Genomic DNA, 57,671 nt, shown 5'->3' with positions numbered 1-57,671 from the left:
TTTGGAATTTATTTTAAATTTCTTGTAACCTCAATTCAAAACATGTCGTCATATGGGGTATCAATCAATTATAAAAACATAAAAAATTATGGGAGCACAAATTTTAGTACCAATCAGTCTTTTCTTAATGATCTTCGGAATCGTCTATCTTATTTATTCAACAAGAAACAGAGAACGTTTAGCGCTTATAGAAAAAGGAGTCGATGCAAGTATCTTTTTAAAAGGAAGAACGAATGGAGTTCCGGCCTGGAAAATCCTTATTTTAAATACAGCTTTTCTTTTAATAGGTATTGGACTTGGATTTTTTATTGCTTTATTTCTTTCAACTTACACACAAATGAATTCAGATGTAGTGTATCCGGCAACAATCATCACGATGTCAGGAGTAGGTTTGCTGGTAGGATTTCACAGAGCTAAAGACTTAGATAAAGAATAAAAAAGTTGTAATAAAAAGAAGAACGCGCCAGAAGAAATGTTTCTGACGCGTTTTTTTATGATTTAGAACCAATGGTTTCGTAATAAGCATCTACCGAAAGGTTTTTTTGCATCGATGCCATTACGGCCAATTCGTCGCAGCGTTCGTTTTGTGGGTGATTGTTATGGCCTTTGATCCATTTAAAATCGACCTGATGTTTGCGGTAAATGATTAAAAAACGTTTCCATAAATCAGGGTTTTTTTTGCCGGTATAGTTTTTTTTCTCCCAGCCAAAAACCCATTTTTTTACAACAGAATCAATCACGTATTTAGAATCTGAAACTACCAAAACCTTCATATTAGGGTTTTTTAGTTTTTCCAGCCCTACAATTACCGCCAAAAGTTCCATTCGGTTATTAGTTGTCAAACGGAAACCTTCGTAGAATTCTTTTTTATATGGCGTTCCCACCAGTTCCATCACTACGCCATATCCTCCGTTTCCGGGATTTCCTTTCGCAGCGCCATCAGTATATATATGCACTTCGTGATTCATTGTTATTTTTTTTTCACCATATAAGTTATATAAGTTCATTTAAATAATGCAGCTTATATTTCTTTGTCAAGTATTAAAAGAGTTAATTAGAGTCCAATTTATATCTTCTTATATGACTTATATGTTTTGATTTTTTTTTGAAAGTTTAATCCTCTAATAGTCTCGAAATAATTTCCGGGAAATACTTTTGTTCCAATTTGTGAATCTTTTCGGCCACAGTTTCAGGGGTATCTTCTTCTGTTAGTGCTACATTTTTCTGGAAAATGATACCACCTTCGTCATAATGTTCGTTTACATAATGAATCGAAATTCCGGTTTCTTTTTCCTTATTATTTACTATAGCTCTGTGTATATGCATGCCGTACATTCCTTTACCTCCATAATTAGGTAAAAGCGCCGGATGTATGTTGATTATTTTATTAGGATATTTCTCGATTATATGATCTGGGAATTTCAATAAAAAACCTGCCAGAACTATCATATCCGGGTCGATTTCTTGTATTTTTTGTAAGATTTTACTTTCTAATAATTCACTTTTTGAGAAAATTTCGGTCGGAATTTGATGATTTTTTGCTCTTTCGATGACTTTTGCCGCAGCATTATTCGTAAAAACCGAAACGACTTTCGCAATTTTGGTTTTTGCAAAATATTTTATGATGTTTTCAGCATTAGTTCCTGATCCTGAGGCAAAAACAATAATTTTTTTCATAATCGAATGTAATTTTAGAATGCAAAAAACGGAATAAAAATCGAAAATAAATAGTATTAAAAGGGCTTTCTTGAAATTAATTTTATAAATTAGTGTTACATTTATAAACTAAATCGTGGTTTTAAAATAAAGTTTTTTATTTTTGCCAACAAATTAAATTCTAAAATTAAAGATTATGTCAGACATTGCATCAAGAGTAAAAGCGATTATCGTAGACAAATTAGGTGTTGACGAAAACGAAGTTGTAACAGAAGCAAGCTTCACTAATGATTTGGGAGCTGACTCATTAGACACTGTTGAGCTTATTATGGAATTCGAAAAAGAATTTGATATTCAAATTCCAGACGATCAAGCAGAAAACATTGCTACTGTTGGTCAAGCTATTTCTTATATCGAAGAAGCTAAAAAATAATAATACTGCACCCGAATTTTTTTAAAATTCCAAATTTGAATACCCAGATTCCAAAATTGGGATTTGTTTTTTAAAAAATTGGAATTTTAAGAAAATCGGGTGTTATTATTTTTTTAAAATTTAAATTTCGATTGGTTTTCAATCAAAAAGATATATTTATATTGTAATGCCCATGGCTCTTAAGTAAACAATACAGTTAAGAAAGCGTGGGTTTTATTTGTTTAAAGTACAAAATACATATTTATGACGTTAAAGCGAGTTGTTGTAACAGGATTAGGTGCTCTTACTCCGATCGGGAATAATATTCAGGATTATTGGGAGGCACTTGTGAATGGAGTTAGCGGAGCCGCTCCTATCACGTATTATGATACAGAGAAGCATAAAACGAAATTTGCCTGTGAAGTAAAAAACTTCAATATTGAAGATTACATGGATCGCAAGGAATCTCGAAGATTAGATAAATTCGCTCAATATGCTGTTGCTGCAAGTGATGAAGCTATTAAAGATGCCGGACTTACTAATGATAATATCGACAAAACAAGAGTGGGTGTTATTTGGGGAGCTGGAATTGGTGGTTTAGAGACTTTTCAGGATGAAGTTATTTATTATGCAAAAGGAGACGGAACACCAAAATTCAATCCGTTTTTTATTCCTAAAATGATTGCCGATATTGCTCCAGCACACATTTCGATGCGTAATGGCTATATGGGACCAAATTATACTACTGTTTCTGCATGTGCATCTTCTGCAAATGCATTAATCGATGCTTTCAACTACATTCGTTTAGGAATGTGTGATGTAATTGTATCAGGTGGTTCAGAAGCTGCCATTACTATTGCAGGTATGGGAGGTTTTAACTCTATGCACGCTTTGTCTACTAGAAACGAAAGTCCGGAAACGGCTTCAAGACCTTTTGATGCGACCAGAGATGGTTTTGTTTTAGGAGAAGGAGCAGGAGCTTTGGTTCTTGAAGAATACGAGCATGCTAAAGCCAGAGGTGCAAAAATTTATTGCGAAATTGGCGGAGGCGGAATGTCATCAGATGCTTACCACTTAACTGCACCACATCCGGAAGGAATTGGAGTTATTGCAGTAATGAAAAATACATTAAGAGATGCTGGAATGAACCCTGAAGATGTTGATCATATCAACACTCACGGAACTTCTACTCCATTAGGAGATGTTGCCGAATTGAAAGCGATCAGCGCTGTTTTTGGCGATCATGCAAAAAACATCAACATCAACTCTACCAAATCTATGACAGGACACCTATTGGGTGCTGCAGGAGCTATTGAAGCTATTGCATCTATCCTGGCTATGAAATATGGTATTGTGCCTCCAACTATCAATCATACGGTAGTAGATGAAAATATTGATCCGTCATTGAATCTTACCTTGAACAAACCTCAAAAAAGAGAAGTAAATGTTGCTATGAGTAACACTTTTGGTTTTGGTGGACACAATGCTTGCGTATTGTTTAAAAAATTAGTTGACTAATTTCTGTATATGAATTTTATCAAAAAAATATTTTCTAAATCCCGTTCTCTAGAAGACGGGATTTTTTTTGACACTATTCAGAAAATACTTGGTTTTGAGCCTGCTACAATCGATTTTTATAAGAAAGCTTTCACACACAGGTCTTCGAATAAACTAGACGAATCAGGACATCCAATAAATTATGAGCGATTAGAGTTTTTAGGAGATGCTATGTTAAGTGCTGTAATTGCAGCACATTTATTTAATAAAGCACCAAATGGCGACGAAGGTTATCTGACTAAAATGCGATCAAAGATTGTGAGTCGTGAGCATTTGAATGAGCTTGGTAAAGATTTAAATTTAGTTCGTTTTGTAGAAAGCAAAGTGCCCATTCAGCATTTTGGAGAAAATATTCATGGTAATATTTTCGAATCACTTGTAGGTGCCATTTATCTGGATAAAGGATATTCGTTTTGCGAAAAATTTATTCAAAAACGAGTTGTTGCTCCGTACGTTGATATTGCACGACTTGAAGGCAAAGTAATTAGTTATAAAAGTTTGGTTATCGAATGGTGTCAGAAAGAAAAGAGAGTCTTTCATTACGACATTTTTGAGGATAACGGTATTGACGGTCAGCGCTTATTTGGCGTTAAATTAAGTATAGACGATAAAGTAATCGCACGAGCGCGGGCAACTTCAAAAAAGAAAGCAGAAGAGAAAGCATCACAAAGAGCTTATTTTGCATTTCAGGAAAAAATAGACAAGAAATAGCTACAATTTTAGTGTAACTATCTTAAAGCTATAACGTTTTCGTTTATAAATTAATAAAAACAAGCACATCTTAACTATTTAAGCTCCGCTAGAAATAGTATATTTACACCTTGATTTTTCATGACATGGCTATTCATAGATTGGATTTAGACGAATTTGACGAAATTGATTATTATTTAATGGCAATTCATACTTCATTAGAAGATTATAGATTGGCCTATTTTATCAATAAAAACCTTCCGATAAACTTAAGTAAGAGCAAAAACGAGATCCATGCTCAGACTAAAGAAGGCGAGGCGAATTTTTCGAGATTCTATTATTATGATGCTGAGAAAACAGTTTCATGGAATTTAATTCAGAATAAAAATGAAATCATTTCAACGAGTAGAAATGATTCCCAGGATTTGTTTTCCAATGAAACAAGTGAGGTTTCAACAACAATTCATTTACTTCCTGAATTCAAAAAAGTAGATTTTTTCCTGAAAATAGAGAATAGCGAAGAGGCTCTCGATTTTTCAGAAATTCAACAACAATTAAATACCATCGAGAGTATTGCAGCTATTTATGCTGTAGATACTGATAAAATAAAATCAAAAAACAATCTAATTTTTTAAAAAAAATGTTAACAAACAAAAAAACCAAAATTGTCGCTACACTTGGTCCTGCATGTGGTACGAGAGAGATCATCAAAGATATGATCGATGCAGGGGTTAATGTGTTTAGAGTTAATTTTTCGCATGCTGATTACGAAGGTGTAAAAGAGAAAATTGATATTATTAGAGGTCTAAACGAAGAGTTTGGTTATACAACTGCGATCCTTGGAGATTTGCAGGGACCAAAACTGAGAGTTGGGGTAATGGAGGAAGGAACTGTTGTTCACGATGGTGATTTAATCACTTTTACAACAGCAGAAGATATTTTAGGAACAGCTTCAAAAGTGTTCATGAAATACCAAAATTTTCCAAATGATGTGAATCCGGGAGAGCGTATTTTGCTTGATGACGGTAAATTGATTTTCGAAATTATTTCTACTGATAAAAAGACAGAAGTCGTTGCTAAAGTAATTCAGGGTGGAGAATTAAAATCTAAAAAAGGAGTTAATCTTCCAAACACTAAAATTTCTTTACCGGCTTTAACTGAAAAAGATATTGCTGATGCTATTTTTGCTATCGAGCAAAAAGTAGACTGGATCGCACTTTCGTTTGTAAAAACACCTCGCGATTTACAAGACTTACAAGAATTGATCGCGAAACATTCAGAATATAAAATTCCGATTGTAGCTAAAATTGAAATGCCGGAGGCTCTTGAGAACATGGATAAAATTGTAGCATATTGCGACGCTTTAATGGTGGCTCGTGGAGATTTAGGAGTTGAACTTCCTGCACACGAAGTACCATTGGTTCAAAAAGATTTGATCCGCAGAGCAAAAATTGCTAGAATTCCCGTTATCGTTGCTACACAAATGATGGAGACAATGATTACAAGTCTTACACCAACAAGAGCAGAAGTAAACGACGTTGCAAACTCTGTAATGGATGGAGCTGATGCTGTAATGTTGTCTGGAGAAACTGCTACAGGAAATTATCCAGTACAAGTTATTCAAAGAATGACACAAATTTGTGAAGCTGTAGAGGATTCTCCGCTAATTCAGGTTCCACAAAATACCCCACAAATTAAAACAAAACGTTTTGTTACTAAAACAGTTTGTCATCAGGCAGCTTTATTGGCTAACGAAATCAAAGCAAAAGCAATTTGTACATTAACAAATAGCGGATATACTGCTTTCCAAGTTTCGGCTTGGAGACCATCTGCACACATTTTGGTATTTACTTCAAACAGAAGAATCTTAACTCAATTGAATTTATTATGGGGAGTAAAATCATACTTCTATGATAAAGACGTAAGTACAGATGATACTGTAACTGATGTAAATAAAATTGCTGTTGAAAAAGGATACGCTACAAAAGGTGATTATTTAATTAATCTTGCCGCTATGCCAATTAAAGATAAAGGAATGGTGAATACCATGAGAGTTTCTGAAATAGAGTAATCTTTATTTTATAATATTAAAAAGCCATTCGATCGAATGGCTTTTTTTTGCTTTAAACTTTTTTGTTTTTTTAGCTCTACAAAGACTTGTGATAAAATTCAAGAGTCTTTTTTTATATGTATTTAGGTTCTAATAAAATTTTTTTGAAGGACTAATGCTAAAAATAAAATTCCAATTTTTTTTTTGAGCTGCTTTACCATTCAATAATTAAGATAAAAGAATAAAATTTCGTCTTGAAATTATTATTCTCCAAGGTTGAAAATTTACAACCATTCAAAATTTGATATCCTTCTTTTAAGTTTTGAAAAAATATATTCAAATAAAAAGTGTTGTTCTAGCGCTTTTTGTTTACCCCCATAAAATCTCAAAAACATAATTTACTAATTAAACGATTTTAGATAGTAAATTTTATAAAATGAAACAATGTCAGGCCGTATAAATGCAATTTCTATCTTTTTTATTGGTTAATTTTGAGATCCTGATATTACACGAGCGATGGGAATGTACACCGGAGCTGGGTTGCGGGAGCATTTCGCGCAGGAAGTTTCATAAAATTAAAAATATGTATCGTGTGGCAGCGGGTTACGGTGATGAAAACATCTCTTTTATGAAAATTTACCCAGCGGAAAAGATAAAGAAGTAGACCTTAATTTTAAATCGTTTGTTTTTTATTCCCGCGTTATGAAGCAGTTTCGAAATGGAAAAGAGATTGCTGACCCGCAATATTTTTTGCTGGATTCTAAAATTAATTTTCCAGATTTAAATAATCTTCCGGCATTTGCTAATTTAAAAGATGTCAACAGTATCGTAAGTCAGTTAGGGGCCGCGCTTCAGTTTGACGGACGAGATAATATTTTTACTCCCGATAAAGGAATAGGGCTGCAGTCCGACTTTTTTTGGTCGGATAAAGCAATAGGCAGTGATTACCAGGCCTGGCGAATAAATTTATCTGCAATAGTTTATTATCCTCTAGCTAAAAAATTAATTGGAGGACTCAGGATCGAAGGAGAACAGGTATTGGGAAGTCCGACTTTTTATCTTCGTCCGGGAATTAACCTAAGAGGAATTCCTGCCGCCCGATATCAGGGTAAAGCCAGTATTGTTACCGAAGGGAATTGAGATGGGATTTGTACAGAAGATGGAGTCTTATGGGATATGGAGGAGTTGCAAGTGCTTTTAACGATTGGGATAAAGCTTTTGCCAAACAGATAGTTTACAGTTAAGGAACAGGTTTTAGATATTTACTGGCCCGAAAATTCAAACTTCGAATGGGAGTTGATGTTGCAAAAGGTAATGAGGAGTGGGCTTATTATGTCGTCTTTGGTAGCAATTGGTTATGATAATTAGAATTTCAATTAGTTAGTTTATATAGCCAAAGTCTCAATAGGTATTAACTGTTGAGACTTTTTGTTTGTATCAGGTTCATACAATAAAAGCTTTATGATTTAGGTTTTAAATAAATTATATCCTTAACTAAAAAAATAGAGTTACCTTTTAACTACAATAATCTAGAGAGCATAGATATGAAAGATATAGCAAAACGTTTTAAAGAAAATCCTTTATTATCGCCATCTGATATACCGGCAAGTCGAGAAGGATTAGAAATTACCTGCCTCCTAAATCCCGGAGTATTTCAGTTTGACAATAAAACCTGGCTGGTCGTAAGAGTTGCCGAAAGACCGCAGCAAAAAGAAAATATGATTTCTTTCCCGATATTAACAGAAAAAGGCGCTATTAAAATCATTGAAATAGCAAAAGATGATCCCGATTTAATAGCCACTGATGCCAGAGTGATCAATTACAAAGGAGTGGATTATTTGACCACATTGTCGCATTTGAGATTATTAAGCAGCGAAGACGGGCTTCATTTTTACGAACCTGAAAATTATCCCCATCTCGTTGGCGAAGGAGTTCTTGAAATTTTTGGGATAGAAGATTGTCGCGTTGCTTTGATCGAAGGAACCTACTATTTAACCTTTACGGCTGTATCAGACAACGGTGTTGGAGTTGGTTTAAGAACCACAACCGACTGGAAAATTTTTAAAAAACACGGTATGATATTGCCGGCACACAATAAAGATTGTGCCATTTTCGAGGAAAAAATAAACGGTTTGTTTTATGCCCTACACCGCCCGAGCAGCGTAGATATTGGCGGTAACTATATATGGTTAGCAACATCTCCGGATGGAACTCATTGGGGAAATCATAAGTGCATTATTAAAACAAGAAAAGGATTCTGGGATAGCAAAAGGGTTGGGGCAGGAGCTGCTCCTATAAAAACAGACAAAGGCTGGCTAGAGATTTATCATGGCGCCAATGAAAATCATCAATACTGTTTAGGAGCTTTTTTAATGGATCCCGAAGATCCTTCAAAAATAATTGCCAGAACCCACGAACCCATTATGGTACCGACTACAGATTATGAATTAAGCGGTTTTTTTGGAAATGTAGTATTTACAAATGGTTATATCATTGAACCTGATGGCGATACCATAACGATTTATTACGGGGCTTCTGATGAATTTGTTTGTGGTGCACAATTTTCAATAAAAGATATTTTTTTACTGCTGAAAATCTAATGCTTTATAAAAAGGGCGAAGTAAATCTCCCGATTGGTTCATTTATTTCTTCCAATACGGTTTAATGATTTTGTTTTCCTTGCGGCTCAAAATTAATAATATTAGGGTTCCTAAAGCACAAAAAGCAATTGCCTGTATCGATCCTTCGGGACCAAATGCTCCACCGGTAATAAATTCCGGACCTTGTATTTTGGCTTCTAACAAACTCTTTGTTTTTTCGTTTCCGGAAGTGATCGCGCCAAAAATCCCTGATTGGGTAAAATTCCACGCAAAATGTAAAGCAATTGGCATCCATAAACTACGGCTGTAAATAAAAGCAGCACCCATCAAAAAACCTGCGGTAGTAATGCATATTCCCGAAATTAAACTACTGTGAGGATTTGCCAGATGCAAAGCACCAAATAGTAGTGACGAAATGGTCAAAGCAATATAGCTCCCCAGTTTTTCTTCCATAATTCTAAATATAATGCCTCGTATCAATATTTCTTCAATAATGGCCACGGTAAACATAAGGGCAAACGGAATCAGGATAAACGAAACGGGGTTGATGTTGATAACGCTGTAACTTCCGTTAAGGTAAATTACTAAAATAGTAAGCGATTGCAGCATAAAACCAATTGAAGTACCAATGATTAGATTTTTTGCAAGACCTTTTGAAGCAAACTCGGTTACGGTTCTTTTGTCATATTTTTTAAAGAAAAGGATATAATTAAAAACGCACGATGCCGAAACAAAAAGACCTTTGAGAAGATTTCGGTAGTCTTTATCGAGAGAAGTTAAACCAAGTAATTTTACCGCAATTTGCTGACCAATAATAACAACCGCCATAAAAGTAAGTAAGGCAAGGATAATTTTGGTTATAGGAGAATTAAAAGTTCTTTGTTTTAAAGTAAGCGTTTCCATTTGATTGTGTTTTTATGATTTATGATGAAGCAAATGTAAATCGCGCCAAAACCAAAAAATAGAATGAAATTTGCCTCCCTTATAATTTTTGAAATTGTTTGGGTAAAAATCCCGTTTGATTTTTGAAGGTTCTTATAAAATGACTTTGATCTGCAAATCCGCATTGAAAACTAATTTCGGTCAAATTAGTTTGGTTAGATTCTATTAGCGAAAGCGAACGGTCTATTTTTATGCGGCGCATATATTCACCTAAAGTACAGCCAAAATATTTAGGGAAATGCTTGGATATCGTGATAGGATTTAAGTTTAAAACCTGAGCCAGATCCTGCAAGTTTGGATTTTCGTTCCAGCAATCATTCAGTAATTCGTTTAAACTCTTTACCCAAAACGGACTTTTTTCGTATTTTTCCATATGTGTGTTAGCATTCGATAATTGTGCAAATAACATGTTGATCGTATCGCCGGAAAAAGGATCAGCCACCATCGATTCTTTAAAAATCTTCAGAATCAAAAATTTGGTAAGCGCAGTATTCCGGATCGATTTTTCGATAATGGCTTCAGAGATTTGAAGTTCTTTCAGCAGGTTTTCTTCTATTTCGATATTGATGTTTTTAGAAGGGAAAAGAGTATCCTGATTAAGATGTAATTCGTCGCTGTGGTAAAATAATAACGAACCCGGACCCACAACCTTAGTGGAGTTTTTTCGTTTTTCGGCCGTTCCGCCTTTCAGGAATAGCGTAATGTGTGCATTATTATGCGAATGCCATCCTTCGTAAACCTTTTGCTGATACTCCGTTTCGACAACCGCAATGCCTTGCTTGTTGTTGAAGCTATTTTTGGTATTACCCAAATATTTTTCTTTTTCGAGTTCGAACATTTTTCAGGATTGTGAGTGGCATTTACACCAGCCAAATTACTACATATTTGTTAAAAGTAAAAATCATTTGTTTTTGATTCTGTTTGAGTTACGGTTTTGCATATTTTGTAAGAGATTATAGCTTAATAAAAATATTTTGTAAATATTAACGGTTAAACCTTAGCTTTTTTGTATAAAATTTAATTGTTTTGTAACAAAAAATAAATTACCACAACTAATTTATTAAATCATTAAATAAATATTATGAATACATTTTCATTCAAATCAGTACTTGCTGCTTCGGTTTTTTTTGTTGGAGCAACCGGCTGTTTTGCACAAGACATTTTAGTGAATTCACTAAAACTGAATGCAAGCGAAAAAAGTAAAGAAAACTTTAAATTCACTGACGTAATCAATTTAGGAACTACTTCTGTAAAACTTCAGGGTTCTTCAGGAACATGTTGGAGTTATTCTACCAACTCTTTCTTAGAGTCAGAAATGATTCGTTTAGGAAAACAACCGGTAGAATTATCTCAGATTTACTCTGCAAGAAACGTTTATGTAGAAAAAGGGGTTAATTATGTACGTATGCACGGAGCTGTTACTTTAGGCGACGGTGGAGCATTACACGATGTGATTAATATGTATAAAAAATACGGAACTGTACCAAGAGAAGTTTACACAGGATTAAACTACGGAACAGATAAAAATAAATTTGGCGAAATGGCAGCGCTTATCGAAGGTGTTTTGACTGCTGTAGTTAAAAACCCTAACGGAGAATTAACGCCAAACTGGAAAAAAGCCTACACTGCAGTTATCGATTCTTATTTAGGAACTGTACCAGAAAACTTTGCCTACAAAGGAAAAAACTACACGCCACAAACTTTTGCTAAAGAAGTAGTGGGAATTAATCCTGATGAGTATGTAGAGATTTCATCGTTTACAACGTCTCCGTATTACCAAAAAACAACTATGATGGTACCAGACAACTGGTCATTTGATCAGGTCTACAACGTAAAAGTAAACGACATGACCGATGTTATCGACAATGCTTTGAAAAAAGGATACACGGTAGCCTGGGCAACTGATGTAAGCGAGAAAAGCTTTAGCTGGAAAAACGGTGTAGCTTATGTGTCAACAAAGAAATTTGATGATATGACTGCCGAAGAAAAAGCAGACATGTTCAACGGACCAAAAGCTGAACCGGAAATTACTCCAGAAATGCGTCAGGCTGCGTTTGATAACTACACTACAACAGACGATCACGGAATGCACATTATAGGTATTGCAAAAGACCAGACCGGAAAAGAATATTACATCGTAAAAAATTCATGGGGAGCAACAAACGACTACAAAGGATACTTGTTTGTGACTAAAAACTTTGTGAAATATAAAACAACCGCTTTGTTACTAAACAAAGGCGGAATTCCAACTGAAATTGCTAAGAAGTTAGGGGTTTAAGTTTATTCCAGATTTTATAATATTAAAAAAGCGCTACAATTAGATTGTGGCGCTTTTTTTGTTGAAATATTGGAAACTAAACTTATATATTACGTTTAAACGTTTTTTTATGGGATTTTATAGGTTTTATAATATAACGAAATAAAATATTAACTATCTTTATATCAGTTATTTATATTGAATGAATAATCTCAAACCATCATGAAAACTTATGGAATACTTTTTATGGTAATTGTGTTTAATTTTTCTTTTAGCTGTTTCGGGCAAAGCAAAGATAATGCTGCCGCCATTACAGCAATTGAGAATGCAACCGTGCGTTCTGATAATTCCTCTAAAGAAAATTTGGTAATTGTAGGCTATTATGTAGAGGAGACCATTAATATGACTTTTGGGAAAAGAATTACCAAATATGAAGTTTCAAAATTAGGCATGGTCAATACTTATGACCTCGGGCCCAATAATACCAGAGTGGTCACTCCAATATATAGAAAATCCAAAGTAAAAAAAGTTGATGTAGCCTTACAGTCGAAAACCTTTATTGATAGCAGCGCTACAGATATCCCGCCAATCAAAGTCGAAGTAATCGCTCCAACCGAAGATCCAAAATATGTAACGATTGATGTAGTCGACACCTATGCGAAAGTTTTAGGCAAAGGCTACAAATCCATAGAGATGCTGACAAAAGTGGCAGACAGGGCTTATTTTGATGGTGATTTGGCTACAGCAGCCAAATACTACGAAGAACTGTTTATTATGAAAACAGATTTAGATGCCATGTATTATTATCGTTACGCAGAATCTCTAAAAGGTATCAATCAAATGGGCAAAGCAAATGAAGCGATGCTATTGTTTGAAAGTAAAAATACTAGCAACAATGTAGTAAAACATAATAAATTGGTGAGGAACTAGAGGTTAATTCTTGAAAAGAATTATGATCATAGGTGTTTGAGCATAGCTCACGGTTTCAATCGTTGGAACGCAATACATCTCTTGATACAATCTTACTGTTGAAACTAAGGGTGTAATTGAAATGTGGTAAAATTTGGATTCAATACAAACATTATAAAACAAAAAAAAGACTATTGTATGATAGTCTTTTTTTTTAAGCTCCCCCTCTTGTCCCGATAGCTATCGGGAGAACCAACCCCGATAGCTATCGGGGTTCTGATTAACAGTTTTGGTTGTATATGTCTTTAAGTTTTAAAATGATATCCGGGTACTTAATAAGATTTTCGATATAGGTTTTGCTTTTTATTTTTTTAATATGGCTTTCAATTTTTAATGCTTGTGGTTTGCTAATATTTATGCGTAATTTTTACTGCTCCTCAGGTTTACGTATTGATCGCGTATTGATTGCGTATTGATCGTCCCTTATACCATAGTTTACTTAACTTTAATACAAAAAAAATACCACTTACATTTCGTAAGTGGTATTTAATAGCTCCCCCTCTTGGGCTCGAACCAAGGACCCTCTGATTAACAGTCAGATGCTCTAACCAACTGAGCTAAGGAGGAATCACCTTAAAGGTAAATATGTTTGCTAAAAAAAGTTGCTCCCCCTCTTGGGCTCGAACCAAGGACCCTCTGATTAACAGTCAGATGCTCTAACCAACTGAGCTAAGGAGGAAGTTGTTGCTCTTTTTAGCGAGTGCAAATATAGATCATTTTTTAGATTCTCAAAAACATTTTTGCACTTTTTATATATTTTTTTTTCTACTTGACAATCGCCTTATAAATATCGTTTCCGTTAGCGAACAAAAGTAGTGTTATAAGTAGAACGAAACCAACGATTTGGGCATTTTCAAGGAATTTATCGCTCGGTTTTCGGCCACTAATTATTTCGTATAATAAAAACATAACATGACCACCATCAAGAGCCGGAATTGGCAATAAATTCATAACTCCAAGCATAATCGACAATAAAGCGGTGATCGACCAGAAAGTTTCCCAGCTCCAAGTGCTAGGGAAAATGTTAAAAATTGCCGCAAAACCACCTACTTGTTTGTATGCTTTTGTTTCAGGATTAAAAATCATTTTAAGCTGTTTTCCGTAACTTACTAATTGATCTTTCCCTTTTGTTAACCCAACCGGAATTGATTCAAAGAAACTATAGTTTTTAGTGCTTACTTTATAGTAGCCTAATTTTTCTAAAGATTCGATATTTAATCCGCCAACACCAACACCTAATTTTCCCTCTTTAGAAACTTTAACCGTAACGGGTACTTGTTTCAAGTCACGTAAAACAACGGCAGGAATTGTTTTTCCTTTATTGCTCTCTAAAATCGTTTTAACCTGATCGTAATATCTTGCATCCTGACCATTTAGAGTCACAATTAAATCTTTTGGCTGTAAGGATGTATTTCCTGATTCCGGAGTAACGCTTGCTATTGCAAAAGGAATTCTCATTCCAACAAGCAATCCTTTTTCATGTTTTGATAATTGATCGGCAAAATCATTCGGAATATTGATCGTTTCTTGCTTTCCGGCTCTTTCGATCAAAACTTGCTTCGCCAGGATAATATTCATGTTTAACTCTTTGTCAAAATTTTCGACTTTTTTGCCGTCAATCGAAATGATTTTGTCTCCGGTTCTAAAACCAGCTTTAATCATCGCTGGATTTTCGATCAAAACACCATCTTTTAAATCAGCATTTGCAACATACATATCGCCATAAGCAAACGCCATACCTATATATATAATAAATGCCAGAATAAAGTTTACTGTAACTCCTCCCAACATAATAATCAAACGTTGCCATGCCGGTTTAGAACGAAATTCCCAAGGTTGAGGTGGCAAAGCCATTTGGTCTTTGTCCATACTTTCGTCGATCATTCCGGAGATTTTTACATAACCTCCAAGTGGTAACCAACCAATTCCGTATTCGGTTTCGCCAATTTTCTTTTTTAATAGAGAATATTTAACATCAAAAAATAAGTAAAATTTTTCGACTCTTGTTTTAAATAATTTTGCAGGGATAAAATGCCCTAATTCGTGAAGAATAATAAGTAAAGATAAACTCAATAGAAATTGAGAGAGTTTGATAACTATATCCATTTTGTATTTTTAGTTCGTAATTTAACGCACAAAAGTAACGTTTTCTGATTTAATTTAGACCGCAAGATAACACTTAAGGTTTTAAATTCTTGTTAATAATTGTTGCATACTTTATAAATTAAGAAATGCTCATTTTGTTTTTCTTTATTAGTAACTCATTTTTAATTAATGTTACAATTGTCTTAATATGAAATATTAAAATTATTATATTGCGTATTATTTTTCTTTCAATAAAAATTTCTGGTTAAAATAATGCCGGAGCTCATTTCTACTAATCTACTAATAAATAATTAAATATGAAAAAATACATTTTTGAAGGCACACAGGAAAACAGAATGTCGATGGTAATTTATTTAATAATAATTTATGTTTTTTCTTTATATTTCCTAGGAAAGATCGTGGGTAAAGCACTTTTTTATTTTAGCCATTACTAGAAAATTATGCAAACTAAAAACAACTACTATATAATTATTAGTGCGGCAATTTTAATGTTTTTTACTATTTATACATTTTAAAAAGGAATTCTTTTGGGGAAGGCTTTGGTGCATTAGAAGGTCCTAAAATTAAATACTAAACTAAAATTAAACTGCTCTTTATATTTAAAGTAAGTTGCTAAAACTTACTTTGAGTAAATATTTGCTTTAAATGTTTGTTAATTAATAAACATTTAGATTTCTCTTTTTACCAAGATGCCGTAACTTTACTTTTTAAACTTTATCATACTCAATTGATATTGTAAAACCATTAAAAGTTACAACATGGCTTCATTATTATTTTCTCCACTTACTATAAAAAAAATCACTTTAAAAAATAGAATCGTTATTTCGCCAATGTGTCAATATTCAGCAATTGACGGATTTGCAAAAGATTGGCATTTAGTTCACTTAGGTAGTCGTGCCAGTGGCGGAGTAGGACTGATTATTCAGGAAGCAACAGCAGTTTCTCCCGAAGCCAGAATTTCTCCATCTGACTTAGGAATTTGGAAAGACGAACATATCGAGAAACTAAAAACAATCAACGCATTTATAGTTTCTCAAAATTCGATTCCCGGAATTCAATTGGCACATGCTGGACGAAAAGCAAGTGTTTCGGCTCCTTGGGAAGGCAATAAAAAATTAGATTTCGATCAGGGCGGATGGCAAACAGTTTCTGCGAGCGCGATTCCGTATCATGATGGAGAACCATTTCTTCCTGAAGCTTTAGACCAAAACGGAATCCAGAAAGTAATTTCAGATTTTAAAGCTGCGACAAAAAGAGCGGTTCAGGCTGGTTATCAGGTAATGGAAGTTCACGGAGCGCACGGTTATTTATTGCACCAGTTTTTATCCCCTTTAACGAATGTGAGAACTGATCAATATGGAGGAAGTTTCGAAAACAGAATCCGTTTTACCTTAGAGATTGTAGCAGCTGTACAATCAGAATGGCCATCAGATTTGCCTTTATTCGTTAGAATTTCAGCGACAGACTGGGCAGAAGGAGGATGGAATCCCGAAGAATCAGTAAAACTTTCTAAAATCTTAAAAGAAAAAGGAGTAGATTTAATTGATGTTTCATCAGGCGGATTGGTATCACACCAAAAAATTGAATTAAAACAGGGTTATCAGGTTCAGTTTGCAGAAAAAGTAAAGAAAGAAGCAGCTGTTTTAACTGGAGCCGTAGGTTTAATTACCGAAGCACATCAAGCCGAAGCAATTCTGGAAAGCAATCAGGCCGATGTAGTTTTATTCGCCAGAGAATCCCTTAGAAATTCTAACTTACCTTTAGATTTCGCCAGAGAATTAAACGACGATATTCAATGGCCAAAACAATACGAACGCGCTAAGATTAAATAAAATTTATTGCCACAGATTGCACAGATTAGATTGATTTTAAAAAGAATGTTGCCACAAATTGCACTAATTCCCACTAATTTATTAAGTTTTTAAACGCAAGGATTTGTGAAAATTAGTGCAATTCGTGGCAAAAAAAATAATTTTAATCAAATTAATCTGTGGTAGAAAAAAACTAAATACCATACAAAATGCAAAAAATAAAAACAGCACTATTATCATACGGAATGTCAGGAAAAGTCTTTCATGCTCCGTTTTTAAATATTCACCCCGGATTTGAACTTTTAGGATCTTGGGAAAGAAGCAAAAAACTCATTCAGGAAGATTATCCAACAGTAAAAAGCTATCCTTCGATAGACGATTTATTAGCAGACGATGTCGATTTGGTAATTGTAAATACACCGGTTGGAACCCATTTCGAATATGCTAAAAAAGTTTTATTGGCAGGAAAACACGCTGTTGTCGAAAAAGCATTTACAACAACAGTTGCCGAAGCCGAAGAATTGGCTGCAATCGCCAAAGAAAAGGGACTGAAATTGGCCGTTTTCCAAAACAGAAGATGGGATAGTGATTTTAAAACCGTTCAAAAAGTAATCAAAGAAGGAGTTTTGGGAGATTTGGTCGAAGCCGAATTTCATTTTGACAGATACAATCCTTTGCTAAGTGCCAAAGCACATAAAGAAACCGTAAACGATGGAGCAGGAATCCTGAAAGATTTAGGCCCACATTTAATCGATCAGGCCGTTTGTTTATTTGGTTCACCAAAATCGGTTTTTGGAGATATTCGCTATACCAGAGAAAATTCGTTGGTCGATGACTGGATCGATTTATTATTGATTTATGAAGATTTCAGAGTACGACTAAAAGCAAGTTTCTTTGTTAGAGAAGCCAATCCTGCGTATACCATTCACGGTAAAGAAGGATCTTTTCTTAAACCAAGAGGAGATGTTCAGGAAGATGAATTAAAATTGGGTAAAAAACCAAACTTAGAATCCTGGGGAGTAGAATCTGAAACACTACAAGGATTATTGCATAATGAAGTTGACGGAAAAGAAATACGTGAAAAGATCCCAACACTTCAGGGGAATTATTTCTCCTTTTTTGATGGTGTTTATGAATCAATTGCAAATAACAAAACAGAACCCGTTACAGCACAAGATGGTGTAAAAGTGATGCAAATTATAGAAGCAGCAATCGCAAGTCATGCACAGCAAAAGGTAATTAATTTGTAGATAAAGTTAGCCCACAGGTTTTACGTATTTTACGGATTGACGCAGATTTTTTATTAATCCTTTTAATCTGTGAAATCTGTGGCAAAAAAATAAAATGACCTTGTTGTTTGAAACTTAAGACACACTGCATTGCACCACTACAGAAAACCTAAAAAAAATCTGTGAAAACCCATGTGATCTTTAAAATCCGTGGGCAAAAATCCGGACTACTCTACGTCCCTATAAAAAACCTTTGTCCCTTTGCACCTATGCCCCTTTATAAAAATTTATAAACATACAACGTTATAAATTCACGAACTAGTAAGGTTTTATAGTCTATAAAGTAGCTTTTTAGTACTTTTATGCTAGAATCCAAAAATATATCACTTTGATCAGTTTCAATCCATTATCATTATTCCAAACCAAAGGAAAAATCAAGAAAGTTTACAGAGAAGCAAAAGCCTCTTATTTAAACCGCATTCGTTTTGCTGTGGGAATGTTTTATTTTGGGATGGGATTAAGTTTTGCAACCTGGGCAAGTAGAATTCCTGACATAAAAACCGCTTTACATTTAACCGAAGGTGATTTGGGTTCGATTCTTTTTGCTCTGCCAATGGGTCAGTTGGTCATCATGCCTTTTTCGGGAAAAATGGTGACTAAGTTTGGTAGTCATCGAATATTGGTTTTCTCATTAATAATGTATGTTTTGTGCCTGGCTAATTTAGGTTTGGCAACATCAGCATTGCAATTATCATTAGGATTATTTCTATTTGGAATTTTTGGAAATTTAGCCAACATAGCCGTTAATACACAAGGCGTGTATACCGAAGTGCTTTTCAAAAAAACAATCATGTCCTCTTTTCATGGTATGTGGAGTTTTGCCGGATTCACCGGAGCTTTGGTAGGTTTAGGAATGTTGACTTTAAAACTCACACCATTTCATCATTTTTTGGTTGTGGGCGCAATTGTACTTTTAATGGTAGCCTTCAATTTTAAATTTTTGGTCAGAGCCAAAGAAAAAATAAAAAATAAAACAGCCGAAAAGAAAAAGCTATTTGTAAAACCCGACAGCTCTTTACTTTGGCTCGGCGTAATTGGCTTTTGCAGTATGGCGAGCGAAGGTGTAATGTTCGACTGGAGCGGAGTTTACTTTAAAGATATTGTACAAGCTCCGGGACCTTTGGTGATTTTAGGATATACTTCCTTCATGATCATGATGGCTAGCGGACGATTTTTAGGTGATGGTCTCATCAATAAGTTTGGACGTGAACGCGTGATGCAAATTAGCGGCGTCATGATTTCTGTTGGGCTTTTTACCGCAGTTTTTCTTCCTTATATTATTCCTTGTACCATTGCTTTTATGCTTGTAGGATTAGGAGTTGCTACCATTGTGCCTACCGTTTATAGTATGGCAGGAAAAAATCCAACCGTTCCTCCCGGAGAGGCCTTAACGATTGTTTCGAGTGTAAGTTTCTTAGGTTTTTTGATGGGACCTCCCGTAATTGGACATATCGCTCAGAATTTCGGACTTCAGTTTTCCTTTGCCTTTATCGGAATCTTTGGTGTTCTGATCGCCTTTATGGTTTCTAAAATTAGAACTACTGAAGCATAATTTTTTCAGGAGCTAATCCCGCACCCGAGCCTGAAAGTGCGAACTGGCGAAGGAATCTGTTAGAATCTTTGTGGCTCCCGATAGATATGGGGACCGCCACAAAAGGATTTCCACTTCTATCGGGCTAGGACAATCATTTTCATAACAATATTTGCGTTTAATTTGGCATACAGAAATGACATACAATAAGCAAAAATCATTTTAATCTGTATAATCTGTGGCTCAAATAAAATATCGAAATTTCATGCGACTTTACAGAGATTAATTAATGAGTAAAAAGCAGTTATTTATAAGAAAATTACTTTGTTATTGTTTTTTATTTATATTTGAAGTTCGAAATTAAGTTTCGTATTTATCGAAAGTCTTTTCCAAAGACCAATTTTATCTTTTGATGTAAGGATTGAAAGTTTTGAAAATCAAAACGACTCAATCTGAAAACTATTTATCAAAGTAAATTGGGTTTTTCATGGGAAAGAAATACATGGTGCTTTTTATTTTATTGTCTTTTAGTTTTGCATTTGCACAGCAAGAAACTACTTTCTCGGGAATAGTAATCGATGCAAAAACACAAAGCCCTCTTGAAAATGTTGAGGTAAGCATCCCGAATTCTTCGATCACACAACTTACCAATACAAACGGAAAATTCGAATTGCATTCTGCTATAAAAGGAGAACAATTATTAATACTGCGTAGTCAGAGATATAAAGATTTACTTTTAAAGATAAATTCAAATCGGGAGCAAACCGTCAATCTTGGAATACTACAATTAGAAGATAATTTTTCAGATGATGTTCCTGCAACGTTAATCACATTATTAGACAGCGATTTATCAGATGATAATAGCTCGTCAGAAATGACTTCAGGACTTTTACAATCTTCAAAAGATGTTTTTATGCAGACTTCAGCCTTCAATTGGGGTCAGGCCCGATTTAGGGTTCGGGGTCTGGACAGCGAAAACGGAACAATGATGCTCAATGGAATGGTCTTAAAGTCGACTCACTCTTAAATGCTTTAGAGGTGTATATCTCAACTAATTTTGACGGATCAAATGTCACAAAGGCAAAATGGACAAAATTAGAAGCAAATTTACCTTCATTGTCAACGTCAACAAGGCAATTTATAAGCTCCGGCGGAATAGATTTATCTGCATATTCAGGAAATATTCATATTGCATTCAAATACATAGGTTCAGGGAAGGATAAAACGTTGAATGAAGCTTTTATGGTTGATGATGTTAAAATTTTTGGAGAAAAGTAAGGTGTTCAATTTTAAAAATAAAATTAAAGTCCTGATTTTTAAGCGATAATTTAATTGTGTGTTGTTTTTAAGTTTTAAACTGTTAAAATTTAATTGAATTTTGTATTTTGGCCATTCCAAATCAATACAAATACCACATGAAAACCTACTTTATCGCCATCATGATGATGGTTTTTCCATGCTTGTTGCACAGTCAGGATCAAAATGCTCCTGTTAGATTAAAGCAAATTAACATTGTAAAAACAAATTACCAAAACTCGAAGGATGGTGAAATTGTAAACAAAACAGTTGTTTTTAAAGACGGTAAAATACAAACCATCACCACATCAGATGTTGTTCAGCATTTTTTTTATAACACTAAAGGATTGTTGGATAAAACTGTAAAAGACAAAGTGGGAAGCGAATGGAAAGAAGTCGTGAATTACTCTTATGATGCAGATAATAACATTACAAAATTCGTTAAAAAATATCAGGAAGGTAATGACTATATTACCAAAACAGTAACTTTTGGCTACGAGGGAGCAAGAGTAAAAGTAATTACCAAAAAAAGTACGAATCACCAAAATATTGTTGATGATGTAGAATATATTGTAGAGAACGGTATAATTGTAAGACGTACTACGAGAGACAGAAACAAAGCAATAATTGGTAAAATTGAATATGTTTATATTAATGATAATGTTGCTAAACATAAAGGTCTCGTAGGGGATAAAATATCTAAAACGTATACTTTTGATGATAAAAAATCAGTAGATCAATTAATTGTTCAGAGCTTGTTTGGTGATAATTATAAAGTAATTGTACCCATGATTTCGTATCACGAAGAAGAGTTTAGTTTTGAAGCAATATCCTATAACAACGAAATGAATTTTAGTCCATCTTCAACAGTTTTAGTTGGTGTGAGCAGAAAATTCAAATACAATAAATTAAACTATCCAATCTCCTGTTCTCAGATTGAAGAAAACGGAATTGTAAAAACAGAAAAAACTTTTATTTACGAATAAATATAAACTTTTCAATTTAGTTAAAACCATCTGGAAATTAAGTCTGTTCTTAATTTTTAGATGGTTTGCCTTTTTATAGAAACACTAATTTCCCAAATAGAACTTAAAAACGGAATTCTATAAGCATTAGTACCTTACAAATCATTAAATTTGCACCTTATTCAAAGCTATGTTAGAAAAAGAAATTATAAATTTTGAGAAAACGGCCATTGTTGGTATTGTGACTCAAAATCAAAGTGAAGAAAAACTTAACGAATATCTTGATGAATTAGAGTTTTTGACATTTACCGCAGGAGGTGAAGTTATTAAACGCTTTTCTCAAAAAATGGAACGCCCAAATCCTAAGACTTTTGTTGGAACAGGGAAAATTGAAGAAATCAATCTTTTTGTAAAAGAAAACGACATATCGACTTTAATCTTTGATGATGAATTATCACCATCGCAACAAAAGAATATCTCTAAAATTATAGATTGTAAAATCTTAGACAGAACACACCTTATTCTGGATATTTTTGCGCAAAGAGCCGAAACATCGTATGCAAGAACGCAGGTAGAGCTGGCGCAATGTCAGTATTTATTGCCTAGACTTTCTGGTATGTGGACTCACCTTGAGCGTCAAAAAGGAGGAATTGGAATGCGTGGACCCGGAGAAACCGAGATTGAAACAGACAGACGTATTGTTCGTGATCGTATTTCGCTCTTAAAAGAAAAAATAAAAACAATTGACAAACAAATGGGCGTGCAGCGCAGTAATCGTGGTGCAATGGTTCGTGTGGCTCTTGTGGGGTATACCAATGTTGGGAAATCGACATTGATGAATGCGGTAGGTAAAAGTGATGTTTTTGTTGAGAATAAATTATTCGCAACCCTGGATACCACAGTTAGAAAAGTAGTGATTAAAAACTTACCTTTCTTATTGTCGGATACTGTAGGTTTTATTAGAAAATTACCAACTCAATTGGTAGATTCTTTTAAAAGTACCTTAGATGAGGTTCGCGAGGCCGATTTACTTTTGCATGTTGTAGATATTTCGCATCCTGATTTTGAGGATCATATCGAATCTGTAAATCAAACGTTGTTAGAAATCAAGAGTAATGATAAACCAACGATTATGGTTTTTAATAAAATTGATGCTTACAAGCATTTGACAATTGATGAAGATGATTTGATTACTGAAAAAACAAGAAGACATTACACACTTGAGGAATGGAAACAAACCTGGATGAGTAATGTTGGTCAGAATAAAGCATTGTTTATTTCGGCTACACAAAAAGAAAATTTTGAAGAATTTAGAGAAATAGTTTACGAAGCAGTTCGTCAAATACATATCACGAGATTTCCTTATAATAAATTTTTGTATCCGGATTATAAAGATGCAATTGAAAAAGAAGAAGATTCCGAAGATCAGGAATAAATTATTTTACCGCAAAGAGCGCAAGATTTTATAGTAAATACCTAAGGAAAACACAAAGTTCGCAAAGCTAAATCTATATAGCTTTGCGAACTTTTTTTTTTAGTTTTATGTTCTTAAGGATTAATTTAGCTAAGATACAGAAGTCCATAATATAAACTTTGTGTCCTTGCGGCTTTGCGAGATTATTTCAGCCCGGTAAAAAAATCCTTGCGTTCTTTGCGGTAAAATATGTTTTAAATTAGAATCCGAAATTAATCCCTAAACCAAATACTTCTCTGGTTTGAAAACCTTTAAAAGCATTATCATCATAAATAGCCTGGAACGATAAATTGGCAGATAAAAACTTGTTCACTTTCATGATAATATTCAAAGAGTAATTGATATCTACGTTTTGTGGATCTTCTAAGTAATTAGAATATAAATTCAAAGTATTTTCAGCAGTTACATTGGTCATGATCGCCAATTTGTAATAAACAGATGCATAGAAACCTAATTCGTAACGCATCGTTTTGTTAGCATCGACACCAAAATAAGAACCATCAACATAAGGTAATCCGGTAGACTGATCAATTTCTGATGTGTAAGCCCCATCTACAAAGGTAAATTTAGAGGTTAAAGGCGCAAAGTTGATTTTTAGATTATCATCTTTTGTCCAATAAATACCAGGACCAGTAGTAAGATAACCCGGAGACATAAATTTGGTGTTTTCAGTTCTAATTTCCTTTCCGTTTTCATCCTTGCCATACAAGTAACCGGTTGAAAATTGAGTTCTGAAATTTAAGAAATAAGAATAATACCATTCGCCAAAAGCTCTCTTTCCCAGGATTGAATTGAATTCAAGACGGTCATCAGTCTTTTTTTCGTAGTCGGCATTTTTAGTTTGTAAAAGTCCGTAAGAAGCCAAAACTTTATTATCCCAGGTAAGATCGTCTTTCTTATAGTTGAAATCGTAGTTGATTCCTAAAGTTCCCGAAAAGCTATCTTCACCTCCTGCAATCCAGTTATTAAAGCTTGATTGATTTAGTAAAAGAGAAACTGTTCCTTTGGCTTTCCAGCCTTCTCCCTCGATAGTATCATTTATTTTCTTTACTGCTTTTTCAGTGTTTTGGATCAATTCTTTTTCAGAATTTTGGGCTTGAACAAAAGTTAAGTTCGCTAAAATAAAAAGTAATAACGTTAGCTTTCTCATGGTATATAGTTTAAATGTGTAAGAACAAATATACTAAAAAACCGTTAAAAGGTAGGGTATTGTTGATTGTAAAAGAAAGTTATTTCTTAGAATCTTTGTATAAAGGTACTGCTGAGCAAGCTTCGCCGTACATAATACTTCTTGCAAAAGGTTGTAGATAAGTTGCGGCTAAAATATAAGCACGCGTTGGTACGGGCTTTTTCGAACATCCCTTTACAATAACAGGTTTGTTTTTGTATTCAGAATAATCAAGTTTACTTAGAATCTCTTCATACAAACTTGCGTCTAAATCTTCAATAGTTCCGTTGACTACTTTTTTGGCATAAGGTGCCAATTGAATCGCTACCAAAATAGACGACCAGGCAGGAACAATAGCATCTGTACTACAGTTTATAGCCACATATTGATCTTGATATTGCGACCAATCGTGATTTTTTAGGTGCTCTCTAAAGTCTTTTTCTTTTAATAAAAAACCTTCTAAAAGCCATTGTGAAATGTCAATTTGCATACGCGCTCCTTTTGGATAATAATCCTCAAGATCAAAAACTTCTAAGGCACTATTGGCAACTTTATTGATGATTTCTTCCATTTTCTCTAGTTTGCAGTTTACAGTCTCAGTCACAGTTAAATACTGAAAACTGAGACTAAGAACTGTACTTTTTTTAAAGCATTCCTAATTCTAATTTTGCTTCTTCGCTCATTAAATCCTTGCTCCATGGCGGATCGAAAGTAATTTCAACATCAACATCTTTTATGTTTTCGATGGTTTTTACTTTTTCTTCTACTTCTCTTGGTAAACTTTCCGCAACCGGACAGTTAGGAGATGTTAATGTCATCAGGATTTTTACTTCGTAATCTGTATTTACCATTACATCATAAATCAATCCTAATTCGTAAATATCTACAGGAATCTCCGGATCGTAAATGCTTTTTAAAACTTTTACAATTGATTCTCCTAATTCGTTTGTGTCTATTTCTTGTTCCATTTTTTTGTTTTGTTTTTTTTCACCATATAAGTGATGTAAGTTCATTTAAACAGCAAGTGTTTTTTTTCTTACCATTAAGATATTAAGAAAATTAAGTTCTATTTCTTATGAAACTTAATATCTTAATGGTTCAAATTAAAAACATTATGTTTGAAAATTTTAATTTCTGTTTTTAGCATCAAAAGCCAAAGCGTACATTTTGATGTTTTTAATCATCGAAACCAATCCGTTGGCGCGGGTGGCAGACAGATGTTCTTTTAAACCAATTTCATCAATAAATTCAGTATCAGCTTTTATAATGTCTTCTGCTTTTTGATTAGAGAATGCACGAATTAAAATAGCGATAATTCCTTTGGTCAAAATAGCATCACTATCAGCGGTAAAGACAATTTTATCGTCTTTTTGTTCGCCTTGTAACCAAACTTTCGATTGGCAGCCTTTGATTAAATTCTCTTCTGTTTTGTATTCTTCTTTGATCAACGGAAGACTTTTTCCTAATTCGATGATGTACTCATAACGTTGCATCCAATCGTCGAACATCGAAAATTCGTCTATTATTTCGTTTTGTATTTCTTTTATTGTCATAATTATTCTTTCGTGAAATCTACCAGCAAATTTACCAATTTTTCTATTTCCTTTGGAGGGTAACCATTGTCGAAACCTGCAGTTTCGTAGATTTTCTGATTCTGAACTATCTTTAAATTTCCAATTGCAGCACCATCGTAAAAACGTTTTTCAGTAGGTCCTTTTAATGTTGGAATACTTTCTAAATTAATTTTCGAAAACTCTGCTACAATCTCTTTCCATTTAGCATCGCTTATTTTAGTTTCTACAGGTTGCGTGTTTTTACCATTGGTAACTGTAACCGTTTTATTTTGAACTACTATCAATTTGTAAAGGCCTCTTGAAACAGCAGAATATTCGATTTGTGTTGATGTCATATCGCTGGTTTTTTGGCTTGAGCAACTTGTTCCAATGAAAATCGTTAAGAGCAATAAAGATAGTATTCGCATAATTTTTTTAGCTTAACATGGTTTTTGCTTTCTTCACCGCTTCAACCATTACATCAATTTCTTCTATTGTATTGTAAAAAGAAAATGAAGCACGGATCGTTCCGGGAATGCAGAAAAAGTTCATGATGGGTTGTGCACAATGATGTCCGGTTCTAACGGCAATTCCTAATTTATCGATAATAGAACCAATATCGTAAGGATGAATTCCATTTATATTAAACGAAACTACAGAAGCTTTATTTTTTCCGGTTCCGTAAATTTTCAAACCTTCAATTTCTAAAAGACGCTTTGTAGCATGCTCCAGTAATTTTTCTTCTTGTTTTTGAATGTTGTGAAAACCAATATGATTTAAATAATCAACAGCAGTTCCTAAAACAATTCCGCCGGCAATGTTTGGAGTTCCGGCTTCAAATTTATGAGGAAGATCAGCATAAGTTGTTTTTTCGAAAGTAACTTCCTTGATCATTTCGCCACCACCCTGATAAGGAGGTAATTTGTTTAACCATTCTTCTTTTCCGTATAAAATCCCGGTTCCGGTTGGACCGCACATTTTATGGCCGGAAAAAGCATAAAAATCACAATCTAAATCCTGAACATCCGGTTTTAAATGCGGAACAGCTTGTGCGCCATCGATCAAAACTGCAGCGCCAACAGCGTGTGCTTTTTCGATCATGTATTTGATAGGATTGATGATTCCTAATGCATTCGAAATATGATTGACCGTAACCACTTTAGTTTTTTCTGAAAGTAAAGCGTCAAAAGCCTCCATAATCAGTTCACCGTCTTCGTTCATTGGGATCACTCTAAGAGTTGCTCCGGTTTTCTCGCATAACATTTGCCAAGGTACAATATTACTATGATGTTCTAAAGAGGAAACTACTACTTCGTCACCAGGTTGTAATATAGAAGCAAAACCGTTGGTTACTAAATTGATTCCGTGCGTTGTTCCGGAAGTAAAAAGTACTTCGTGCGAAAACTTAGCATTGATATGATGTTGGATTTTTACTCTTGAAATTTCGTAAGCATCAGTTGCCAATTGACTTAGTGTGTGAACACCACGGTGAATATTGGCATTTATTTCCTGATAATATGTCGCGATCGCATCGATCACAATTTGTGGTTTTTGTGAGGTTGCTCCGTTATCGAAATATACCAATGGTTTTCCGTTTACTTTTTCCGAAAGTATCGGAAAATCAGCTCTTATTTTTTGGATGTCTAACATGTCTTATTTAGAAAAATTCTATCTACAAAAGTACTAAAACTAAATTGGTTTATCGATCAAAACTATAATTTCCTTTTATGGTACTATCAATCGAAGGATTGAATATTGATTCTATAAAATTAAGTTACGTTTTGTAAAATATGTGAATCCAAAATGTGAATTAGATGCTAAAATCGTGAAGATAAATTATTTATATTGCAGTAAAAATATCTTTTGTGAATATGAAAAAAATCATCAGGTTACTGGCGCTTGTTTTACTGATTGCAGTTTTTTATTTTGGATTTACCACTTATCCAAAGCTTGAATTGATCTCTGGCTTTTCGGCCAAAAGTATTGCCTCGGGACATTTCTTAGATCACAGATCGAAAGAATTGATTGAAAAAGGAGATAATGATATTCCGTTAATGGATTTGGCAACAAATACAATTGATGAAGCCGGGAAATTTGCAACATCTTCGGTCTATGGTTTAAAAGAAAGAAAAGCGATTTATCGTGAAGGTTTAGGTGCCACTTTAATAGATGATGATTATGATGTTTCGAAGCCATATTTACTTCCTAAACGAACTAAATTAGTCAATAATCTTGCTTTTCCTTATGGCAATAATGAACCAAAAGACACCGCGTTCTCGAACATAGATTATACCAAACTAAAAAAAGCCGTTGATGATTCTTTTGATAAAAATGGAGGAAAAGTAAAACGCACCCGAGCAGTTGTGGTTTTGTATAAAGATAAATTGATAGCCGAACAATACGATAAAGGCTTTAATAAAGAAAGCAAGATTTTAGGCTGGTCGATGACAAAAAGCATCACCAATTCTGCTTTTGCAGTTTTGGCAAAACAAGGAAAAATTGATATTTATAAACCGGCACCAATTGTTGAATGGCAAAATGACGAACGTAAAATCATTACTATAAACGATTTGCTTCATATGAATTCAGGTTTAGAATGGGAAGAGAATTACAGTAAAATTTGTGATGCTACAATAATGCTTTTTCAGTCTGGAGATATGGCAAAAGTACAGCGCGAGAAACCAGCTCAGTTTAAACCCAACACACATTGGAATTATTCGTCAGGAACAACCAATTTATTGTCCGGAATTTTAAAAAGTCAGTTTAAAACGCAGCAAGAATATCTTGATTTTTGGTACAGCGCTGTAATCGATAAAATCGGAATGAACTCGATGATTGTTGAGCAAGATATGTCCGGAACTTTCGTAGGTTCATCATATGCCTGGGCAACAGCTAGAGATTGGTCAAAATTTGGGTTATTATACCTGCATAAAGGAAACTGGAACGGAGAGCAAATTCTGGATGAAAGCTGGGTAAAATATTCTGCTACGCCAACCAATACATCTAACGGAGCTTATGGAGCGCAATTTTGGCTAAATGCCGGAGGAAAATTTCCGGATGCTCCTCGTGATATGTTTTATTGCAGCGGATATCAAGGCCAAATGGTGGCGATTATTCCGTCTTTGGATATGGTAATTGTGAGAATGGGACTGAAAGAAGACGATCAGGGATTTGATTTTAATGGTTTTTTGAAAGGGATAATTGATAGTGTGAAGAAATAATTTTATGAAATATAAGTTAAATAACGAAATTGGTTTTTTATACAATTTAGTCTTTAAAATAATTTTTATAGGTTCACTTGGTTTTTTGATATATAGTATCCTGATTCAGGAAATTTCTGCATTTTTTTTCTGTGTAATATTTTCTTTATTTACATTCTTTTTGATTCAAAGATTCAAGAAGTTTAAAACGATAGAATTTGATGAAAAAAATATTTATTTCGATGATATAAAGATCGATTTAAAAGACATAGAGAAGATTGGTATAGGGAAAATTATATTCAAAATAAATTTGGAAGAGGAACCAATAAACTTTTTTTATTCTCCCCTTTTTGATAATAATTTTAATTTACTAAAAACTTTTCATCAAAAACAAATTTAACCGCAATCCCGATAGTTATCGGGAGCATGGTATAAAAGCGTAAAGTTCGCAAAGTTTAAATCTAAACCTTGCGAACTTTGCGTAAATCTTAGCGAACCTTGCGGTTGAGCTTTCTACAAATCAAATCCTAAATTAACGCCTAATTTTGTAGCAATGATTTTAGTAATTCTTTGTTTTAATTCCGGTATTTTAATGCTTTCGATAACAGCATTCGAGAATGCGTACATCAATAAAGCTTTAGCTTCTTTTTTCGGGATTCCACGAGATTGCATGTAGAACATTGCCGTTTCGTCAAGTTGTCCTACGGTACAACCGTGAGAACATTTTACGTCATCAGCAAAAATCTCTAATTGTGGTTTTGCGTTGATGGTAGCTTTGTCACTCAATAAAATGTTGTTGCTTTTTTGGAAAGCATTTGTTTTTTGAGCTTCTTTTTCTACCAATACTTTTCCGTTGAAAACTCCTGTTGAACGATCAGCGAAAATTCCTTTATAATCCTGGAAACTTTCGCAATTTGGCGTTGCGTGGTTTACCAAAGTATAATGATCAACGTGTTGTTTCTCGCCAATAATAGTGATTCCGTTTAGCGTACTTGTCAATCTTTCACCAAAGTGATAAAAATTCAAATTGTTACGCGTTAGATTTCCTCCAAACGAAAAAGTATGTACATAAACATGGCTTTCCTGTTGTTGAGAAACGTAAGTATTGTCGATTAAATTCGCCTCGATATTATCGTTTTGAATTTTGTAGTGATCTACAATAGCACGTTTTTGAGCAAAAATCTCTGTAACTGAATTGGTTAAAACAGGATTTTCATTTAAACTTTGGTGACGCTCGATAATCTGAACATGAGAATTTTCTCCAACAATAATCAAATTTCTAGGCTGAACCAATAAAGCAGCTTCGTTTCCTGTAGAGAAATACATGATTTCGATAGGTTTGTCAGCGACTTTCTTTTGCGGAATATTGATAAAAGCTCCTTCACTTGCAAAAGCAGTGTTTAACGAAGTCAGACTTTCGTCTTTGCTGGCAATTTGGTTGAAGTATTTGTCAATAACCATTTTATATTTTGGTTTGGTCAATGCCGAAGACATCAAACAAACATCGATTCCGTCGTGTGTGGTAGAAGACAAATGCGAGCTGAAAACACCATCAATAAACACTAATTTATAAGTGTCGATTTCGTGTAAAAAGTATTTTTTTACATGATTAAATTCTATTGCATTTTCCTGCTTAGGAAAAACCGTAAAGTCATTTTTTAAGATGGCGTTTAGCGATGTATATTTCCAAGCTTCTTCTTTTTTGGTTGGGAAACCTTTATTTTCAAAGTTCTTTAAGGCGTTTGTGCGAATGTCATGTAAATCTGAATGTACATCGACACGCTCTTCAAAAGCCATAAAAGACGATACTAATTTTTCTTTTAAATCCATTTCTTTAGTTATAAGTTATGAGTTATAAGTTATGAGTTTGGTAAACTGTAAACTGTAACTGTAAACTAGTTTTCTGCTTTAATCCAGTCGTATCCTTTTTCTTCCAATTCGTAAGCCAATTCTTTTCCGCCTGACTTTACGATTCTTCCGTTGTATAAAACGTGAACGAAATCCGGAACGATATAATCTAACAAACGTTGGTAGTGCGTGATCACGATAATCGCGTTTTTCTCGCTTTTCAATTTGTTCACTCCATTAGCAACAATTCTTAAAGCATCGATGTCAAGACCAGAATCGGTTTCGTCAAGAATGGCTAATTTTGGTTCTAACATTGCCATTTGAAAAATTTCATTTCTTTTTTTCTCACCACCAGAAAAACCTTCGTTTAATGAACGGGATAAAAATTTACGGTCGATTTCTAATAATTCAGATTTCTCACGAATTACTTTTAGCATTTCGTTAGCAGGCATTTCTTCCTGACCGTTTGCTTTACGAGTTTCGTTGATTGCAGTTTTCATGAAGTTCGTAACACTTACTCCGGGAATTTCTACAGGATATTGAAAAGAAAGGAAAACTCCTTTGTGTGCTCTTTCTTCCGGAGCTAAATCAGCAAGATCTTCTCCGTCAAGGAAAACTTCTCCATCAGTAACTTCGTAGTTTTCGTTTCCGGCAATTACAGCCGAAAGTGTACTTTTTCCGGAACCGTTTGGTCCCATGATAGCGTGTACTTCGCCAGCTTTAACTTCTATATTAATTCCTTTAAGGATTTCTTTATCACCAATTGAGGCGTGAAGGTTTTTTATTGATAACATTGTTTTTTTTATTTTATATAAATGTCAATTCTATTTTTGTTGTCTGGTTTAGGATGTTGGCATTAAAATGCGCGTGTCCTAAATATTCCATGCCTAAATAATTGGCTGTTTTTTTGAACGGAATGTAAAAACTATCTTCGATTTCATTATCGTGTGAATTTGATATTACACCAATTTTCTTTCCTCTTAGTTTTCGTCCGGTTTCTTTTTCAATTCGGATTAAATCTGAAAAGCGATCAAAGAAAACCTTCATTATTCCACTCATATTGTACCAGTATATGGGCGTTGCAAAAATTAAAGTTTCGTATTTCTCCAGTATTCCTTTTATCAAAGGCAAAAAATCGTCTTCTATATTTTTACTTTCGTAATCATAATGAGAAATATTATAATCACTTAAATTAATTACGTCTATTCCGGTTTCTTTAGCAATTTCATCTACAATTTTGGTTGTGTTTCCGTTTTTTCTGGATGAACCTAAAATGATTACTTTCTTACCTTCCATTTCGCAATTAACCTACAGATCCTTCTAAGGAAATCTCTAATAATTTTTGAGCTTCAACAGCAAATTCCATTGGCAATTTGTTCAATACATCTTTACTGAAACCGTTTACAATTAAGGCAATCGCTTTTTCAGTTGGGATACCTCTTTGGTTGCAATAAAAAACCTGATCTTCTCCAATTTTACTTGTAGTAGCTTCGTGCTCTATTTTAGCCGATGGATTTTTACTTTCGATGTAAGGGAAGGTATGTGCCCCACAATTATTCCCCATTAAAAGAGAATCACATTGCGAAAAGTTTCTTGCATTTTCAGCTCTTGGGCTAATTTGCACTAATCCACGGTAACTGTTTTGTGATTTACCAGCCGAGATACCTTTAGAAATAATAGTCGATTTAGTGTTTTTACCTAAATGGATCATTTTAGTTCCAGTATCTGCTTGTTGGTAATTATTAGTAACGGCAATTGAGTAAAATTCTCCTACCGAATTGTCTCCTTTTAATACACAAGAAGGATATTTCCAGGTTACAGCAGAACCTGTTTCTACTTGTGTCCAGGAAATTTTAGCGTTTGTTTCGCATAAACCTCTTTTGGTTACGAAGTTATAAACTCCACCTTTTCCTTCTTTGTTTCCAGGGAACCAGTTTTGAACGGTAGAATATTTAATTTCAGCATCATCCAAAGCGATTAATTCAACTACAGCAGCGTGTAATTGGTTTTCGTCACGACTTGGAGCGGTACAACCTTCAAGGTATGATACGTAACTTCCTTCGTCAGCAATAACAAGAGTTCTTTCGAATTGTCCCGTTCCTGCCTGGTTGATTCTAAAATAAGTTGAAAGTTCCATTGGGCAACGAACTCCTTTTGGAATATAACAGAAACTTCCGTCAGAGAAAACTGCTGAGTTTAATGCTGCATAGAAGTTGTCTTTTTGAGGTACAACAGTTCCTAAATATTTACGAACTAATTCCGGATGCTCTTTTATAGCTTCAGAAATTGGACAGAAAATGATTCCTTTTTCTCCCAATGTTTTTTTGAAAGTAGTAGCCACAGAAACAGAATCGACAACAATATCCATAGCGACATTGTTCATCATTTTTTGTTCATCGACAGAGATACCTAACTTTTTGTACATTTCAAGAAGTTCCGGATCTACATCATCCAAAGTTTTGTTTGGATCTACTTGTTTTGGAGCTGAATAGTATGAGATTGCCTGAAAATCCGGTTTTTGATAATGAACATTTGCCCATTCCGGTTCGATCATTTCTTTCCATGCGCGAAAAGCCTCGATGCGCCATTCGGTCATCCATTCAGGCTCTTCTTTTTTAAGAGAAATAGCTCTTACGATATCTTCGTTTAAGCCAATAGGAAATGTCTCTGATTCTATATCAGTATAAAATCCGTATTCGTATTCTTTAGTTTCGAGTTCGATTTTTAAATCGTCTTCAGTGTATTTTGACATTTTTTAGTTTTTTAAAACGCTTAAAATTTAAGATCTTAAGCGTTTAAATTTTTGCTTTTTGACTTTAATTTATAGCGAAAATGATTCTCCGCAACCACAAGTTCTACTTGCATTTGGATTGTTAAACACAAAACCTTTTCCGTTTAATCCGCCTGAAAATTCAAGAATTGTTCCGGCTAAATACAGAAATGATTTTTTTTCAACTGCAATCGTTATGTCGTTGTCTACAAATATTTTATCGTCGTCGCCTTTGGCTTTGTCAAATTTTAAATCATAAGACAAACCAGAGCATCCGCCACTTTTCACGCCTACTCTTACGTAGTCATGTGCAGCATCAAAACCATCATCTTTCATTAAGTCGATGATTTTCTTTTTGGCTGTATCAGAAACTTTTATCATTGTTTATGGTATTTGTTTTTGCTTTCATTCGAATTTGCATTCAAAACAGTAATTAAATGATTACATTTTAAAGTGCTGTCTTTCAATGTTGAAATGAAATTATCTGCAAAGATACGACTTAAAAACCTTTTTCCATAACGGTTCACATTATTATAACAAATGTTAAAATAGATATTAGTTATATTACTAAATCAAATATCATTGTTTATGTGGTTTATTTGTTTTATTAGCATTTTTTATCGAAAATTTAAAAAGCTGTTTCTTTTGTAGGATTTACTTATCAATATTTACTATTAAGTGTTAAAAAAGCGTATTTATACGTATTGAGGGCGATTTTTTATTATTACTTTTGCAGAAAATTGGGAGTAATTATGAAGAAACAATACAAAAATAAGTGGGTTAAAGCACTTTTAGCAGTGTTTTTTGTTTTTGGAATAGGCGCTACAGTCTTTATTTTTAGTAAAGAATCAAATGAGACTGATAAGAAAATCAAAGAGATAACAAAAGATCAGAAATTTAGTGATTTAAGTCCTGAATCACTTTCGCAAAAAAATATTTTAGATTCTTTGACAACTTTAAAGTTAGCTTATGATATAGCTATTTTGGAGAAGACCTCTTTGTCTCAACAATTAGAACTTGAAAAAAGAAACATCGAAAACCTGATGGAAATTATCAAAGCTTCAGAAAATCCCTCTGCTGAACAAATTCAGGTTTATAGAAAACAACTCTCGGACATGAAGATTGCATTAGCATCTAAAGTTGTTGAAATTAAAAAATTAAAATCTCAGAATAAAAATTTACTTAGTGAAATAGAAAGTCAGAATGTTGTCATGTACAAACAAAAGACTGAAAATGATACTTTGGTTTCTAAACAAAAAAAATTAGAATCGACCTTAAAAGATGCTTCGAAACTGGTGACGAGTAATTTTGGTGTAATCGCGCTTAAGGAAAAAAAATCCGGACAAGAGCTGGAAACAGAGAAAGCAAAAAATACTAAAAAGCTGAAAGTGAGTTTTTCTGTCAACGGAAATGCGGTTGCAAAAACGGGAAAGAAAGTTTTTTATATTCAGGTTTTAGATCAGAAAAATAAGGTTCTGGGTGAAAACAAATTAATCGAATTTGGAAATGATAAAGCGTTAGTTTATAGTTTTATTGTGGCCGTTGATTTTCAGGGAAAGGCGGCAAATGTCTACGGGATTTTAAATGCCGACGAAAATGCATTTAAAAAAGGAACTTATTTTGTCAACTTCTTCGACAAACAAGAAATAATGGGAAGCACTTCGATTACTCTTGAATAATTTTCAGTCCACTGATTTTACTGGTTTAACTGATTTACACAGATTACTATTAATTTTGAGCGTTTTATGTTCGCTGTTTTTAAAATTAAAATACAGCGAAAATCGGTTCAATCCGTTTAATCTGTGGGCAATTTTACATTTACATGAAAAACATTCTTTGAGAATACTTAGCAAAAAGAGATTGTATTTCCTAGCTTTGTTTTCAATATTAGAAATGTACTATTATGAAACTTTACCCAATAGAATCAGGAAATTTTAAATTAGATGGTGGCGCTATGTTTGGTGTTGTGCCTAAAACAATCTGGAACAAAACCAATCCCGCAGACGATAATAATTTGATTGATATTGCCGCGCGTTGCATGTTAATTGAAGACGGAAATCGTCTGATTTTAATCGATACCGGAATGGGCGATAAACAATCTGAAAAGTTTTTTGGCTATTATTCGCTTTGGGGAACGCATTCTATTGATAAATCATTAGCAAAATATGGCTTTAGCCGGGACGATATAACTGATGTTTTTATGACGCATTTGCATTTTGATCATTGTGGAGGAAGTGTACAATGGAATTCAGATAAAACTTTTTATGAGCCGGCTTTTAAAAATGCCAAGTTTTGGACAAATGAAAATCATTGGGAATGGGCAACAAAACCTAATGCTCGTGAAAAAGCTTCTTTTTTATCAGAGAACATTTTACCCATGCAGGAAAGCGGACAATTGAATTTTATAAAGCGTCCTGAAGCTAATTTTGGATTTTCTGAAGAAATGAATTTTGGAATTTATTATGTTGACGGTCATACCGAAAAACAAATGATTCCGCATATTCAATATCAAGATAAAACCATTGTTTTTTGTGCCGATCTATTGGCGACAGCCGGACATATTCCGCTACCGTATGTTATGGGTTACGATACAAGACCTTTATTGACAATGCCGGAAAAATCTAATTTTTTGAACGCAGCGGCAGATAATAACTATTATTTGTTTTTAGAGCACGATGCACACAATCAGATTATAACGGTAGAACAAACAGAAAAAGGTGTTCGATTGAAAGACGTTTTTACTTGTGAAGATATTCTTTAGAAGATGATTTAAAACATAAAAAAATCCCGTTTTCAAATATTTGTGAAAACAGGATTTTTTAGTTGTACTAAATTATATTATTCAACGATGATTTTCTTCGCTGAAGCGGCATCGCCATTTATTAAATAAACATAATAAAAGCCTTTTGGTAGACCAGATAGGCTAATTGCGTTATTGCTTTCGCCATTGCTAAAAGTAAATGATTTTACTAACTGGCCTAATGAATTATAAACGTTTGCTTTTTCTAAAACAATGTTGTTAATATGAACCTGGTCTTTAGTCGGATTTGGATAAACTACGGCTTTTTCAAAAACTGAATCTTCAACACCTAAAGTGGCACAATTTGAAGAATAAACGGTTTTAGCGTCTTTTCTATCCGACCAATTTGCATTTGAATAATTTTCATCATCTACGTTAATACAAGTTAGAGTATTGTTTGCGAAATTAGAATAAGTCATATCAAAATTTTTGTTATTCCCATTTTTCAAATTCAAATACCGCAAATTATTATATTGACAATCAAATTTGTTTAACATAACATTTTTAGTTACATCTAAATAATCTAGTTTATTATCATTACAAATAAAAGTCGCTAAGGCCACGTTATTAGTCACTTCTAAACGTTCTAGTTTATTATTATTGCAAATAAAAGTCACCAAGGCCGAGTTTTTATTCGCATTTAAAGTTCTCAGTAGATTGTTACTACAGTCAAAAGTGGTTAAAGCTATATTTCTAGTTATGTCTAAAGTCGTCAATTTATTATAAGAACAATTTAAATTTGTTAAGGCAGTATTAAGAGCCACATATAGATCTTGAAAATCGTTGAAAATAGAATTATTACTTACATTTAAATAAGTTAGGGCTGTATTGTAAGATACATTGAGTCCTTTTAATCGATTTGTGTTGCAATCTAAATAAGTCAAGAATGTATTTTTGTAAAGACTCAAACCTTCCAGATCATTTTTGGGACAAAACAAAGTAGTTAAAACAGTATTTTGCGTTAAATTGAGATTGGAGATTTTATTTGAACCGCAATCTAAGTACGTTAAAGATGTAAAATCTTCAATTCCTGTTAAATTTGTAATATTGCTAGAAGACACATCTAATGATTTTAGTGAAGATATATTAGTTGTAATTACTTTTCCATTTTTACCATCAGTATCAACTCCTATGTCTATCAATTTTTGCTCAAAAGCGGGATCAGGGATAAGAGTATAAGGAGTATTTTCACCACTGCAGTTTGAGTTGTAAAAAGCTTTTGGATCTTTACTAGGACCCCAACTCGAAGTGCTAAAAGCGTCAACATTGATGCATGTCAAGTTTGGATTGTCGATAAAATTACGTTTACTCAATCTAAGGTTATTGCCATTTTTTACATTCAGGTTAAACAGATTGTTAGAGTTGCAATAAAAAGTAGTTAGAGAACCATTATTTGAAACATCAAGATTCGTTAACTTATTAGTGGAGCAATCAAAGTAAGTCAATTTAGTATTCTTCGAAACATCTATCTGTGCCAATCGATTATTAGAACAATCAAGATAATTAAAATCAGGATTATGAGGAATTTCTAAACTAGTCAAAGCATTATAACTACAGGTTAGTTGAGTCAGCTTTAAATTATTTTTTAGGTTTAAATCTCTTATTTTTAGACTATGGCAACTTAGGATTTTTAAATTAATATTGTTAGAAACATCAAGAAAATCTATTGTATAATTATATGAACAATTTAATGTCGTTAAAGCAATATTTTTTGAAATATCTATTGAAGACAACTTATTTTTACTGCAATCTAGGGAAGTTAATTCAGTAAAATCCTCAATTCCTGTAAGATCTGTGATGTTTTTAGAAGATACATCAAGAGTTTTCAGGGAAGAAATGTTTGCTGTTAGTACTTTTCCAGAAAAATTACCTGAATCTAGTCCGAGATTTATTAGTTCTAGATGAAATCTTGGATCAGGAATAGCGGTGTACCGCCCATCACAAGCTAAGGCATAAGTAGCCCCAGATTCTTTGTTTCCCGTCCAATTTTTATTTGAATAGACTATGTCATCTACAGTGATACATTTCAAATCTTTATTTCCAGAAAAACTCAAATGATAAATAGAATTCCAGTAAAAAGCTTTATTATTTCCATTTTTTACATTTACACTTGTTAGGGAGTTGTCTGTACAATATAAAGATGTCAAAGCTATGTTTTTTGAAGCATCCAGACTTGTTAGTAAATTCGCTGAACAATCTAAAGTGACTAAAGCAATGAGTTTTGAAATATCCAGACTTGTTAGTGAGTTCTTGTCGCAAAGTAGCGTGATTAAGGCAGTATTTTTTAAAACATCCAGACTTATTAATTTATTAGATGTACATTGTAAGTTGGTCAAGGCTAATTTTTCAGAAACGTCAAGATTTGTTAGTTTATTATTATTGCAAATAATAGTAGTTAAAGAGGAGTTTTTAGAAATATTTAAGTTTGTTAGCAAGTTGTTTTGGCAATTTAAAGTAGCTAAAGCAGTATTTTTAGTCAGATCTAAAGTTGTCAATTGTTGGCCTTGACAATTTAGTAATGTTAATGCTGTGAAATCTTGGATTCCCGTCAAATCTTTAACTAAACCAACCGCATTACTATTAGAAGTAATGTTTAAAGAAGTTAATGTAGAAATATTAGCTGTTAGCACTTTTCCATCTGTTGGGCCAGAGTCGTGACCAAGAGCAATCAAGTTTTTTTCAAAACTCAAATCTGGAATAAGGGTATATTGCTCGGTTCCTTTAACATAGATCTGTACATGATCTACAATGGCATTAAACCCGATATTATCAAGAGTATTTAAAGAAATACTTAAATTATAAGATAGATTTTGATCTGGTGTGAAAGTAGTTTCAACTGCTGTCCAGTTGTTATTTGTGGCAAAATAACTAGTGGAAAGGGTTGTCGAACTTCCGTTTTTACTAATGTTTAATACAATTGGATGAGAGCCGTTATAATTGCTGCTCAAATATTTGTATTTAAATTTAACTACATAGGTAACCCCAGCAGTTAAAGAAACTTGTGTTGTAATTTTCGGAATCAAGGCACTATTTGTAAAAGATAGTCTTGCGCTGTTGAATCCTTCCCAATAATCTGCAGTATTTTGGGCGATATTGTTTTGAGTTGTCCAATCGGACAATACGGTTGCGCTTGCCCATTTTTCGAATCCGCCATTTGGGACTAAATTCGTTTGGGCATAAAAAGTGAAATTTGCCAGTAATAGCAATAAAAGTAGTTTTGTTTTCATAGATTAAATTTATGATTAGTTATACAAGTATACATTATGAATCATTTTCTTACTTAAGATATTGTTTTTTCTTGCTGAATTTTATATGTTTAAATATGGCTGAGTTCAACTAAAAAAATCCCATTTTCAAACAAATGAATAATGGGATTTTTTAGTTTCTACAACTTATTTATTCAATGATAATTTTCTTAACCGAAGCCGAATCCTGATTGATTAAATAGACATAATAAACTCCTTTTGGTAAACCGGATAAATTAATTGTATTCGCGGTATTGCTTGAATTTAATGTAAAAGATTTTATCAATTGACCTAGCGAATTGTAAACGGTTGCTTTTTCTAAAGCAATATTATTTATGTTTAATTCTCCTTTAGTTGGGTTTGGATAGATTACAACTTTGTCGAAAGTATTGTCTTCAAGACCTAATGATTTACAAGTGTTTGAATAAGTTGTGGTTGTTTCCTTAATTTTAGACCAGTTGGTGTTTGAATAATCTGCATCGTCAACTTGAATACATCTAAGAGTTGTAAGCCCTAAAAAGCTTGTATATATACCGGAAGCTGATTTTTTACCAGTATTTGACGGCAGAATAAAATTGTGATTGTTTCCATTTCTTATATTTAATGTAACTAATGGATTATTGATTACATATACTATTGTCAGCTTAGTGTTTCTGGATAAGTCTAATGTGGTAAGCTGATTTGAAGAAGCGTTTAGTGTCTCTAATTCAATATTCTTACTTACATCTAAAGTTGTCAGCTGATTGCTGCTGACATCCAAAATAGTTAATGAGGTAAAATATTCTATTCCGGTTAGATCTTTTATATTACTGTTTGAAAGATTTAAAGAAGTAATAGAACTTGCGTCTGTAATTGTGATTTTTCCATTTAGGCCATCAGTATCAATTCCTAAATCGATTAGTTTTTGTTCAAAATTATCGTCTGGAATAATAGCATAGAATGGTGGACAGTCATTGTTATACTGAGCGTTTTCATCTTTTATAGTTACCCAATTTGCATTAGAATATTCTGCGTTATCAACCTGAATACAGGTTAAATCAGGATTGTCTGAAAAATCGGATATTTTGCTGTAGAAATTTTTATTATTTCCATTTTTTAAATTAAGAGTTCTAAGTTTGTTTTTATTGCAATATAAAGTATCGAGGTGAATGTTTTTAGATAAATCTAAAGAAGTCAATTGATTGTTTGAAACTCTTAAGCCTTTTAAAGAAACAAAGCCGCTTATCCCTGTTAGGTTTTTAATTGAACTAGAATTAAGATTCACATATTTTAAACTTGATATACTTTTATTTAGCACCTTTCCGTTTTTGCCATCAATGTCGACTCCTATATTAATTAATCTTTGTTCAAAATTAGGGTCAGGTATTAATGTATACTCTTCTGAACAATTAATACTGAAATCTGCATTCGCATCTTTTTTAGCTGCCCAATTTGTGTTGGCAAATGTAACATCATCAACCTGAATGCAAGTTAAATTTGGATTGTTTATAAGATTTAGATATGCAAATTTATCATTGCTTCCATTCTTCAAATTTAGACTTGTTAATTGATTAGAATTAGCATATAAACCGACTAAGGCAGTATTTAGGTTAACATCCAAAGTGGTTAGTTGATTTTTTGAGCAATTTAAAAATTCTAAAACTTTATTTTTGCTTATATCCAAATCTTTTAATTGATTAGACTGACAATATAGCTCTGTTAATGTAGTGATTTTAGAAACATCCAAGGTGGTTATTTTATTTTCACGGCAATCCAGAAGATTTAAAGCGGTATTTTTACTTAGATCTAAAGTGGTTAATTGGCTGGTATTACATCCCAAAAATGTTAAAGCAGTATTATTACTTACATCCAATGAAGTATATTGGTTTGAACCAGAATCTAATTTTGTTAAAGCAGTATTTTTTTTAACATCCAAAGAGTTTAATTTATTTGAGTAGCAAACTAACTCAGTTAAGACAAGATTATTACTTACATCTAAATTTGCAATCTGGTTGTTATTACAATCTAAAACAGTCAAAGCGGTATTCTTACTTACGTTTAATGCTTTCAGACTATTTTGACTGCAATTCAAATTAGTTAATGATACGAAGTCTTGTATTCCTGTTAAATCTGAAATATTACTTTTACTAACATTTAAGGAAGTTAAGGTGTTAATATTAGATGTCAGGATTTTTCCATCAACTGGAAAACTATCTAATTTCAAATTGATCAATTTTTGTTCAAAACTCGGATCTGGAATTAAAGTATAAGCAGGCTGCTCACCTGGAGTATACATAGCTGAAATTTCTTCCGGAGTCAAAACACGATTCCAGATGCCAATATCATCGATTTCTCCTTTAAAATACTCATTAGTTGTATCTCCTGAAATTCGTTTTCCTATTCTAAAAAGATTGTTCGTAGTATTTAAGGCAGCATTTTTTTCTGAAACAAATACACCATTTACATATAATGATACTTTGGTTCCGTTATAGGTAAGTGTAAAAAAATACCAGTCATTACTTAAGTAATTAAAGTTGTTTACATAAAAATCATCGCCTATGGCATTTGGCCCGGTTGAAGTTTCAAGATAACCTTTCGAATAAATAGTAAGTCCAAATCTTTGTAATCTTGATAACGCGCCATAATTAAAAATACATACATCTCCATTTTCACCTGGATTTGGAGTATTTGTTTTAAACCAGCCAGAAATTGTTCTTGTAGCATTGCCTTGAGGTATATTGGCAATAGTAGCATCAATATAACTGCCGGCTCCCTCAAAACTATAGGCGCTATTGCTGTTACCAAATCTATCAGTTGTTAAAACAGCACCAGTAACAGATCCATTTGATTTATTTCCACTAACATCATTTGCGTTACCACTAAAAGGATAATAAGCGATCAAACCATTTGTAGGTATTTTATCATCAATCTGAATTGGCTTAATGGTTATAGTTATTGCTAATCTTGAAGAGCTTTCACATCCGTTGATTGTTTGCGATGCATAATATGTACCTGTTTGTAAAACAGTTGATAAACTTAACACATTAGACGATACAGGATCGGCATACCACTTAATGTTTGTACCGCTGGCTGTTAAATCGGCAACGGTTGCGGCTTTATCAAATGTTTGTGAATTTGCAGTTGGCGGTTGAGTAGTGTTTGAATTAATTATTACATAATCTGACTTTGTGATACATCCATTGGCGTCTTTTACCATTACAGAATAATTTCCTGCAGATAAATTATTAAAGATATTTGAATCTTGAAAACTTTCAAGCTCTGAAATAGAATATTGATAAGGTTTTGTTCCTCCATTTGCGATAATGGAGATACTTCCGTTATTATCATTACAGGTATCAATACTTGTTGTAACAAAAGAGATAAGATTGGGCTCAGTAATTGTAAAAGCACTAATAGTTGTTAATGAAGACGCATCTGTTGCTTTACATGTATATGTGCCAGGTGCTAGATCTTTCACGGAAGAACTTGTTCCTCCGGTAGACCATAAATAAGTGTAAGGAGCGGTTCCTCCTCCTGCACTAGCAGTTGCAGAACCATTATGCATGCCTAAACAAGTTACATTTACCGTATTTATATTAAGACTCAACATATCAGAGCAAGGAACAACTACAGGTACATTTTTATTAACAGTTGTACCATCACCTAATTGTCCATCTGCGTTATCTCCAAAAGTCCACATAATACCATCAGTACTTACTGCAGTTGTGTAGTACCAGCCTGCAGTTACCGCCTGCCAGCTTTTTCCAGTCCCTATTTGTACTGGTGTAAGGCTGTTTGAATATTTGCCATTTCCTAATTCGTTGTGTGAATTATATCCCCAGGTCCATAAAGAGCCATCAGTTTTTATTGCAATTGAATGATCTCCCGCCGCACCTAAAGTTTTCCAGTCTGTGGATGTTCCTATTTTTATCGGAATATAGCTATCCATAGTTGTGCCGTTTCCTAACTCACCATATGTATTTTGTCCCCAAGCCCATAAAGATCCATCTGTTTTTATAGCTAGAGTATGACTCCCTCCTCCACAGATCGTCTTCCAGTCAGTATCTGTTCCGATTTTTTTTGGTGAATAGCCATTTTTAGTAGTACCATCACCTAATTTTCCATCATCATTACTTCCCCAGGTCCATAAAGTTCCATCTGTTTTTAAGGCAATTGTGTGACGATAACCTACCGTTATCGTTTTCCAATCTTTATCTGTTCCAACCTGTTTAGGGATGCCGGGTCCTGAACTTGTACCATTGCCTAATTGTCCAAAATAATTATCTCCCCAGGCCCATAAAGTTCCATCTTTTTTGATTGCAACTGTATATTGATTTCCTGCTGCAATTGTTTGCCAATCAGTAGCAGGCCCTATTTGTTTAGGAATATTTTTATTTATGGTGGTACCGTCTCCTAATTGCCCATTTTTATTGCTACCCCAAGCCCACAAAGAGCCGTCTTTTTTTAGGGCGACCGCATGATCAGTTCCGGTAACTACTGTTTTCCAATCAGTATCTGTTCCTATTTTTTTTGGCGAAGAATTGTTTAGTAAAGTGCCATCTCCTGATTGACCTTCTTTGTTGCTGCCCCAGCTCCATAGACTATTATCGTTTTGCATAGCTACATTGAAATTGTATCCAGAAGTTACTTCTTTCCAGCATTGCGCATTTGTTGATAAGTAAGAAAATAACAACAGTAAAAGTAGTTTTGTTTTCATAGAATTGGTTTAGAATTTGCCCACACAAGTATAACTTATTTATATTGTTTTTCCTTACGGGATAACGTAATGAGTAATTTATTTTCAATCATTAAAATTATAAGATTTTATTTATTTTAATATTATTATTTGTAAATATTATTTTATATATTGGCAAATAAGCCGATACCGAAAAGCTAAAGAGTAGATAAATATAAATTTTATAGTTTATGAATTTGGATGATTTTATTGAAAATGCAAATGAATTAGGATTAGTAACTCTTGAATCTCTGATCAGTTAAAAGAAATTAATGAAGGAATTGGAGGGCCGGCAGGTAATAATTTTGGATGGAAAGTAAAAGCATATCACATGTATCTTCTTTATGAAGAAGGTTGTTATTCATGTTAATGATTTCTTTTAATTTTTAAATCCGCTTTAAAAAGGCGGATTCTTTTTTGGAACATAGATTTTTATAATTGAAAATCATAACACAGTGTTAATCGTTAGTTTTATGTAACAAAAAATCATAATTTAGGCCCATATTTTAACTTTTACTAAAAATAGATACATGAGTCCTATAAAAATAAATACTTTATCAACTTTTGCATTACTTGTACTTGCAGGTTGCAGTGCTACTTTGCAAGCACAGACTTCTTCTACTAAAGAAATCATTACTGCTCCTTTGGCAGTGGTTAAAAAAGCACCGCTTAGCGAAAACGAACTAAAAAGATGGAGTCATCTTGATTTAATCAAAGATTCGATTCCGGGAATGAGTGTTGACAGAGCTTACGCCGAATTATTACAAGGAAAAAAAGGAGTAAAAGTAATTGTAGGGATTGTAGATTCTGGTGTAGATATCGAGCATCCTGATTTACAAGGAATGATCTGGACCAACCCTAAAGAGATTCCGGGGAATGGAATTGATGATGACAAAAACGGATTTATTGATGATGTTCATGGATGGAATTTTCTTGGAGATGCTGTTCACGAAAATCTTGAGATGACCCGTATTGTCAAAAAAGTAGATGATGGATCAGCGCAATACAAAGCAGCTTTAGCACAATACGAAGAAAAGTCTAAAAAAGTTTTAGAAGACAAACAACAAGTAGACTTCTTGATAGATGTGCATAATACTATAAAAAAAGAGTTAAATAAAACGACTTATAAACTAGAAGATCTAAGCAAAGTTACTTCGACTGATCCAAAAGTAGCTAGAAGTAAAATGGTAATGACTCAAATTTTGACTAATGCAGGACCAACTTTTGACCCTGAAGCAGAATTAGAAGATTATAGAGAATCAGTTTACGATCAGTTTAATTATAATTTGAACAAAGAATACGACGGAAGAAAAATCGTAGGTGATAATCCGGAAGATATCAAAGACAACCATTACGGAAATAATGTAGTTTTTGGACCAGATAAAGAAAAAGCATTGCACGGAACTCACGTTGCCGGAATCATTGCACAAGTTCGTGGTAATGATTTAGGAGGAGACGGGGTTGCAAACAATGTCGAAATATTAACCGTAAGGGCAGTTCCTGACGGAGATGAGTATGATAAAGATATCGCTTTGGCGATTCGTTATGCAGTTGATAACGGAGCAAAAGTAATCAACGGAAGTTTCGGGAAAAGTTTTTCTCCGCACAAAAAATGGGTTTACGATGCCATAAAATATGCTGCTAAAAAAGATGTTTTAATTGTACACGCGGCAGGAAATGACGGATACAATATCGATAAAACAGAAAACATTAATTACCCAAATGATTCTGAAGATAACGTAAAAGAATTTGCTAATAACGTGATTACAATTGGCGCAATCAACAAAGCATATGGAGAAACTGTTGTAGCTCCGTTTTCGAACTTCGGAAAAATAAATGTTGACGTTTTTGCTCCGGGTGAAGAGATTTACGCAACTGTTCCAAATAATAAATACAAGTATTTGCAAGGAACTTCAATGGCGTCTCCAAATGCGGCAGGAGTTGCAGCACTAATTCGTTCTTATTATCCAAAACTAAAAGCAGTTCAGGTAAAACAAATTTTAATGGATTCAGGAGTAGCACTTCCATCAATGATAATTTTAGGAGAAAATCCAAATCCGGACGAAAAACCGGTAGCAGTTTCTTCTGTAGAATCATCAAAAACTGCGAAAATGGTGAATGCTTATAATGCTTTATTGATGGCAGAAAAAATGTCAAAAAAATAAAAATAACACAAAATAGTAACCTAATGGAAGAGTGGCAACTCTTCCATTTTTATTGAAAAAACGATGCGAAAAATTATACTACTTTCCTTTTTGAGTTTAGGTTTAAACTCAGCATTTGCACAAAGTGCTCCATATTGGCAACAACACGCCGATTATAAAATGGAGGTTTCTATGGATGTAAAAAACTACCAGTACAAAGGAAAACAAGAATTGGTGTATACCAATAATTCTCCTGATACTTTAAAAAAGGTATTTTACCATTTATTTCCAAATGCATTTCAGCCGGGAAGTGAAATGGATGCACGTTTGCATTTTATAAAAGATCCTGACGGAAGAATGGTAACCAAAATAAAAGGTACAGACGGAAAGGAAACCAAACAAAGCCGAATTGAAACCTTAAAACCAAACGAAATTGGGTTTCTAAAAATCACCAACTTAAAACAAGATGGCGTAACGGCGCAAACCAGAGTTTCAGGAACAATCCTTGAAGTAACTCTGGCTAAAGCAATTTTACCGAATACCAAGACTACTTTTACCTTAGATTTCGACGGACAAGTTCCGGTACAGGTTCGTCGTTCAGGACGTAATAATTCTGAGGGAGTAGAGCTTTCAATGTCACAATGGTATCCAAAATTAGCAGAATTTGATTTTGAAGGCTGGCACGCAGATCCATACATTGCGAGAGAATTTCACGGTGTTTGGGGTAATTTCGATGTAAAAATTACAATCGATAAAGACTATACTATTGGAGGTTCAGGATATTTGCAGGACAAAAACACGATTGGTCACGGGTATGAAGATACTGGCGTAACGGTTGTATATCCAAAGAAAACAAAAACGTTGACCTGGCATTTTATTGCGCCAAATGTTCACGATTTTACATGGGCAGCAGACAAAGAATATACGCATGATATTGTAAAAGGACCAAACGATGTCGATTTGCATTTCTTCTACAAAAACAATCCAAAAACTACTGAAAATTGGAAACAATTAGAGCCTTTAATGGTCAAAGTAATGGAGTATTACAATCAAAGAGTAGGTGCATATCCGTACAAACAATACTCCTTTATTCAGGGTGGAGATGGCGGAATGGAGTATGCAATGTGTACTTTGATGTTAGGAAACGGAACACTTCAGGGAATTTTGGGAACTGCAACGCATGAATTAGGACATTCATGGTTTCAGCATATTTTAGCTTCAAACGAGTCTAAACACCCATGGATGGATGAAGGTTTCACAACTTATATCGAAGATGGGGCTTTGAATGAATTAAAAGGAGATAAAAAAGAAGTAAATCCTTATAAAGGAAATTATGCCGCTTATTACCAATTAGTAAATTCAGGTAAAGAGCAGCCACAAGGTACACACGGAGATCGTTACGACGAAAACAGACCGTACAGTATTTCGGCTTATATAAAAGGAAGTATATTTTTATCGCAGTTAGAATATGTAATTGGCAAAGAGAATGTGGATGCAACTTTGAAAAGATATTTTAACGATTTCAAATTCAAACATCCAACTCCAAACGATATTAAGAGAACTGCAGAAAGAGTTTCAGGGGCAGAGTTAGACTGGTATTTAATCGATTGGACAGAAACATTAAATACTATCGATTACAGTATCAAAGACGTTGCGGATAATGCAGGAAAAACGACTGTAACTTTAGAGAGAATTGGAAGAATGCCAATGCCAATCGACCTAACAGTTGAATATACTGATGGAACTTCTGAAAGTTTCTACATTCCTTTAAGAATGATGAACTTCATTAAACCAAATCCAAACCCAAAAGTGAAAAGAACAGTTTTAGAAGATTGGGCATGGGCGCAGCAAAACTATAGTTTTACAATCGACAAAAACAAAACAGCGATCAAAAAAATCACCATAGATCCAAGCGGATTAATGGCTGATGTAAAACCAGCAAATAATGTTTTTGAAGTGAAGTAAAGATTTTAAATTTCAATTAAGATAAAATCCAAAGCTGTTATGGCTTTGGATTTTTTTTGTTTAAAAAAGAATCAAAAAATAATGATTTATTCTAATTACTACCGCTTTGTATTGGAAAACAATAAGTTATCATTAATATGTTTTTATAGGAATAATTCCAACTGCAGAATATTTACTTTAAAATGGAGATATTACATTTAGTCAGAATCTGAAAACTTTAAAGAAGAAAAAGTAATGGAGTATTTAATAAATTATCAATTCTAAATATGATGATATTTTACTACTAAAATTTAATAATTAAATTACTACCTTCGGGCCGTTAAAACAGCAAATGTTAAATGATTTTGTGAATTGACAATCTAGACCAAACTAATAAAACTTACCTATTTACAAATGAAAATTACAAAAATCGGAACCAACAATGATTTGCATGAGATTACCAATAAAAAAAGAAAACCTTATAAAATTATCTTCTTTGCTGTAGTCATTCTCTCAACAGCAGCTTTTTTTGGCTTTAAATATTTTAAAAAGGCACCTGCCGCTATTTGTTTAGATTCAGATACAAAAGTATATAACGAATACAAAGACGCAGTTGTACTGATAAGACACAGCTATGGTTATTTTGCAAAAATTAAGGGAACGGAAATTCAGCTTAATACTCCAGACGCAAAAGAAGAAACAGTCTTTGGAACAGGTTTTTTCATAGACAGAGAAGGTAAAATATTGACTAATAGCCATGTTTTACAACCATGGAATTCATCAGGTGAAGAGCAGGAAAAAACAAATACTGCCATAAGAAATCTAAGATTAAAAATTGCTTCAATTCTTACCACTGATGTATCGGAAGATGAGTATCAAAGTTTTATTGAAAGAAACTGGAAAATTGCATCTGCCTACGAGGAAAGTGAAGGTGATTACGAAGGTGAAGGTGAAGAAACAAGTGAAGAGCCAGCGGGTGAAGAATTTGTAAGTTCAAATGAGACAGAAACCGATACAGCCAAAGTAACAACAGATATTGCAGCTGCCATTCCGGTTAAAGAATATGTATCGAGGGAAGATATTGAGGTGTATGTAAAAACGGTAGAGATTGCGGTTGCACTTCATGATTCAGATGATCAATGGCTAAGTTGCGAGATCGAAAAAATTTCAGAAGATACCAATATTGATTTAGGCATTGTAAGACTTACGGATCATACAACTCCGCAAAGTGTTGCAAACATCATCAATCTTGACAATGCAGTTAAGGATGATGCCTCTTTAAATCCCGGACAAAAAGCAATAATGGTGGGGTATCCTTTGGGAATGGATTTGGCAAAAACAGATTCAGGTATAAAAGTGCAGCTTTATGATGGTAAAATAAGTAAAGAATCAGACGGGAATAAAATTCAATACAGTATCACTTCTACGCATGGGGCCAGTGGTGCACCGGTATTTAATGAGTGTGGTCAGTTGATCGCAGTCAATTTTAGCGGAGTAGATGAGGTACAGGGTTTTAATTTTGGAATTGTTGCCAAGCATATCAGCACTTTCTAACGAGAACCTCTTGAGAGTTTGTTGTTTTTTCGCCTTTGTAATTAAATAAAAATCACTTTTTTAATATGAATAAAGTTTTTACTATATGTGCATTAATGGTATTTAATGCCGTTTTTTCTCAAATACCAACTCTGGCCGTAGAAAATCAAAAAAAACATTCAGTGGTCCTGCAGGAAGCAAAAATTGAGACCCAAATTTTGGGGAATCTTGCCACAACTATAGCCATTTACACTTTTTACAATCCAGGTGACAGAATTTTAGAAGGAAAACTTACGATTCCCTTACCAGAAGGAGTAAGCATAAGCGGCTACGCTTTAGATATCAACGGAAAATTAAGAGATGCCGTTCCTGTTCCTAAAGAAAGAGCTAAGGAAATATTTGAAAGTATTGAAAAAAGAAATATCGATCCTGGAATTATTGAAAAAGTTGAGGGAAATAATTTCCGAACAAGAATTTATCCAATTCCGGCGAAAGGAAGCAGAACGATTAAAATTACGTATCATCAGGAACTTAAAAATTTTGGTTCTGACTATCAATATCTTTTGACTTTTGCCAATGAAACTGTTAGTATTCCAAAATTTAATCTAAAAGTATTAATTAATGAGAGTCTGCTAATTCCCAAAATTACTGAGAATCCGGATGGAAGTTTTGCTTTTCAGAAACAGGGAAGTCAATGGGTTGCTGAGATTAGCAAACAAAATTTTACACCGAACGAAAATCTTAAAATAACGATACCAAAAGCAAATCAGTCTTCAAATATTTTGTTGCAGAAAACTTCTGGTGACAAATTTTATTTTGCAGCGAGTGTTGCGACAGATTTCCCTGCGAAGGAAAAATCAAAATCTCATAAAATTGCAATTATTTGGGATAATTCATTTAGCGGATCTAAGAGAAACCATCAAAAAGAAGTTGACTTTCTTAATGCCTATTTTTTAAACAATAAAGACGTTTCAGTATCTTTTGTGCTTTTAAATAACGTGCTGGAGAAGACAGAAGAATTTGCTGTTTCTGGCGGAAACTGGAGTGCATTAAAAAATAGAATTGCTAGCTTAAAATATGACGGTGGAACCGACTTTGGTGCATTAAAAGAGATTTCAGGAATAGAAGAATACCTTTTATTTTCTGACGGAATTTCAAATTTTGGTGATTTGACTTTAAAATTCAAAAAAACTGTAAATAGTATAGTAAGTACGCCTACTTCAGATTTTAATCTTCTAAAACTTTTAGCATCACAATCTGGAGGGCATTTTATCAATCTTAATGAATTAGACACTCCGTCTGCTCTAAAAACATACAGTAAACAGCCTGTTATATTTTTAGGATTTAAAGAAAATGCTAATATTCAGGAATTATTTCCAAATGTTGGAACTGCAGTAAATGAACCAGTCAATATATTTGGAATTTCAGCTCCAAATTTGGGTAAACTAACTGCTGTTTTTTCTGTAGGAAATAAGAACTACGAAGTCCCTGTAGATTTTAATACTGCTGTACAAGTTGATAACTGGCCAATTGCGCAATTTTGGGCACAAAGCAAAATCAATGATCTTGAACTCAATTCAACTCAAAATCGCGATGAAATCAGAAATTTGAGCGAACAGTTTGGAGTGGTAAGTAAAAACACCAGTCTTATTGTATTGGATGACGTCGATGATTATGTACGTTACGGAATTAAACCACCTCAGGAATTATTATCTGAATACAACAAAATCGTTTCAAGAAACAAAAAAGAAATTTTAGAGAAAAGAAAAAACCTGCTATCCAAATCTTTTGATATAACCCGTGAACTGGTAGCCTGGTGGAATACCGAATTCAAGCCTGCAGAAAAAAAGCAGTACCCTAAGATTTCTAATCAGTCATTAGGAGAATCAGCAAATAAAAATCAATTAGAAGATAATGCTGTTTACAGTAATGCTGCAGAAATGTCCGGGTCTACAAAATCCAAAGGTAAAATAACTCTGGTAGAAGTAGAAAGCAACGAAGAGTATATGAAAGATTTTCAGAATTTACAGTCCTCTGAATTAATCTATCAGAAGTATCTTGAAAATCGTTCTAAATATGAAAAGCAGGTAACGTATTATTTTGATATCTCTAAATTGCTATTCAAAAAAGGAGATAAAGCACTTTCTTTAAAAGTTTTAAGCACATTGGCAGAGCTCGATCTGGAAAATGAAGAGCTATACAAAACCATATATTATCTGCTAAAACAGAGAGGTAATTATGAAAAAGAATTATGGATTTCCCAGAAAATTCTGGAATGGAGACCGTTCGATTCTCAAAGCCACAGAGATTATGCATTGGCCCTGATTGATAATAAAAAACCTCAGGAAGCTCTTGATATCTATAAATCGATGCTTTATCAGGAATATACCGATGAGATTTCAGTAAGAGACAACGGTATAGAGGAGATTTTGATTATGGAAATTAATAATATTCTGAGCCAAAACAAAAATGTAGATGCGAGCAAAATAGATGATCGTCTAAAAGCAAATTTACCGGTAGACATTCGAGTTGTAATTAACTGGAATAAGGACAATACAGATATAGACCTTTGGGTTACAGATCCCAGAGGAGAAGATTGCTCCTATTCTCATAAATCTACAGAAATAGGAGGAAGATTAAGTAATGATTTTACTCAGGGTTTTGGTCCTGAACAGTTTTTACTAAAAAAAGCCATAAAGGGTAAGTATAAAATTAAAACCAATTTCTTTGGAGAGAGACAAAATATACTTTCCGGACCAACAACAGTAATGGCAGAAGTGTATTTGTACTATTCTGATGGAAGACAAGAACGTAAAATAGCTGTTTTCCAGAGTCAGAAAGAAAACAAACGCGAAAACGACAGCAAGATTCTGATTGGAGAATTTGAATTTTAGAAAAAAACAAAAAATACCGAAGATAAACGCTTCGGTATTTTTTTTGCTTAAAAGTTTCTGCTCGACAAAAAGTTCTTTATGAAAAGCTAAGATTGGTTTATCCTAAATGTTCCAGCATATCTTTTGTCATCGATTCAAGATCAAAAGTATGCTTCCAGTCCCAATCTTCTCTTGCCTGAGCGTCATCAATACTTGCCGGCCAGCTATCCGCAATTTTCTGACGGAAATCCGGTTCATAAGTAATCGTAAATTCAGGAATATGTTTTTTAATTTCATTCGCAATTTCAGTAGGCGTAAAACTCATCGCCGCTAAATTGTATGAAGAATGTATTTTGATTTTTTCAGCCGGAGCTTTCATGATATTAATCGTCGCATCGATTGCATCATCCATATACATCATTGGCATTTTTGTTTCTGATGATAAAAAGCATTCGTATTTTTTATCGGCTATAGCCTTATAAAAAATATCAACCGCATAATCAGTAGTTCCGCCGCCAGGAGGCGTAGACCAGCTAATTAGACCAGGATAACGAATACTGCGTACATCAACACCATAAATATTATGGTAGTATTCGCACCATCTTTCTCCCGCTTGTTTACTAATTCCGTAAACAGTCGATGGTTCCATAACTGTATATTGAGGAGTATTTTCTTTTGGAGTTGTAGGTCCAAAAACGGCAATACTTGATGGCCAGAAAATCTTTTTTATTTTTTTTGCTTTCGCCAAATTCAAAACGTGAAATAATGAATTCATATTCAAATCCCAGGCAAATGCAGGGTTTTTCTCGGCTGTAGCCGATAAAAGTGCCGCCATCAAATAGATATCAGTAATTTGATGTACTTCGACAAGATGCTCAATTTGGTTAAAATCTAAAGCATTGACCACTTCAAACGGACCCGAATTAACAACGTCAGTATTTAATTTTCGAATATCAGACGCAATTACATTGTCTGTTCCGTATAATTTGCGAAGTTTTTGAGTCAGTTCTGTCCCAATTTGACCGCAAGCGCCAATGATCAATATTTTTGGATTCATTTGTGATGTTTTTTTAGATGTACAAATATAACGTTTTCGCAAATATTTTTACTTTTCATAACAACAAATTATAAATTTAACAATGATGAAGATGCTTTTTTGGATTATTCTTCGTTGGAGTATGTAATTTTTTTTACCGCAAAGCAGGCAAGTTTTTTTAATCTCGCAAAGGCGCAGAGGCGCAAAGTTTTTTAAGCTTTATGTTCTTGTTTTGTGTTTAATTTTACTAAGATGCAGAAGTTACAAGGAATATAAACTTTGCGCCTCTGCGGCTTTGCGAGATTATTTCATACTGCTAAAAAAAACTTGCGTGCTTTGCGGTTAAATATTCCAAGCACAGATTCCAGCCAGTTAGAAATGACCTGTGTTAATCTGTGTAATCCGTTAAATCTGTGGGCCAAAAAAACAACCATGATTTATAGAATCTTTAGCAAAAAACAGAATTCGTAATTGTAAATTTACTTTGTAACTTTGTAGCTTAATGTTTTACCAAATGAAATATAAAATATCTCTTTTTCTGCTTTTTGTTTTTGTATTGAATTCATGCCAAAATGAAGACGAAAAACGTCGCGCTGAGAATGAAAAAGAAGCTAAAAAAAAGGAAGTTATTTTTAATAATATCAATAAAGGCTGGGTCTTTATCGATGAGCCAATCAATGAAATTTCAGAACAAAAAGTAAGTTCATGGAATGAATGGCGTGAATTTTTAAAAGAAATTGGAGATAAACCAAGAAAAACCATTGGAGCATTCCAGAAAAAGTCAACTGCTATTTCAAAAAAAGCGATGGCGCTAAACAGCAATATTCCTGCAGAATTTAATGTCCCTGCCATAAAAAGCCGAATTTCTATTTTGATTACTAAAGTCAAAATGATGGATTTATTTATCCATTTGAATCAGATTCCGGCTGATAAAGTGACTTTTTTGGTGGGAGATATCAATAAAGAATTAGTGTCCTTACAAAGACAGATGGATAATATTTTTGTGAAAAGTAAAATTCCGAAAGAACAGGGAGAAGAGGACTTCCTGAAAATGTTAGATACAACACGTGCAATTCCGAACTCGAATCCAGTTCCGGTTCAGGCACAAAATTTAGATAAAAAAATACAAAGAGTTGAGTAAAAATGCCTTATATACAATGTATGATAATCTGCCAAAAAATCAGCAGATTGCCACACAATTATTAGAACAAAATCAGATAAAAATGCATCTTAACGGATTGTTAGGATCTGCAGTTTCATTTGTTTTACGCGCTGTTTTCAAAAAAGCTGAGCTGCCTTTTCTGGTTGTTTTAGACAATAAAGAAGAAGCTGCTTATTACCTTAACGATCTTGAACAAATGATCGGGGAACAAGACGTATTGTTTTACCCTGCATCATTTCGACGCCCGTATCAGGTTGATGAAACAGATAATGCCAATGTTTTACTCCGCGCTGAGGTTTTAAACAGAATTAATTCCCGCAAGAAACCCGCCATAATTGTTACCTATCCTGAAGCTCTTTTCGAGAAAGTGGTAACAAGACAACAATTAGACAAAAACACTTTAAAAGTAGCTTTAAACGATAAAATTTCGATCGATTTTATCAACGAAGTTTTATTCGAATACGAATTCAAGAGAGTCGATTTTATTACAGAACCGGGCGAATTTTCGGTTCGTGGAGGTATTGTGGATGTATTCTCTTTTTCAAACGATCATCCTTATAGAATTGAGTTTTTTGGTAATGAAGTTGACAGTATCAGAAGTTTTGATGTAGAAACTCAATTATCTGTAGAAACTCATAAAAAAATCACGATAATCCCAAATGTCGAGAATAAGATATTTCAGGAAAACCGCGAAAGTTTCTTAGATTATATTGCAGAGAAAACCGTTATTTTTATTCAAAATACCGATGGACTTTTTAGCCAGCTAGACAAGCAATTTGCGAGAGCCGAAGAAGCTTTTGAGAAACTTTCGGGTGAAATAAAACATGCCACTCCGGAACAATTATTTTTAAATCAGGCTTCGTTTATCAAACGGGCTTTAGATTTTTCGGTAGTAGAATTGGCTTCAAAGCCCATTTTTAAAACGACTAAAACATTCGATTTTCATATTCAGCCGCAACCCTCTTTCAACAAGCAGTTTGATTTGTTATTGAATAATCTGAGCGACAATCATTTCAACGGATACAAGAATTATTTATTCTGTTCGAATGAAACGCAGGCGAAACGTTTTCATGATATTTTCGAAAGCTTAGATGAAGCGAATTCCGAGAATATTAGAAAACAATACCATACCATTGTATTGCCATTATATCAAGGATTTATTGACGAAGAAAATCAGATTACGGCGTATACCGATCACCAGATTTTTGAGCGTTATCATAAATTCAACATTAAAAACGGATATTCTAAAAAGCAGAATATTACGCTTAAGGAATTAACAGCACTTTCGGTTGGTGATTATGTAACACACATCGATCACGGAATTGGGAAGTTTGGCGGATTACAGAAAATTCAGGTCGAAGGAAAAACGCAGGAAGCCATAAAATTGGTTTATGCCGATAATGATATTGTGTATGTAAGTATACATTCGCTTCATAAAATCTCCAAATACAACGGAAAAGACGGAACGCCGCCTAAAATCTATAAATTAGGATCGAACGCCTGGAAAATTTTAAAACAAAAAACCAAAGCGCGCGTCAAACATATTGCTTTCAACCTGATTCAATTGTATGCAAAACGTCGTTTAGAAAAAGGTTTTCAGTTTGCGCCGGACAGTTATTTGCAAAACGAATTAGAAAGTTCGTTTATCTACGAAGATACGCCTGATCAAACCAAATCGACACAAGAAGTAAAATCCGATATGGAAAGCGATCGTCCAATGGATCGTTTGGTTTGTGGAGATGTAGGTTTCGGAAAAACTGAGGTTGCCATTCGTGCCGCTTTCAAAGCCGTTGACAATAGTAAACAGGTTGCCGTTTTGGTTCCGACAACTATTTTGGCCTATCAGCATTACAGAACATTTTCGGAACGATTAAAAGATATGCCGGTTTCAATTGGTTATTTAAACCGATTCAGAACTGCCAAACAGAAAGCACAAACCTTAAAAGATTTAGCCGAAGGAAAATTAGATATTGTTATCGGTACGCATCAATTAGTCAACAAAAATGTAGTTTTTAAAGATCTTGGTTTATTGATTGTCGATGAGGAACAAAAGTTTGGAGTAAACGTAAAAGATAA

At 33.7% G+C, this 57,671-nt stretch carries 45 protein-coding genes and 2 tRNA genes (1 of these 47 running past the window's edge); 26 read left to right on the top strand and 21 right to left on the bottom strand.

The features are described 5' to 3' along the window. Positions 1-88: 88 nt before the first annotated feature. Positions 89-436, top strand: coding sequence for a DUF6249 domain-containing protein (locus GIY83_RS19130; protein ID WP_194615124.1), 348 nt, complete (start codon positions 89-91; stop codon positions 434-436). 55 nt (positions 437-491) lie between these two features. On the opposite strand, the gene rnhA is transcribed toward GIY83_RS19130, so the two are convergent. Together rnhA and purN are read right to left on the bottom strand one after the other, a co-directional pair. Further along, the gene (rnhA, locus tag GIY83_RS19125; protein WP_194615125.1) at positions 492-968 is read right to left on the bottom strand and encodes a ribonuclease HI; all 477 of its coding nucleotides are present in this window, start codon (positions 966-968) and stop codon (positions 492-494) included. Between the two features lie 145 nt (positions 969-1,113). Then, complete coding sequence (gene purN, locus GIY83_RS19120) at positions 1,114-1,677, bottom strand: phosphoribosylglycinamide formyltransferase (RefSeq protein ID WP_208682901.1); 564 nt, start codon at positions 1,675-1,677, stop codon at positions 1,114-1,116. Positions 1,678-1,852: 175 nt separating this feature from the next. Here purN and GIY83_RS19115 point away from each other — a divergent pair, with 175 nt between their 5' ends. The 7 genes from GIY83_RS19115 (at position 1,853) to GIY83_RS19085 (ending at position 8,965) form a co-directional block, all read left to right on the top strand. After that, positions 1,853-2,089 carry an acyl carrier protein gene (locus tag GIY83_RS19115; protein ID WP_007137004.1) on the top strand — a complete coding sequence of 79 codons (237 nt, stop codon included), beginning with the start codon at positions 1,853-1,855 and terminating at the stop codon, positions 2,087-2,089. 243 nt (positions 2,090-2,332) lie between these two features. Next, the gene (gene fabF, locus GIY83_RS19110; RefSeq protein ID WP_194615127.1) at positions 2,333-3,586 is read left to right on the top strand and encodes a beta-ketoacyl-ACP synthase II; all 1,254 of its coding nucleotides are present in this window, start codon (positions 2,333-2,335) and stop codon (positions 3,584-3,586) included. Between the two features lie 9 nt (positions 3,587-3,595). Further along, complete coding sequence (gene rnc, locus GIY83_RS19105; protein ID WP_194615128.1) at positions 3,596-4,336, top strand: ribonuclease III; 741 nt, start codon at positions 3,596-3,598, stop codon at positions 4,334-4,336. A gap of 125 nt (positions 4,337-4,461) precedes the next feature. Further along, complete coding sequence (locus tag GIY83_RS19100; protein WP_065451664.1) at positions 4,462-4,950, top strand: IPExxxVDY family protein; 489 nt, start codon at positions 4,462-4,464, stop codon at positions 4,948-4,950. A 5-nt stretch (positions 4,951-4,955) separates the two neighbouring features. Further along, positions 4,956-6,386: a pyruvate kinase gene (pyk, locus tag GIY83_RS19095; RefSeq protein ID WP_194615130.1), complete on the top strand. Its 1,431-nt coding sequence runs from the start codon at positions 4,956-4,958 to the stop codon at positions 6,384-6,386. A gap of 681 nt (positions 6,387-7,067) precedes the next feature. Continuing rightward, on the top strand, positions 7,068-7,505 hold the full coding sequence (locus GIY83_RS24980) for a BamA/TamA family outer membrane protein (RefSeq protein ID WP_229029139.1): 438 nt from the start codon (positions 7,068-7,070) through the stop codon (positions 7,503-7,505). A 404-nt stretch (positions 7,506-7,909) separates the two neighbouring features. After that, entirely contained in the window at positions 7,910-8,965 is a 1,056-nt protein-coding gene (locus tag GIY83_RS19085; protein ID WP_208682900.1) for a glycoside hydrolase family 130 protein, read from the top strand. Positions 8,966-9,007: 42 nt separating this feature from the next. On the opposite strand, the gene GIY83_RS19080 is transcribed toward GIY83_RS19085, so the two are convergent. Both GIY83_RS19080 and GIY83_RS19075 read right to left on the bottom strand, forming a co-directional pair. After that, entirely contained in the window at positions 9,008-9,868 is an 861-nt protein-coding gene (locus GIY83_RS19080) for a CPBP family intramembrane glutamic endopeptidase (protein WP_208682899.1), read from the bottom strand. Between the two features lie 79 nt (positions 9,869-9,947). Further along, positions 9,948-10,745 carry an AraC family transcriptional regulator gene (locus tag GIY83_RS19075; RefSeq protein ID WP_208682897.1) on the bottom strand — a complete coding sequence of 266 codons (798 nt, stop codon included), beginning with the start codon at positions 10,743-10,745 and terminating at the stop codon, positions 9,948-9,950. Positions 10,746-10,988: 243 nt separating this feature from the next. Between GIY83_RS19075 and GIY83_RS19070 the strand changes: the two genes are divergently transcribed. Together GIY83_RS19070 and GIY83_RS19065 are read left to right on the top strand one after the other, a co-directional pair. Next, a complete protein-coding gene (locus tag GIY83_RS19070) occupies positions 10,989-12,185 on the top strand; it encodes an aminopeptidase C (RefSeq protein ID WP_194615134.1) in 1,197 nt (398 codons plus the stop codon). 201 nt (positions 12,186-12,386) lie between these two features. After that, positions 12,387-13,094, top strand: a complete 708-nt coding sequence (locus GIY83_RS19065; protein WP_208682896.1) for a hypothetical protein — start codon at positions 12,387-12,389, stop codon at positions 13,092-13,094. 532 nt (positions 13,095-13,626) lie between these two features. On the opposite strand, the gene GIY83_RS19060 is transcribed toward GIY83_RS19065, so the two are convergent. From GIY83_RS19060 to rseP, 3 genes are all read right to left on the bottom strand, one after another. Further along, positions 13,627-13,700, bottom strand: a tRNA-Asn gene (locus GIY83_RS19060). A gap of 38 nt (positions 13,701-13,738) precedes the next feature. Then, positions 13,739-13,812, bottom strand: a tRNA-Asn gene (locus GIY83_RS19055). Between the two features lie 86 nt (positions 13,813-13,898). Then, a complete protein-coding gene (rseP, locus tag GIY83_RS19050; protein WP_208682894.1) occupies positions 13,899-15,239 on the bottom strand; it encodes an RIP metalloprotease RseP in 1,341 nt (446 codons plus the stop codon). Between the two features lie 758 nt (positions 15,240-15,997). Here rseP and GIY83_RS19045 point away from each other — a divergent pair. From GIY83_RS19045 to hflX, 7 genes are all read left to right on the top strand, one after another. Next, positions 15,998-17,071 (top strand): NADH:flavin oxidoreductase/NADH oxidase, encoded by a 1,074-nt coding sequence (locus GIY83_RS19045; RefSeq protein WP_208682892.1) that lies wholly within the window; start codon positions 15,998-16,000, stop codon positions 17,069-17,071. Between the two features lie 188 nt (positions 17,072-17,259). Next, complete coding sequence (locus GIY83_RS19040) at positions 17,260-18,300, top strand: Gfo/Idh/MocA family oxidoreductase (protein WP_208682891.1); 1,041 nt, start codon at positions 17,260-17,262, stop codon at positions 18,298-18,300. 367 nt (positions 18,301-18,667) lie between these two features. Beyond that, positions 18,668-19,891 (top strand): MFS transporter, encoded by a 1,224-nt coding sequence (locus GIY83_RS19035; protein WP_208682889.1) that lies wholly within the window; start codon positions 18,668-18,670, stop codon positions 19,889-19,891. 466 nt (positions 19,892-20,357) lie between these two features. Continuing rightward, a complete protein-coding gene (locus GIY83_RS19030; protein WP_208682887.1) occupies positions 20,358-20,897 on the top strand; it encodes a carboxypeptidase-like regulatory domain-containing protein in 540 nt (179 codons plus the stop codon). An 11-nt stretch (positions 20,898-20,908) separates the two neighbouring features. Then, complete coding sequence (locus GIY83_RS19025) at positions 20,909-21,148, top strand: choice-of-anchor J domain-containing protein (RefSeq protein ID WP_229029138.1); 240 nt, start codon at positions 20,909-20,911, stop codon at positions 21,146-21,148. 137 nt (positions 21,149-21,285) lie between these two features. Next, positions 21,286-22,152 (top strand): hypothetical protein, encoded by an 867-nt coding sequence (locus GIY83_RS19020; RefSeq protein WP_194615140.1) that lies wholly within the window; start codon positions 21,286-21,288, stop codon positions 22,150-22,152. A gap of 169 nt (positions 22,153-22,321) precedes the next feature. Beyond that, a complete protein-coding gene (hflX, locus tag GIY83_RS19015) occupies positions 22,322-23,566 on the top strand; it encodes a GTPase HflX (protein WP_173970727.1) in 1,245 nt (414 codons plus the stop codon). A gap of 238 nt (positions 23,567-23,804) precedes the next feature. Here hflX and GIY83_RS19010 read toward each other — a convergent pair whose 3' ends face one another. From GIY83_RS19010 to GIY83_RS18985, 6 genes are all read right to left on the bottom strand, one after another. Continuing rightward, positions 23,805-24,755: a DUF3078 domain-containing protein gene (locus GIY83_RS19010; RefSeq protein ID WP_194615141.1), complete on the bottom strand. Its 951-nt coding sequence runs from the start codon at positions 24,753-24,755 to the stop codon at positions 23,805-23,807. A gap of 79 nt (positions 24,756-24,834) precedes the next feature. After that, a complete protein-coding gene (locus GIY83_RS19005; protein ID WP_208682885.1) occupies positions 24,835-25,344 on the bottom strand; it encodes a DUF2480 family protein in 510 nt (169 codons plus the stop codon). Positions 25,345-25,417: 73 nt separating this feature from the next. Continuing rightward, positions 25,418-25,741, bottom strand: coding sequence for an SUF system Fe-S cluster assembly protein (locus GIY83_RS19000; protein ID WP_055097577.1), 324 nt, complete (start codon positions 25,739-25,741; stop codon positions 25,418-25,420). Positions 25,742-25,900: 159 nt separating this feature from the next. Next, entirely contained in the window at positions 25,901-26,326 is a 426-nt protein-coding gene (locus GIY83_RS18995) for a SufE family protein (RefSeq protein ID WP_194615143.1), read from the bottom strand. Positions 26,327-26,328: 2 nt separating this feature from the next. Beyond that, a complete protein-coding gene (locus GIY83_RS18990; protein WP_229029137.1) occupies positions 26,329-26,682 on the bottom strand; it encodes a hypothetical protein in 354 nt (117 codons plus the stop codon). A 79-nt stretch (positions 26,683-26,761) separates the two neighbouring features. Further along, positions 26,762-27,976: an aminotransferase class V-fold PLP-dependent enzyme gene (locus GIY83_RS18985; RefSeq protein WP_194615145.1), complete on the bottom strand. Its 1,215-nt coding sequence runs from the start codon at positions 27,974-27,976 to the stop codon at positions 26,762-26,764. A 221-nt stretch (positions 27,977-28,197) separates the two neighbouring features. Here GIY83_RS18985 and GIY83_RS18980 point away from each other — a divergent pair, with 221 nt between their 5' ends. Then, on the top strand, positions 28,198-29,547 hold the full coding sequence (locus GIY83_RS18980; protein ID WP_208682882.1) for a serine hydrolase: 1,350 nt from the start codon (positions 28,198-28,200) through the stop codon (positions 29,545-29,547). A gap of 492 nt (positions 29,548-30,039) precedes the next feature. Here GIY83_RS18980 and sufD read toward each other — a convergent pair whose 3' ends face one another. From sufD to GIY83_RS18955, 5 genes are all read right to left on the bottom strand, one after another. Then, positions 30,040-31,356 (bottom strand): Fe-S cluster assembly protein SufD, encoded by a 1,317-nt coding sequence (gene sufD, locus GIY83_RS18975; RefSeq protein WP_194615148.1) that lies wholly within the window; start codon positions 31,354-31,356, stop codon positions 30,040-30,042. A gap of 65 nt (positions 31,357-31,421) precedes the next feature. Further along, positions 31,422-32,168 carry a Fe-S cluster assembly ATPase SufC gene (gene sufC, locus GIY83_RS18970; RefSeq protein ID WP_017494567.1) on the bottom strand — a complete coding sequence of 249 codons (747 nt, stop codon included), beginning with the start codon at positions 32,166-32,168 and terminating at the stop codon, positions 31,422-31,424. Between the two features lie 13 nt (positions 32,169-32,181). After that, positions 32,182-32,670, bottom strand: coding sequence for a flavodoxin family protein (locus tag GIY83_RS18965; protein WP_194615149.1), 489 nt, complete (start codon positions 32,668-32,670; stop codon positions 32,182-32,184). Between the two features lie 7 nt (positions 32,671-32,677). Further along, on the bottom strand, positions 32,678-34,126 hold the full coding sequence (sufB, locus tag GIY83_RS18960; protein ID WP_194615150.1) for a Fe-S cluster assembly protein SufB: 1,449 nt from the start codon (positions 34,124-34,126) through the stop codon (positions 32,678-32,680). Positions 34,127-34,195: 69 nt separating this feature from the next. Further along, positions 34,196-34,525, bottom strand: coding sequence for an iron-sulfur cluster assembly accessory protein (locus tag GIY83_RS18955; RefSeq protein WP_065451634.1), 330 nt, complete (start codon positions 34,523-34,525; stop codon positions 34,196-34,198). A gap of 371 nt (positions 34,526-34,896) precedes the next feature. Here GIY83_RS18955 and GIY83_RS18950 point away from each other — a divergent pair, with 371 nt between their 5' ends. Together GIY83_RS18950 and GIY83_RS18945 are read left to right on the top strand one after the other, a co-directional pair. Continuing rightward, positions 34,897-35,823, top strand: coding sequence for a hypothetical protein (locus GIY83_RS18950; RefSeq protein ID WP_194615151.1), 927 nt, complete (start codon positions 34,897-34,899; stop codon positions 35,821-35,823). Positions 35,824-36,047: 224 nt separating this feature from the next. After that, positions 36,048-36,905, top strand: coding sequence for an MBL fold metallo-hydrolase (locus tag GIY83_RS18945; RefSeq protein ID WP_208682880.1), 858 nt, complete (start codon positions 36,048-36,050; stop codon positions 36,903-36,905). Between the two features lie 77 nt (positions 36,906-36,982). Here the strand turns inward: GIY83_RS18945 and GIY83_RS18940 are convergent, their stop codons facing one another. After that, positions 36,983-40,063 carry a T9SS type A sorting domain-containing protein gene (locus GIY83_RS18940; RefSeq protein ID WP_208682878.1) on the bottom strand — a complete coding sequence of 1,027 codons (3,081 nt, stop codon included), beginning with the start codon at positions 40,061-40,063 and terminating at the stop codon, positions 36,983-36,985. 277 nt (positions 40,064-40,340) lie between these two features. Beyond that, positions 40,341-44,885, bottom strand: a complete 4,545-nt coding sequence (locus GIY83_RS18935; RefSeq protein WP_208682869.1) for a LamG-like jellyroll fold domain-containing protein — start codon at positions 44,883-44,885, stop codon at positions 40,341-40,343. A 548-nt stretch (positions 44,886-45,433) separates the two neighbouring features. Here GIY83_RS18935 and GIY83_RS18930 point away from each other — a divergent pair. The 4 genes from GIY83_RS18930 to GIY83_RS18915 all read left to right on the top strand — a co-directional run bounded on the left by GIY83_RS18930 (position 45,434) and on the right by GIY83_RS18915 (position 53,418). Then, entirely contained in the window at positions 45,434-47,068 is a 1,635-nt protein-coding gene (locus tag GIY83_RS18930) for a S8 family peptidase (protein WP_194615155.1), read from the top strand. Between the two features lie 63 nt (positions 47,069-47,131). Next, the gene (locus tag GIY83_RS18925) at positions 47,132-49,012 is read left to right on the top strand and encodes a M1 family metallopeptidase (RefSeq protein WP_194615156.1); all 1,881 of its coding nucleotides are present in this window, start codon (positions 47,132-47,134) and stop codon (positions 49,010-49,012) included. A gap of 393 nt (positions 49,013-49,405) precedes the next feature. After that, the gene (locus GIY83_RS18920; RefSeq protein ID WP_194615157.1) at positions 49,406-50,545 is read left to right on the top strand and encodes a serine protease; all 1,140 of its coding nucleotides are present in this window, start codon (positions 49,406-49,408) and stop codon (positions 50,543-50,545) included. A gap of 65 nt (positions 50,546-50,610) precedes the next feature. Continuing rightward, a complete protein-coding gene (locus GIY83_RS18915) occupies positions 50,611-53,418 on the top strand; it encodes a VIT domain-containing protein (protein ID WP_208682867.1) in 2,808 nt (935 codons plus the stop codon). Between the two features lie 97 nt (positions 53,419-53,515). On the opposite strand, the gene GIY83_RS18910 is transcribed toward GIY83_RS18915, so the two are convergent. Further along, the gene (locus tag GIY83_RS18910; protein ID WP_194615159.1) at positions 53,516-54,454 is read right to left on the bottom strand and encodes an L-threonine 3-dehydrogenase; all 939 of its coding nucleotides are present in this window, start codon (positions 54,452-54,454) and stop codon (positions 53,516-53,518) included. Between the two features lie 493 nt (positions 54,455-54,947). Between GIY83_RS18910 and GIY83_RS18905 the strand changes: the two genes are divergently transcribed. Further along, positions 54,948-55,574, top strand: coding sequence for a hypothetical protein (locus GIY83_RS18905; protein WP_194615160.1), 627 nt, complete (start codon positions 54,948-54,950; stop codon positions 55,572-55,574). Further along, a protein-coding gene (gene mfd, locus GIY83_RS18900) for a transcription-repair coupling factor (RefSeq protein WP_194615161.1) crosses the window boundary here: on the top strand, positions 55,567-57,671 show its 5' portion. 1,261 nt of this gene lie beyond the right edge of the window; the window shows 2,105 of its 3,366 coding nt (coding positions 1-2,105); it begins with the start codon at positions 55,567-55,569; the stop codon falls past the right edge of the window. The genes GIY83_RS18905 and mfd overlap by 8 nt, the downstream gene beginning before the upstream one ends.

Source organism: Flavobacterium sp. SLB02 (assembly GCF_009664855.1).
Taxonomy (GTDB): domain Bacteria; phylum Bacteroidota; class Bacteroidia; order Flavobacteriales; family Flavobacteriaceae; genus Flavobacterium.
Note: the sequence above shows the minus strand (reverse complement) of the source record. Positions and strands in the feature narration are given on the sequence as shown.

Bases quoted from the DNA above. Each gene is read 5' to 3' on its own strand.
- purN (WP_208682901.1), bottom strand. From the start codon at position 1,677: ATGAAAAAAATTATTGTTTTTGCCTCAGGATCAGGAACTAATGCTGAA.
- GIY83_RS19070 (WP_194615134.1), top strand. From the start codon at position 10,989: ATGAATACATTTTCATTCAAATCAGTACTTGCTGCTTCGGTTTTTTTT.
- GIY83_RS19130 (WP_194615124.1), top strand. From the start codon at position 89: ATGGGAGCACAAATTTTAGTACCAATCAGTCTTTTCTTAATGATCTTC.
- GIY83_RS19005 (WP_208682885.1), bottom strand. From the start codon at position 25,344: ATGGAAGAAATCATCAATAAAGTTGCCAATAGTGCCTTAGAAGTTTTT.
- GIY83_RS19065 (WP_208682896.1), top strand. From the start codon at position 12,387: ATGAAAACTTATGGAATACTTTTTATGGTAATTGTGTTTAATTTTTCT.
- fabF (WP_194615127.1), top strand. From the start codon at position 2,333: ATGACGTTAAAGCGAGTTGTTGTAACAGGATTAGGTGCTCTTACTCCG.
- GIY83_RS18910 (WP_194615159.1), bottom strand. From the start codon at position 54,454: ATGAATCCAAAAATATTGATCATTGGCGCTTGCGGTCAAATTGGGACA.
- rnhA (WP_194615125.1), bottom strand. From the start codon at position 968: ATGAATCACGAAGTGCATATATATACTGATGGCGCTGCGAAAGGAAAT.
- GIY83_RS18945 (WP_208682880.1), top strand. From the start codon at position 36,048: ATGAAACTTTACCCAATAGAATCAGGAAATTTTAAATTAGATGGTGGC.
- sufC (WP_017494567.1), bottom strand. From the start codon at position 32,168: ATGTTATCAATAAAAAACCTTCACGCCTCAATTGGTGATAAAGAAATC.
- GIY83_RS18950 (WP_194615151.1), top strand. From the start codon at position 34,897: ATGAAGAAACAATACAAAAATAAGTGGGTTAAAGCACTTTTAGCAGTG.
- GIY83_RS19040 (WP_208682891.1), top strand. From the start codon at position 17,260: ATGCAAAAAATAAAAACAGCACTATTATCATACGGAATGTCAGGAAAA.
- hflX (WP_173970727.1), top strand. From the start codon at position 22,322: ATGTTAGAAAAAGAAATTATAAATTTTGAGAAAACGGCCATTGTTGGT.
- GIY83_RS18905 (WP_194615160.1), top strand. From the start codon at position 54,948: ATGAAATATAAAATATCTCTTTTTCTGCTTTTTGTTTTTGTATTGAAT.
- GIY83_RS18930 (WP_194615155.1), top strand. From the start codon at position 45,434: ATGAGTCCTATAAAAATAAATACTTTATCAACTTTTGCATTACTTGTA.
- pyk (WP_194615130.1), top strand. From the start codon at position 4,956: ATGTTAACAAACAAAAAAACCAAAATTGTCGCTACACTTGGTCCTGCA.
- GIY83_RS19100 (WP_065451664.1), top strand. From the start codon at position 4,462: ATGGCTATTCATAGATTGGATTTAGACGAATTTGACGAAATTGATTAT.
- GIY83_RS19075 (WP_208682897.1), bottom strand. From the start codon at position 10,745: ATGTTCGAACTCGAAAAAGAAAAATATTTGGGTAATACCAAAAATAGC.
- GIY83_RS19115 (WP_007137004.1), top strand. From the start codon at position 1,853: ATGTCAGACATTGCATCAAGAGTAAAAGCGATTATCGTAGACAAATTA.
- GIY83_RS18965 (WP_194615149.1), bottom strand. From the start codon at position 32,670: ATGGAAGGTAAGAAAGTAATCATTTTAGGTTCATCCAGAAAAAACGGA.
- GIY83_RS18920 (WP_194615157.1), top strand. From the start codon at position 49,406: ATGAAAATTACAAAAATCGGAACCAACAATGATTTGCATGAGATTACC.
- GIY83_RS18935 (WP_208682869.1), bottom strand. From the start codon at position 44,885: ATGAAAACAAAACTACTTTTACTGTTGTTATTTTCTTACTTATCAACA.
- GIY83_RS18980 (WP_208682882.1), top strand. From the start codon at position 28,198: ATGAAAAAAATCATCAGGTTACTGGCGCTTGTTTTACTGATTGCAGTT.
- sufD (WP_194615148.1), bottom strand. From the start codon at position 31,356: ATGGATTTAAAAGAAAAATTAGTATCGTCTTTTATGGCTTTTGAAGAG.
- GIY83_RS19045 (WP_208682892.1), top strand. From the start codon at position 15,998: ATGGCTTCATTATTATTTTCTCCACTTACTATAAAAAAAATCACTTTA.
- GIY83_RS19010 (WP_194615141.1), bottom strand. From the start codon at position 24,755: ATGAGAAAGCTAACGTTATTACTTTTTATTTTAGCGAACTTAACTTTT.
- GIY83_RS19030 (WP_208682887.1), top strand. From the start codon at position 20,358: ATGGGAAAGAAATACATGGTGCTTTTTATTTTATTGTCTTTTAGTTTT.
- GIY83_RS19000 (WP_055097577.1), bottom strand. From the start codon at position 25,741: ATGGAACAAGAAATAGACACAAACGAATTAGGAGAATCAATTGTAAAA.
- GIY83_RS19020 (WP_194615140.1), top strand. From the start codon at position 21,286: ATGAAAACCTACTTTATCGCCATCATGATGATGGTTTTTCCATGCTTG.
- rnc (WP_194615128.1), top strand. From the start codon at position 3,596: ATGAATTTTATCAAAAAAATATTTTCTAAATCCCGTTCTCTAGAAGAC.
- GIY83_RS19085 (WP_208682900.1), top strand. From the start codon at position 7,910: ATGAAAGATATAGCAAAACGTTTTAAAGAAAATCCTTTATTATCGCCA.
- GIY83_RS18990 (WP_229029137.1), bottom strand. From the start codon at position 26,682: ATGACATCAACACAAATCGAATATTCTGCTGTTTCAAGAGGCCTTTAC.
- rseP (WP_208682894.1), bottom strand. From the start codon at position 15,239: ATGGATATAGTTATCAAACTCTCTCAATTTCTATTGAGTTTATCTTTA.
- GIY83_RS19080 (WP_208682899.1), bottom strand. From the start codon at position 9,868: ATGGAAACGCTTACTTTAAAACAAAGAACTTTTAATTCTCCTATAACC.
- sufB (WP_194615150.1), bottom strand. From the start codon at position 34,126: ATGTCAAAATACACTGAAGACGATTTAAAAATCGAACTCGAAACTAAA.
- GIY83_RS18925 (WP_194615156.1), top strand. From the start codon at position 47,132: ATGCGAAAAATTATACTACTTTCCTTTTTGAGTTTAGGTTTAAACTCA.
- GIY83_RS18985 (WP_194615145.1), bottom strand. From the start codon at position 27,976: ATGTTAGACATCCAAAAAATAAGAGCTGATTTTCCGATACTTTCGGAA.
- GIY83_RS18915 (WP_208682867.1), top strand. From the start codon at position 50,611: ATGAATAAAGTTTTTACTATATGTGCATTAATGGTATTTAATGCCGTT.
- GIY83_RS24980 (WP_229029139.1), top strand. From the start codon at position 7,068: ATGAAGCAGTTTCGAAATGGAAAAGAGATTGCTGACCCGCAATATTTT.
- GIY83_RS18955 (WP_065451634.1), bottom strand. From the start codon at position 34,525: ATGATAAAAGTTTCTGATACAGCCAAAAAGAAAATCATCGACTTAATG.
- GIY83_RS18995 (WP_194615143.1), bottom strand. From the start codon at position 26,326: ATGACAATAAAAGAAATACAAAACGAAATAATAGACGAATTTTCGATG.